Source organism: Streptomyces sp. NPDC127117 (assembly GCF_042677325.1).
Lineage (GTDB): Bacteria > Actinomycetota > Actinomycetes > Streptomycetales > Streptomycetaceae > Streptomyces.
The window spans coordinates 313,365-371,035 of the sequence record NZ_JBHXTM010000001.1 but is presented as its reverse complement, the minus strand read 5'-3'; the positions used below and the strand labels follow the sequence as shown (position 1 = coordinate 371,035).

At 70.4% G+C, this 57,671-nt stretch carries 42 protein-coding genes and 6 pseudogenes; 27 read left to right on the top strand and 21 right to left on the bottom strand.

Going from position 1 to position 57,671, the window contains the following annotated elements; translation table 11 throughout:
• Window positions 1-96: 96 nt before the first annotated feature.
• From ACFVH0_RS01725 to ACFVH0_RS01700, 6 genes and pseudogenes are all read right to left on the bottom strand, one after another.
• Window positions 97-1,716 (bottom strand): amidohydrolase family protein, encoded by a 1,620-nt coding sequence (locus tag ACFVH0_RS01725; RefSeq protein WP_385817431.1) that lies wholly within the window; start codon window positions 1,714-1,716, stop codon window positions 97-99.
• A complete protein-coding gene (locus ACFVH0_RS01720; RefSeq protein ID WP_385817430.1) occupies window positions 1,716-2,489 on the bottom strand; it encodes an amino acid ABC transporter ATP-binding protein in 774 nt (257 codons plus the stop codon). Before ACFVH0_RS01720 ends, ACFVH0_RS01725 begins: the two co-directional genes overlap by 1 nt.
• On the bottom strand, window positions 2,486-3,460 hold the full coding sequence (locus tag ACFVH0_RS01715) for an amino acid ABC transporter permease (RefSeq protein ID WP_385817429.1): 975 nt from the start codon (window positions 3,458-3,460) through the stop codon (window positions 2,486-2,488). The genes ACFVH0_RS01720 and ACFVH0_RS01715 overlap by 4 nt, the downstream gene beginning before the upstream one ends.
• Window positions 3,461-3,468: 8 nt before the next feature.
• On the bottom strand, window positions 3,469-4,353 hold the full coding sequence (locus ACFVH0_RS01710; RefSeq protein ID WP_385817428.1) for an ABC transporter substrate-binding protein: 885 nt from the start codon (window positions 4,351-4,353) through the stop codon (window positions 3,469-3,471).
• 184 nt (window positions 4,354-4,537) lie between these two features.
• On the bottom strand, window positions 4,538-5,329 hold the full coding sequence (locus tag ACFVH0_RS01705; protein ID WP_385817427.1) for an amidohydrolase family protein: 792 nt from the start codon (window positions 5,327-5,329) through the stop codon (window positions 4,538-4,540).
• Window positions 5,289-5,728 (bottom strand): annotated as a pseudogene (locus ACFVH0_RS01700) (SDR family oxidoreductase); the annotation flags it as partial. The pseudogene ACFVH0_RS01700 and the gene ACFVH0_RS01705, both read right to left, overlap by 41 nt.
• A 382-nt stretch (window positions 5,729-6,110) precedes the next feature.
• On the opposite strand from ACFVH0_RS01700, the pseudogene ACFVH0_RS01695 reads away from it, so the two are divergent.
• The 3 genes and pseudogenes from ACFVH0_RS01695 to ACFVH0_RS01685 all read left to right on the top strand — a co-directional run.
• Window positions 6,111-6,401 (top strand): annotated as a pseudogene (locus ACFVH0_RS01695) (FAD-dependent oxidoreductase); the annotation flags it as partial.
• A complete protein-coding gene (locus ACFVH0_RS01690) occupies window positions 6,334-6,675 on the top strand; it encodes a 5'/3'-nucleotidase SurE (protein ID WP_385817511.1) in 342 nt (113 codons plus the stop codon). The pseudogene ACFVH0_RS01695 and the gene ACFVH0_RS01690, both read left to right, overlap by 68 nt.
• A gap of 117 nt (window positions 6,676-6,792) precedes the next feature.
• On the top strand, window positions 6,793-8,139 hold the full coding sequence (locus tag ACFVH0_RS01685) for a carboxylesterase/lipase family protein (RefSeq protein ID WP_385817426.1): 1,347 nt from the start codon (window positions 6,793-6,795) through the stop codon (window positions 8,137-8,139).
• A gap of 28 nt (window positions 8,140-8,167) precedes the next feature.
• Here the strand turns inward: ACFVH0_RS01685 and ACFVH0_RS01680 are convergent, their stop codons facing one another.
• Together ACFVH0_RS01680 and ACFVH0_RS01675 are read right to left on the bottom strand one after the other, a co-directional pair.
• Window positions 8,168-9,673 carry a long-chain fatty acid--CoA ligase gene (locus ACFVH0_RS01680; RefSeq protein WP_385817425.1) on the bottom strand — a complete coding sequence of 502 codons (1,506 nt, stop codon included), beginning with the start codon at window positions 9,671-9,673 and terminating at the stop codon, window positions 8,168-8,170.
• Window positions 9,624-10,655 (bottom strand): TauD/TfdA family dioxygenase, encoded by a 1,032-nt coding sequence (locus ACFVH0_RS01675; RefSeq protein WP_385817510.1) that lies wholly within the window; start codon window positions 10,653-10,655, stop codon window positions 9,624-9,626. Before ACFVH0_RS01675 ends, ACFVH0_RS01680 begins: the two co-directional genes overlap by 50 nt.
• A 319-nt stretch (window positions 10,656-10,974) precedes the next feature.
• On the opposite strand from ACFVH0_RS01675, the gene ACFVH0_RS01670 reads away from it, so the two are divergent.
• From ACFVH0_RS01670 to ACFVH0_RS01635, 8 genes are all read left to right on the top strand, one after another.
• A complete protein-coding gene (locus ACFVH0_RS01670; RefSeq protein WP_385817424.1) occupies window positions 10,975-11,994 on the top strand; it encodes an AraC family transcriptional regulator in 1,020 nt (339 codons plus the stop codon).
• A gap of 172 nt (window positions 11,995-12,166) precedes the next feature.
• Entirely contained in the window at window positions 12,167-13,225 is a 1,059-nt protein-coding gene (locus ACFVH0_RS01665) for a 3-keto-5-aminohexanoate cleavage protein (RefSeq protein WP_385817423.1), read from the top strand.
• 26 nt (window positions 13,226-13,251) lie between these two features.
• Window positions 13,252-14,223: a quinone oxidoreductase family protein gene (locus ACFVH0_RS01660; RefSeq protein ID WP_385817422.1), complete on the top strand. Its 972-nt coding sequence runs from the start codon at window positions 13,252-13,254 to the stop codon at window positions 14,221-14,223.
• 37 nt (window positions 14,224-14,260) lie between these two features.
• Entirely contained in the window at window positions 14,261-15,136 is an 876-nt protein-coding gene (locus ACFVH0_RS01655) for a TauD/TfdA dioxygenase family protein (protein ID WP_385817421.1), read from the top strand.
• Entirely contained in the window at window positions 15,120-16,406 is a 1,287-nt protein-coding gene (locus tag ACFVH0_RS01650) for an MFS transporter (protein ID WP_385817420.1), read from the top strand. Before ACFVH0_RS01655 ends, ACFVH0_RS01650 begins: the two co-directional genes overlap by 17 nt.
• The gene (locus tag ACFVH0_RS01645) at window positions 16,403-16,996 is read left to right on the top strand and encodes an RBBP9/YdeN family alpha/beta hydrolase (protein WP_385817419.1); all 594 of its coding nucleotides are present in this window, start codon (window positions 16,403-16,405) and stop codon (window positions 16,994-16,996) included. Before ACFVH0_RS01650 ends, ACFVH0_RS01645 begins: the two co-directional genes overlap by 4 nt.
• A complete protein-coding gene (locus ACFVH0_RS01640) occupies window positions 16,993-18,975 on the top strand; it encodes an acetoacetate--CoA ligase (protein ID WP_385817417.1) in 1,983 nt (660 codons plus the stop codon). The genes ACFVH0_RS01645 and ACFVH0_RS01640 overlap by 4 nt, the downstream gene beginning before the upstream one ends.
• An 83-nt stretch (window positions 18,976-19,058) precedes the next feature.
• Entirely contained in the window at window positions 19,059-20,474 is a 1,416-nt protein-coding gene (locus tag ACFVH0_RS01635; protein ID WP_385817416.1) for an amidase, read from the top strand.
• Window positions 20,475-20,627: 153 nt separating this feature from the next.
• On the opposite strand, the pseudogene ACFVH0_RS01630 reads toward ACFVH0_RS01635, so the two are convergent.
• The 4 genes and pseudogenes from ACFVH0_RS01630 to ACFVH0_RS01615 form a co-directional block, all read right to left on the bottom strand.
• Window positions 20,628-20,945 (bottom strand): annotated as a pseudogene (locus ACFVH0_RS01630) (transposase family protein); the annotation flags it as partial.
• 37 nt (window positions 20,946-20,982) lie between these two features.
• Entirely contained in the window at window positions 20,983-21,423 is a 441-nt protein-coding gene (locus tag ACFVH0_RS01625) for a hypothetical protein (protein ID WP_385817415.1), read from the bottom strand.
• Complete coding sequence (locus ACFVH0_RS01620; protein WP_385817414.1) at window positions 21,420-21,854, bottom strand: MarR family winged helix-turn-helix transcriptional regulator; 435 nt, start codon at window positions 21,852-21,854, stop codon at window positions 21,420-21,422. Before ACFVH0_RS01620 ends, ACFVH0_RS01625 begins: the two co-directional genes overlap by 4 nt.
• A gap of 342 nt (window positions 21,855-22,196) precedes the next feature.
• A complete protein-coding gene (locus ACFVH0_RS01615) occupies window positions 22,197-22,502 on the bottom strand; it encodes a hypothetical protein (RefSeq protein ID WP_385817413.1) in 306 nt (101 codons plus the stop codon).
• Between the two features lie 791 nt (window positions 22,503-23,293).
• Between ACFVH0_RS01615 and ACFVH0_RS01610 the strand changes: the two are divergent.
• Both ACFVH0_RS01610 and ACFVH0_RS01605 read left to right on the top strand, forming a co-directional pair.
• Window positions 23,294-23,539: pseudogene (locus ACFVH0_RS01610) on the top strand (VOC family protein); the annotation flags it as partial.
• 483 nt (window positions 23,540-24,022) lie between these two features.
• Window positions 24,023-24,586, top strand: a complete 564-nt coding sequence (locus ACFVH0_RS01605) for a YdeI family protein (protein WP_385817412.1) — start codon at window positions 24,023-24,025, stop codon at window positions 24,584-24,586.
• Between the two features lie 350 nt (window positions 24,587-24,936).
• Here ACFVH0_RS01605 and ACFVH0_RS01600 read toward each other — a convergent pair whose 3' ends face one another.
• Window positions 24,937-25,917, bottom strand: a complete 981-nt coding sequence (locus ACFVH0_RS01600) for a helix-turn-helix transcriptional regulator (RefSeq protein ID WP_385817411.1) — start codon at window positions 25,915-25,917, stop codon at window positions 24,937-24,939.
• 116 nt (window positions 25,918-26,033) lie between these two features.
• Between ACFVH0_RS01600 and ACFVH0_RS01595 the strand changes: the two genes are divergently transcribed.
• Both ACFVH0_RS01595 and ACFVH0_RS01590 read left to right on the top strand, forming a co-directional pair.
• Window positions 26,034-26,975 (top strand): alpha/beta fold hydrolase, encoded by a 942-nt coding sequence (locus ACFVH0_RS01595; RefSeq protein ID WP_385817410.1) that lies wholly within the window; start codon window positions 26,034-26,036, stop codon window positions 26,973-26,975.
• A 246-nt stretch (window positions 26,976-27,221) separates the two neighbouring features.
• A pseudogene (locus ACFVH0_RS01590) lies at window positions 27,222-27,431 on the top strand (VOC family protein); the annotation flags it as partial.
• Window positions 27,432-27,450: 19 nt separating this feature from the next.
• Here ACFVH0_RS01590 and ACFVH0_RS01585 read toward each other — a convergent pair.
• Window positions 27,451-27,908, bottom strand: a pseudogene (locus ACFVH0_RS01585) (transposase); the annotation flags it as partial.
• A gap of 198 nt (window positions 27,909-28,106) precedes the next feature.
• On the opposite strand from ACFVH0_RS01585, the gene ACFVH0_RS01580 reads away from it, so the two are divergent.
• Complete coding sequence (locus ACFVH0_RS01580) at window positions 28,107-28,940, top strand: PIG-L family deacetylase (RefSeq protein WP_385817409.1); 834 nt, start codon at window positions 28,107-28,109, stop codon at window positions 28,938-28,940.
• 462 nt (window positions 28,941-29,402) lie between these two features.
• Here ACFVH0_RS01580 and ACFVH0_RS01575 read toward each other — a convergent pair whose 3' ends face one another.
• Window positions 29,403-29,804 (bottom strand): hypothetical protein, encoded by a 402-nt coding sequence (locus ACFVH0_RS01575; RefSeq protein WP_385817408.1) that lies wholly within the window; start codon window positions 29,802-29,804, stop codon window positions 29,403-29,405.
• Between ACFVH0_RS01575 and ACFVH0_RS01570 the strand changes: the two genes are divergently transcribed.
• The 8 genes from ACFVH0_RS01570 (at window position 29,734) to ACFVH0_RS01535 (ending at window position 48,107) form a co-directional block, all read left to right on the top strand.
• A complete protein-coding gene (locus ACFVH0_RS01570) occupies window positions 29,734-30,183 on the top strand; it encodes a CDGSH iron-sulfur domain-containing protein (protein ID WP_385817407.1) in 450 nt (149 codons plus the stop codon). The two genes, ACFVH0_RS01575 and ACFVH0_RS01570, sit on opposite strands and share 71 nt — an antisense overlap.
• Before the next feature lie 1,101 nt (window positions 30,184-31,284).
• Entirely contained in the window at window positions 31,285-38,160 is a 6,876-nt protein-coding gene (locus tag ACFVH0_RS01565) for an SDR family oxidoreductase (RefSeq protein ID WP_385817406.1), read from the top strand.
• Between the two features lie 41 nt (window positions 38,161-38,201).
• Complete coding sequence (locus ACFVH0_RS01560) at window positions 38,202-42,680, top strand: beta-ketoacyl synthase N-terminal-like domain-containing protein (RefSeq protein WP_385817509.1); 4,479 nt, start codon at window positions 38,202-38,204, stop codon at window positions 42,678-42,680.
• Entirely contained in the window at window positions 42,677-43,003 is a 327-nt protein-coding gene (locus ACFVH0_RS01555; protein ID WP_385817405.1) for an acyl carrier protein, read from the top strand. The genes ACFVH0_RS01560 and ACFVH0_RS01555 overlap by 4 nt, the downstream gene beginning before the upstream one ends.
• A 3-nt stretch (window positions 43,004-43,006) precedes the next feature.
• A complete protein-coding gene (locus tag ACFVH0_RS01550; protein ID WP_385817404.1) occupies window positions 43,007-43,834 on the top strand; it encodes an alpha/beta fold hydrolase in 828 nt (275 codons plus the stop codon).
• Window positions 43,831-45,027, top strand: coding sequence for a glycosyltransferase (locus tag ACFVH0_RS01545; protein ID WP_385817403.1), 1,197 nt, complete (start codon window positions 43,831-43,833; stop codon window positions 45,025-45,027). Before ACFVH0_RS01550 ends, ACFVH0_RS01545 begins: the two co-directional genes overlap by 4 nt.
• 226 nt (window positions 45,028-45,253) lie before the next feature.
• Entirely contained in the window at window positions 45,254-46,321 is a 1,068-nt protein-coding gene (locus ACFVH0_RS01540) for a class I SAM-dependent methyltransferase (RefSeq protein ID WP_385817402.1), read from the top strand.
• 931 nt (window positions 46,322-47,252) lie between these two features.
• On the top strand, window positions 47,253-48,107 hold the full coding sequence (locus ACFVH0_RS01535) for an alpha/beta hydrolase family protein (RefSeq protein ID WP_385817401.1): 855 nt from the start codon (window positions 47,253-47,255) through the stop codon (window positions 48,105-48,107).
• Between the two features lie 289 nt (window positions 48,108-48,396).
• On the opposite strand, the gene ACFVH0_RS01530 is transcribed toward ACFVH0_RS01535, so the two are convergent.
• Window positions 48,397-48,519 (bottom strand): hypothetical protein, encoded by a 123-nt coding sequence (locus tag ACFVH0_RS01530; RefSeq protein ID WP_385817400.1) that lies wholly within the window; start codon window positions 48,517-48,519, stop codon window positions 48,397-48,399.
• A gap of 49 nt (window positions 48,520-48,568) precedes the next feature.
• On the opposite strand from ACFVH0_RS01530, the gene ACFVH0_RS01525 reads away from it, so the two are divergent.
• A complete protein-coding gene (locus tag ACFVH0_RS01525) occupies window positions 48,569-48,961 on the top strand; it encodes a carboxylesterase family protein (RefSeq protein WP_385817399.1) in 393 nt (130 codons plus the stop codon).
• Here ACFVH0_RS01525 and ACFVH0_RS01520 read toward each other — a convergent pair.
• Together ACFVH0_RS01520 and ACFVH0_RS01515 are read right to left on the bottom strand one after the other, a co-directional pair.
• Window positions 48,918-50,099 carry a PucR family transcriptional regulator gene (locus ACFVH0_RS01520; RefSeq protein WP_385817398.1) on the bottom strand — a complete coding sequence of 394 codons (1,182 nt, stop codon included), beginning with the start codon at window positions 50,097-50,099 and terminating at the stop codon, window positions 48,918-48,920. The two genes, ACFVH0_RS01525 and ACFVH0_RS01520, sit on opposite strands and share 44 nt — an antisense overlap.
• Window positions 50,100-50,586: 487 nt before the next feature.
• On the bottom strand, window positions 50,587-51,501 hold the full coding sequence (locus ACFVH0_RS01515; RefSeq protein ID WP_385817397.1) for a helix-turn-helix domain-containing protein: 915 nt from the start codon (window positions 51,499-51,501) through the stop codon (window positions 50,587-50,589).
• Between the two features lie 175 nt (window positions 51,502-51,676).
• Between ACFVH0_RS01515 and ACFVH0_RS01510 the strand changes: the two genes are divergently transcribed.
• Window positions 51,677-52,591, top strand: a complete 915-nt coding sequence (locus ACFVH0_RS01510; protein WP_385817396.1) for an alpha/beta hydrolase — start codon at window positions 51,677-51,679, stop codon at window positions 52,589-52,591.
• Here the strand turns inward: ACFVH0_RS01510 and ACFVH0_RS01505 are convergent.
• From ACFVH0_RS01505 to ACFVH0_RS01495, 3 genes are all read right to left on the bottom strand, one after another.
• Window positions 52,531-53,022, bottom strand: a complete 492-nt coding sequence (locus tag ACFVH0_RS01505; RefSeq protein ID WP_385817395.1) for a hypothetical protein — start codon at window positions 53,020-53,022, stop codon at window positions 52,531-52,533. The two genes, ACFVH0_RS01510 and ACFVH0_RS01505, sit on opposite strands and share 61 nt — an antisense overlap.
• A gap of 433 nt (window positions 53,023-53,455) precedes the next feature.
• Window positions 53,456-53,749, bottom strand: coding sequence for a hypothetical protein (locus tag ACFVH0_RS01500; protein ID WP_385817394.1), 294 nt, complete (start codon window positions 53,747-53,749; stop codon window positions 53,456-53,458).
• Between the two features lie 530 nt (window positions 53,750-54,279).
• Complete coding sequence (locus ACFVH0_RS01495; protein WP_385817393.1) at window positions 54,280-56,511, bottom strand: alkaline phosphatase family protein; 2,232 nt, start codon at window positions 56,509-56,511, stop codon at window positions 54,280-54,282.
• Between the two features lie 809 nt (window positions 56,512-57,320).
• Here ACFVH0_RS01495 and ACFVH0_RS01490 point away from each other — a divergent pair.
• Window positions 57,321-57,530, top strand: coding sequence for a hypothetical protein (locus tag ACFVH0_RS01490; protein ID WP_385817392.1), 210 nt, complete (start codon window positions 57,321-57,323; stop codon window positions 57,528-57,530).
• The last annotated feature ends 141 nt before the right edge of the window (window positions 57,531-57,671 follow it).

Below are 57,671 nucleotides of genomic sequence, written 5' to 3'. Positions count from 1 at the left end.
CCCGCGGCCCCCCGCTTCCTTGCCGCCGGGGCCCCACGGCCAGGGTGAGCGGCAGCGCAGCCGAGCGCCGTGCCGCCGCGGCCACTTGGGCCAGACTCATCGGATTCTCACCACTTCTCCCGCCCGCGCCGAGGTCGGGCGGCCGTCTCTCGCCGCGATCCGCCCCGACACCACAACGGTATCGATGCCTTCGGGTGCCAGCAGGGGGCGGTCGAAGTCGGCGGTGTCGCGCACCGACGACGGGTCCAGTACGACCAGATCGGCGACGGCCCCGTCGCGGACCACGCCGCGGCCGGTGAGCCCGAACCGCCCGGCGGGCAGGCCGGTCATCTTGTGCACCGCACTCTCCAGCGGGAGCAGTCGTTCGTCGCGGGTGTAACGGCCGAGTACCCGGGCGAAGCTTCCCGCCCAGCGCGGATGCGGCCGACCGGGTTTGGGGACACCGTCCGAGCCGATCATCGACAGCGGGCTGGCGATGACCCGGCGGACGTCGTCCTCTCGCATGGAATGGCTGATGATGGTCACTTCGCCCTGCTCGGCCAGCAGGAGATCGCAGGCCAGGTCGACCGGATGGATGCCGCGCTCGGCCGCGAGGTCGGCGATGCTGCGCCCCTCGGCCTCGGGCCGCGTCCGCGCGGCGGCCACCGAGATGAGGTCCCAGCCGCCGTTTCCCACGGTGTTCTCCCACCCCTCGACGCCCCGAGCGATGTCCGTCCTGATCCGGTCGCGGGTCTCGGGCCGGCGCAACCGTTCCAGCAGCGCACCGACGCCGCCCTCACTCGCCCACGGGGGCAGCATGGCGTGCAGGACGGTGCTGCCCGCCGTGTACGGATAGACGTCGCACAGCACGTCCACGCCTTCGGCGCGGGCTCGTTCCAGCCGGGGCAGGGTGCGCAGTGTGGCGCCCCAGGCGTGCCGGCCCGCGGTCTTGTGGTGGGAGATCTGCAGCGGGGCGCCGGAGCGTACGGCGATCTCCAGGGCCTCCTCCAGCGCGGACTCCACCTGTGACATCTCGTCGCGCAGATGGGTGACGTAGGGCTTGCCGTGACGGGCGGCGACCCTGGCCAGCGCGACGATCTCCTCGGTGTCGGCGTACGTGCCGGGAGGGTAGATCAGCCCGGTGGACAGACCGGCCGCCCCCTGGGCCAGCGACCGGTCGAGCAGCGCGCACATGGCGTCCAGCTCGTCGGGCCGCGGCGGCCGGGCCTCGAAGCCCATCACTCCGGCGCGCAGCGTGCCGTGGCCGATCAGCGAGGCGATGTGGGTGTGGCGCAGAGCCGGGTCCTGTCCGGTGGCGAACGCGTCGAAGTCCACCGAGGGCCGCACCGGTCCGAGCCCGAACGTCACCCTGAGATGCTCGGCGAGCTCCGGCAGCCGGCGGGGGAGCGAGGGGAACAGGCTGGTCCCGCAGTTGCCGCAGATCTCCGTGGTGACGCCCTGGAGCAGCGGAGCGAGACGGAGGTCGTCGATCGGCTCCGTGGTACCGCCGGCTCCGTGGGGCGCGGCGAGGGCGTCGGAGTGCGTGTGCACGTCGATGAAGCCGGGGGCGACGACCCGCCCGGCCACGTCCAGGGTCTCGACGGCCGAGCCAGGGGCGCCGGCGGGGAGCACGGCGATCCGCCCGTCCACCACCGCGACGTCCGCTTCCCGGGCCGGTGCGCCGGTTCCGTCCACGAGGGTGCCGCCGCGCAGCAGCAGATCCAGGGGGCGGCCCATCACAGCACCGTCGACAGGAAGGCCCGCGTGCGGTCGTGCCGCGGGGCGGTGAACAGCATGTCGGGGCTACCGGCCTCGACGACGGCACCCCGGTCCATGAAGAGGACCCGGTCGGCGACCTCGCGGGCGAAGCCCATCTCGTGGGTGACCACGACCATCGTCATACCGCTGCGGGCCAGGTCGCGCATGACGCCGAGCACCTCGCCGACGAGTTCGGGATCGAGGGCGGAGGTGGGTTCGTCGAAGAGCATGAGGGTGGGCTCCATGGCCAGTGCGCGGGCGATCGCCACGCGCTGCTGCTGCCCGCCGGACAGCTGCCCCGGGTAGTGGTCCGCCCGGTCCGCGAGACCGACGTCGGCCAGCAGCTCGCGGGCCTGCTTCTCGGCCTGTGCACGGGTCCGGCCCTTGACGGCGACCGGACCCTCCATCACGTTCTGCAGCGCTGTGCGGTGCGGGAACAGGTGGAACCGCTGGAACACCATGCCGATCCGCTCGCGCTGGCGCCGCACGTCCCGGGCCCGCCGCTCGCGCAGCACCCGGCCGGACGGGCCGTGCTGTTCGTAGCCGACCAGCTCACCGTCCATCCACACCCGCCCCGCGTCGATCCGTTCGAGGTGGTTGAAGCAGCGCAGCAGTGTGGATTTCCCGGACCCGGAGGGGCCGATGACACAGAGCACCTCACCGCTGCGGACGTCGAGGTCGATGCCCTTCAGTACCTCGGTGTCACCGAACCTCTTGCGGACCCCGCGGGCTTTGAGGATCACGTCGTTCATGCCGCTGCTCCCTTCCTGGCCCGTCCGGGCAGAAGATTGGCCAGGATTCTGCTCCGCAGCACGGGAGCGGTACCGGGGCTGTAGCGTCGCTCGACGGCGTGCTGTCCGATGCTCGCGATCGTGGTGAGCACGAGATACCAGATCGAGGCCACCAGGAGCAGTGCGACCACTTCGAAGTTGGCGAGATAGAGGTGCTGGGAGACGGTCATCAGGTCGGCGCCGGCGATGACCGAGACCAGCGAGGTCGTCTTGAGCATGGAGATGAACTGGTTGCCGAACGGCGGGATGATGACTCGCATCGCCTGCGGAAGGATGATCCGGGACAGGATCTGACGGTTCGACATCCCGATCGAGGCTCCCGCCTCGCGCTGGCCGGGATCCACGCTCTGAATGCCGGCCCGCACGATCTCGGCCATGTAGGCGCCCTCGTTGATGGAGAGACCGAGGAGCGCGGCCACGAAACCGGTGATCACCTGGTTGGACTGCCAGCTGATGAGTTTGGGGCCGTCGAACGGGATTCCGATGCTGATCACGGGGAACAGCAGGGCCAGGTTGAACCAGAAGATGAGCTGGACCAGCAGCGGGGTGCCCCGGAAGAACCAGGTGTAGGCACCGGCGGTGAGCCGCAGGACGGGGCTGTCGGACAGCTGCATCACCGCGACGACGACGCCGATGGCGATGCCGAGGGCCATCGAGACGAGAGTGAGCTGAATGGTCACCCCGAGGCCCTTGAGGATCACGCCGTCGAACTGGTACTCGGCGACGATGTCCCAGTGCAGATTGGGATTGACGATGACGGTGTAGGCGAGCCACACCGCGAACAGAGTGGCGGCGAGGACCGCGAGCCAGCGTCCGGGACGCGGGCGTCCGGTCACCTGGAGGGAGAGGTCGTCCTCCTGCGGCGTCCCGTCGGCGGGGGTGCAGTCCGGCGCCCGGCCGAGGGCGGAGCCGGGTATTTTCTGGTGGTTCATATCTGTTCTCACTGCCCGTCGTTGACGGTGGCCTCGGGCACGGCGCTGCCGCCGACTCCCCAGGTGTCGAGGATCTTCTTGTAGTCGCCGTTGTCGATGAGTTCCTGCAGGGCCTTGTGGACGGCGTCGCGCAGCCCGCCCTGGCTCTTCGCGGACGCGATGCCCCAGGGGGCGGTGCCGTACTGCTCGGGCAGGACCTCGTACGCGCTGCTCTTCTTGATGAACATCTTGGCGACGGGATAGTCGACGATGGTCGCGACCGCGCGCCCACTGTCCAGTTGCAGCAGCCCGGTCGGTGCGTCCTCGCTCTGCGAGATCCGCATCTTCTCCTGGCACTTGGCGTTCTGTTCCTCGCCGATATGGAGGTTGGAGCTGCCCTTGGCGAGGACGACGGTCTTTCCGCAGAGGTCCGCGAGGGACTTGATGCCCTGCGGGTTGCCCTGCTTCGTCATGATGACTCCACCGGTGCGGAAGTAGTCGACGAAGTCGACCGCCCGGCGTCGCTGCGCACTGTCCGTCATGGACGACATGACCAGGTCGAACCGCCCGGACTCCAGACCGGGGATCAGTCCGTCGAAGGCGGCGTTGGTGAGTTCCAGCTTCAGCTTGAGCCGCTCGGCGAGGGCCTTGGCCAGATCGGGGTCGACGCCGGTGAGCCGGGTGGTGCCGGGCTCGTACATCTCCATCGGCGGGTAGCCGACCGCGGTGGCCACCCGGAGCACACCCTTCTCCCGGTACGGAGCGGGCAGCAGCTCGGCCGCGGTCCGGCCGGAGGCGGCCTGTGCCGCGGCCCCGGACGGGGCGTCGCCCTGACCGGAGCGCCCACAGGCGGTGGCCGCGAGAGCCACCACGGCCAGGGCTGCCAGACAGCGCAGAGAACGGGGACGATTCATCGGATTCTCCCTCACGGGGTGGCGGTGCGCCGATGCTGGCAGTCGTGCCCCGGTGAATGGAAGATGATGAAGCTATTCATGCCTGACCATCGAAATCCGTACGGGTCCGGTTCCCCGGCACGCCGTCGGCGGAGCGCCCCTGCGAACTGCGCCACGCAGGGCTCCTGACTGGTAAATGCCCTGGTCAGGTGCCATTCTCTGGTGTCTGGAAGAAGCCCGAATGCTTCGGCGAGTACGACACCGGGAGGTTCTTCGTCTGCCGGCGGTGCGCAGCACCGATGCGATCCACCGGTAGCAGCCGGATCTCCCGGCAGGGGTGCGCACCCGCCCGGCGCAGGATCTCCCGCTCCGGACGGCATTCCTTCTCCGCCTTTACCGGACGTGCGTTCTCCGCACCCAGCCGCGCCGACTCGTCCTCCGGGCCCTGCGATGCGCCGGCGCCTGCCGGACGATCGTCGCGGCCTCGGCGAGCGCCTCGGGCGGCCTCGATGGCCTCGTACAGCGGGTACGCCAGCCTGTCGTCGGGGTGGAAGGCCTGGATGCTGGGGTGGGACTTGAACCCCCTGACCCCGAACTCCTCCACCATGCGGTGGATCTGACGGACCGCCGCCCCGCCCTTGTGCGGGTCGACGCCGGCGAACGGGATGATCACGTCCGGGTTCTGCGCGGCCGCCTCGGCGATCTCCTCGTCCGGCACCGGCGGCGTGCCGGTGGCCGACTCCGCGTCCACCGTGAAGACCACGCAGGCCATTTTCCGCTCCCGGTAGTGGGCGGCTATCTCCGGCAGGGTGGGGTGGCAGTGCTCCGGCTTGAAGTAGCTGCCGGCGGCGCTGTCCAGCTCCGCCGAGAGGGAAGTGCCGCCCTGGGCGGAGACTTCGGCGTGGGTGTGGACGTCGATCGCGACGAGTTCGTCGAGGTCAGCATGGCTTTTCCCCTCACAGCCGCGGGGCGGGGATGCCGAAGGTCTGCGGGGCACGGCCCACGGTCACCGGCCAGGCGTCGGCGATCGCGTCGGCGCTCCAGCCCCGTCGGCGTACGCCACCGAGACCTCCTGCGGGTGCGACCAGAGAGACAGTTTGTCGCCGATGCCGATGCACCGGCCGTTCACGTCGGCCGAGGCGTTCGAGGCGAGAAGGTCACCAGACCTGCGACGTCCTCGACGGTGCCGAACCCCTCGCCCTTGCGCAGGCTGTCGGGGAAGGCCGTGCCGTCCTGCTCCAGCGTCTCGATGTGCGGGGCGAGGGCGGGGACGGTCTTGGTCATGGCGGTCGCGACGACCGGGATGACGGCGTTCGCGGTGATGCCCGCGCGCCAGCTCCATCGTCCAGGTGCGCACCATCGCGGCGATGCCGGCCTTGGCGGCGGCGTAGTCGGTCGACTTCCTGGTCCGCTGGAGCGGCGGATCCGGGCCCGCCGGGGCCGGCGACGACCTCGGCGGGCAGCTCCTGCTCCACACCCACTGGCTCGACCTGGTGCGGCGCGACCCGCACCTGCCCGCCGAACACCTGCCCGAGGAATGGCCGGCCGCGCGCCGAGGAGCTCTTCCGGGAACTGGCGCACCGCTTCGAGCCCGGGGCGGGCCGGATCGCGCACGAGATCCTCGACCGCTGGGATCCTTCCGGATCTGTCTGACCGGCCTGACCTGCGGAAACGAGCGCGTGGGCTTACGTCAACACCATTGACCTTACCGGTTCCGGGCGGGTCTCATTACGGTATTCCGAAGGCACGCACCTCCGCGATCCCAAGGAGCCCGCCCCATGGACCACCTCACCTCGCTCCGGGACGCCGAACCGACCCCGTTCCGGCCGGACGACCCCGACCGGCCGCAGGCCACCTCCGCCCTGACCGGGGGCACCACCCGCGCCCTCCTCGTGGTCGGCGGAGAGTACCCGGGCCTCTGGACCGCCGTCGTCGCCAGGGAGTGCGACCCCTCGCTCGACGTGGTACTCATCGAGACCGACGGGACAGACGAGGCCGGCGGTGCGGCTTCCGGCCGCAACGGCGGATTCTGCCGGTCCAGCCCCACCCACAGCCTGCACAACGGCCTCGACCCGTCGGCCCGGCGCTCCCGCCCTTGTCCTCACCGGCATCGACTCCCGTCCCGATGTGAACGCCCAGGTCAAGGACTCCGGCACCGTCGGCGCCGCGATCGCCGCCGTCGACGAGGGCGTCACGGCCCTCGCCCTCTCCTCCACCGGGGACGAGACCGACGTCAGTTCTCCGCTTCTGCGAAGAACGGCCGGGCGCCCCGCACCGAGACCGTCAGGAATGCCGACGCGGAGGCCCTGTACGGGCAGCACCGCATCTCCGTCGCTCCGGTGACCGCCGACCGTGCCTACGGAGCGAAGCCCCCGAGCCCCGGGGCCTTGGGGAAGATGCGCCACTGCGTCGAGCACGAAGCCCCCGAGTCCGAACCGCCCACGGCAGGAGCCCCATCTCATGACCGACACCCGTGACCCCCTTGTCTCCACGAACCGCGGGCCCGTGCTCGGCGAGCGCCGCGCCGACGGCAGCCTCCGCTTCCTCGGTATTCCGTACGCCCAGCCACCGGTGGGTGACCTGCGGTTCGCCGCGCCCGTCCCGCCCGGGCCGTGGTCGGAGCCGCTGGACGCCACGGCGTACGGGCCGACGGCTCAGCGGCGCCCGTTCGCCGACGTGACGACGATTCCCGAGCCGTCGATTCCGGGCGAGGGCGTCCTGAACCTCAACGTCTTCACCCCCGACACCGATCCGGAATCCGGACTGCCCGTCCTCGTATGGATCCACGGCGGCGGATTCGTGGCAGGCTCGGCGGCGAGCCCCTGGTACGACGGGGCCGCGTTCAACCGGGACGGGGTCGTCCTCGTGTCCCTCGGCTACCGGCTGGGAATCGAGGGGTTCCTGCACGTGGAGGGCGCCCCGGACAACCGTGGTGTACGGGACTGGATCACCGCCCTGGAGTGGGTGCGGGACAACATCGCGGCCTTCGGCGGCGACCCGGCCGAGGTGACGATCGCCGGCCAGTCGGCGGGCGGCGGCGCGGTCCAGACCCTGCTTGCCGTGCCGTCCGCCCAGGGCCTTTTCCGGGCCGCCATCTCGGCTTCGGGCGCCGTCATGTCGCCGCAGGGCAGGGACCTCGCCGAGACCGTGTCCGCGCTCTTCACCTCCCGTACCGGCCTGCCGGCCACCGCCGCCGCCCTGCGCGACCTGAGCGACGACGAACTCCTCCGCCTCCAGGACCGTCTTCGGGCGCCGGGCCCGGACCGTGACGGCCTCCCGATGCTCGACCTCGCCCCCTTCGCCGACGGGGAGCTGATCCCGGAGCCGGTACCGCAGGCGCTCATGGAGGGCGACGCCGGAGCCGCGGTCCCGCTCATGCTCGGCTTCACCGCCCACGAGTTCCACATGGTCCAGCCCGCCGGACTCGGGCAGGCCCTCACGGACGAACTCTTCCGCATCCCCGCCCTCGCCCTTGCCGAGGCCCGTGCCGAACGCCGACGACCCACCTGGCTCTACCAGTTCGAATGGACGGCCACCGCCCCCGCCTTCGAGGGGCTCGCACACCACTGCGTGGACCTGCCCTTCGCCTTCGACCTCCTCGACGCACCCGGTGTCCCCGAGGCCCTCGGCGCCACCCCGCCCCAGGAACTGGCCGACGCGGTCCACACGTCCTGGGTCCGCTTCGTCAGCGACCTCGACCCGGGCGAGACCTGGCCCCCCTACACCCAGGCCTCCCGCGCCACCCGCCTCTGGAACCGCACACCGCACACTGCCCACGACCCCCTGGGCCGGCTCCGGAGACCGTAGCGGTTCCAGGACCCACCAGCCGTGACGGTCAGGCGTCCAGGGCCTTCGGCGGAGCGACCACGATGTCCCGCTTGAGGATCTTGCCGGTCGCTCCCTTGGGCAGCGCGTCGGCGAACCGTACTATCCGGGGGTACTTGTAGGCCGCGACCCGCTGTCTGACGTAGTCGCGCAGTTCGTCCGACGCCGTGCGGGCACCTGGCCGCAGGACCACCACGGCGGCGATCTCCTCCCCGTGCACGGCGTCGGGAACACCGACCACCGCGGCCTCCAGGACCTCCGGGTGCTGGTACAGGACCTCCTCGATCTCCCGCGGGTACACGTTGTAGCCGCCGCGGATGACCAGGTCCTTCTTGCGGTCGACGACGAAGTAGTAGCCGTCCTCGTCGACACGGGCGAGATCACCGCTGTGGAACCACCCGTCGCGGAAGGCGCGCGCGGTGGCGTCCGGCCGGTTCCAGTACCCCTTCATGACGTTCGTGCCCCGGATCACCAGTTCGCCGACCTCGCCGGGGCCGACCGGGGAGCCGTCGTCCGCGACGAGCCGCAACTCGACCCCGTGCACGGGAACCCCGATGGAGCCGGGCTTGCGGGCCCTGTCCGGCGGGTTGAAGCAGGCCACGGGAGACGTCTCCGAGAGGCCGTAGCCCTCCAGCACGGTGACGTCCAGTTCCCGTTCGGTGGCGTGCAACAGCTCGACGGGCAGCGAGGCGCCGCCCGAGACCGCCAGGCGCAGCCGAGGCAGGGGCTGCTGTCCGATGCCGTTCTGGAGGAGCGCGCTGTACATCGTGGGCACCCCCAGGAAGACGGTCACCTCGTCCCGACGCATCGTCTCCAGGGCTCCGCCCGCATCGAAGCGGGGCAGCAGGGTCAGGCAACAGCCCGCCGCGATGGCGGTGTTGAGGGCACATGTCTGCCCGAAAGCGTGGAACAACGGGAGACCTCCGAACAGGACATCGTCCGGCCCCACCCGCAGCAGCGTCCGCGCCGTCGTCAGCGCGTTGCTCACGAGGTTGCGATGCGTCAGCTCCGCACCTTTCGGCGTCCCCGTGGTGCCGGACGTGTAAAGAATCACCGCGGTGTCGTCGTCGCTACAGCGGGCTGCCCCGGTCATCGGCGGGACCGAGCGCAGCAGTGCGTCGAACACCACCGGATCCGCGACCAGGCACTCCGCACCCGCCTGCGCCGCCGCCGGTGCGGCCTCGTCCGCGCAGGAAGGAGAGGCCACCACCAGACGCGCACCGCAGTCTTGGAGCACGAAAGCCATCTCGCCGGACTTCAGCAGTGGATTCATCGGGACCACCACACCACCGGCGCGCAGGATGCCGTAGTACACGACGGGGAAGTGGATGACGTTGGGCAGGGCCACCGCCACGCGGTCGCCCGCCCGCAGCCCTTCGGCGCGCAGAAGTGCGGCGAACCTGGCTGTCATGTCGTCGAGCCGGGAGTACGTGAGCAGGGCCATGCCCTGTCGCACGGCCGTCCGGTCAGCGTGGGACCGGACGGATCGGGCCAGGAGTGCGAACAGGTCGGTCATGCGGCTTCCTTGTCGTCGGGGATTGCGGGGTGATCACATCGCGTGGCGCGATGCCGCCGCGGCTGCCGCCGGGGGAGTGCGCGTCGCCCCAGAACTCCTGGGGCAGGTCGCGTGGGCGATGCGGGGTGAGCCACAGCCGGAGTGCGTCAAAACGCGGTCCGGGCCCGGTGGTGTCCGCCGGTGCCGTGAGGGAGTGCAGGACCGCGTGGTTGTTGACCAGCAGCAGATCTCCTGGGGCGAGAGGGAAGTCGAGGCGGAGTTCCGGGGCGGACGCCCACCCGTCGATGTGGTCGAACAGTTCCCGTTCGCCGGGGGTCAGGCGCGGCACGTCGGGAAAACGCTGTGCCGACTCCAGCCGGTGACGGTCGTAACGCAGGCTGAACCGCTCCGGGTCGCGGTGGGCGAGGGGCACCGCGTTGCAGCGGCGCTGCCCCGGAGCCTGCTCTCCGAGGCGGTCGAGGAAATGCGTGCGATAGAGACCGTCGATGAGCGCGGGCCGACGCGCCAGCACGGTGTTGTGGACCGTCGCCGAACTGGCCAGCGCCGCATGCCCTGCGCCGCCGTCATTGCGCAGGCACAGCAGAGCGAGCGTGTCGGCCTCGTCGGTGTGGAACGGCCGTGCCGCCCGGATCTCGTCCGTGGCCCCGATGCGGCCGAGCATGTGTCCCGTCGCGTTCTGCGACACCGGGATGCCGAGATGCCGGCCCAGGCCCCAGAGAAGGACGCGGGCCGCCACGAGGCCGAAGCGCTCGACCGGGACGCGGCGGACCAGGACGAACCCCCGGCCTTTCTCCAACTCAGCGGCCATTCGCGCCAGTTGTGAAGCGAGTGCCGGTAGGGGGAAGTGGTCTGCGGTTATCCGCAGCAGCGGGGTTCCCCGTACACGTACCGTCTGCAGTGCCTTGTCGAGCTCGTCGAGCTGAGCCGGTGCGAGATGCCACTCCCAGGCACGGGAGCGCGCCAGCTCCGGACCCCGCCACACGGCAGAACCGGTGCAGGGACTACGGAGAAAATCTGCTGTTGGCCCGCCCACCACGATTCTTCTCCTCTCTTCGTCGGTGAATACCGTTGCACCAGTCGCTGGAATTCCGATGCCGTCCACGAATTCGATCCGAGAACGAGCCTTTTCAACCGGCCGAGAATTTGGCAGGGTATTTGTTCCGGAATTCTTTGAGGACCCCGCGGTGGTGCCACGCTAGGTCAAGGTCCGACGCATCGCTTGACCTGGCGGGACAGATCGCTTATCAGTTTGGGACAGAGCCTTGGAGCGCCCCGACTGGAACAGAGCCTTGGAGTGCCCGATGAAGCCGCTGGTCCGCAACGCCGCACTGAGCAACTACATAGAGCTCAGCCAGTCCCTCGGCATCGATCCGCGCGCCCTGATGAAGCGCGTCGGTCTCGATCCGGTCGGGCTCGCCGTCCAGGACCGGTGGATCTCCGGCACAGCCGCCACCGAGCTCCTCGAACTCTCCGCCGCGGCCGCCGACCGCGACGAGTTCGGCCTGCTTCTCGCCGAGCGCCGCCGCTTCTCGAATCTCGGACCCATCAGCCTCGTCCTGCGCGAGGAGCCCGATGTCCGCAGCGTCATCCGGCTCCTGGTCCGCCACGAGCGCATGTACAACGAGATGCTGCACAGCCGGCTCACCGAGGCGAACGGGCTCGCCACCGTCAAGGTGAGCCTGGAGCTCGGTGAGGTGCGCCGGGCACGGCAGGCCGTCGAGCTGGCCGTGGGCGCCTTCCACGGATTTCTGCGGGTCTTCCTCGGTGCCCGCTGGCGGCCGGTGTCCGTGTGTTTCACCCACGGACCCCCTCGCGACATCGCGGCACACCGTCGCCATTTCGGGCCAGTGGTGGAATTCGACCAGGAATTCAACGGCCTCGTCCTCTACGCCACTGATCTCGACACCCCCAATGCGATGTCGGATCCCCTCCTGCGTGGCTACGCCCGCCAGTATTTCGAGTCCATCGCGGTGGCCTCGGAGACCACCGAGCTGGACCGCGTGCGCGAGCTGATCGAGGTCCTGCTGCCGACCGGACGCTGCTCGATCGAACAGGTCGCCGGCAGCCTCGGCGTCGACCGCAGGACCGTCCACCGGCATCTGGCCGCGTCCGGCGAGACGTTCTCCTCGCTCGTCAACGCCACCCGCACTCAGCTGGCCGAGCAGCTGGTGGCGAACCCGCGCCGGTCCCTGACGGAGATCTCCGGACTGCTCGGATTCTCCGCCCCCAGCGCCTTCTCCCGCTGGTTCCGCGACCAGTTCGGCACCAGTGCACGCGAGTGGCGCACCCGACTGGCGGCCGGTGGCCCTGTCCCCAAGTGACAAGTCTTCTGTCACCTCGGGTGAAGCGCGGCGCGTAACCCGCTCCTAACGTGGCCGTACCGCAAGGGACACCTCAGCGCCTTCGAGCAATGCCCTTGTGAACAAGCCGAGTTGGTTCGGATGGTGCCCGACGGCCATCCGCCCGCCGTGTCCGCGTACCAGGAGATGACCCATGCACTTCCTCGATGACTCCCTGCTGCCCGAGAACCAGGAGAAGCTGGTGATCCAGGCCGCCCCCTACGGCCCGGAGTGGCTCCCCGGCGACGCCGACGACCTTCCCCTGACCATGGACGAGCACGTCCAGGCCGCCGTCGACTGCTACAACGCCGGTGCCACCGTGCTCCATATCCACGTACGCGAGCTGGACGGCCACGGCTCCAAGCGCATGTCCATGTTCAACGAACTGCTCGGACGGCTGCGCGAGGCCGTTCCGGACATGGTCCTGCAGATCGGGGGATCCATCTCGTTCGCTCCCGAGGACGAGGGCGCCGATGCGAAATGGCTGAGCTACGACACCCGCCACCTGCTGGCCGAACTCACCCCGCGCCCCGACCAGGTGACGATTGCCATCAACACCAGCCAGATGAACATCGTCGAGATCATGACGGACGACGACCTGGCCGGCACCTCCATCGCCAAGCCCGACTACTACAAGGCATACCGCGACATGGTCGTCGAGGCCGGTCCCGACTTCTACCTCGAACACCTGAAGCGCCTGCACGCCAACGACATCCAGCCGCACTTCCAACTCGCCACCATGGCACAGCTGGAGACCGTCGAGCGCCTCATCCGCAGCGGCGTGTACACAGGCCCGCTGGTCCTCAACTACGTCGCCATCGGCGGCGGGTTCGCCGGGCGCCACCCCGCCGACCTGATCGAGTTCGTCCGCCGTGTTCCCGACGGCGCCGTCCTCACCATCGAGTCCTCGATGCGCGCCGTCGCCCCCATGAACGCCATCGCCATCGCCCTCGGCGTGCACGTCCGCGTGGGCAACGAGGACAACCTGTGGGCGCGCAGGGGCGAGCGCATGAGCTCCGTCCGACAGGTCGAGCAGATGGTGCGGATCTCCGACGCCCTCGGTCGCGACATCGCGAGCGGCGCGGAGGCCAAGGAGATCTACCGCATCGGCGATTACTACACCGACACCGAGCAGACCCTGGCACGGCTCGGCATGGTGCCCAACCGGCGTCCCGGACAGCGCGGGTTCATGCTGCGCGACACGACCCGCTGACCACCGCCGATCGAAGAGAGCATCCCATGGCACACGCCATCCGTTTCCATGAGACCGGCGGCCCCGATGTCCTGCGGCTGGAGCAGGTCACCGTCGGCGACCCGGGCCCCGGACAGGTCCGCGTCCGGCACGAGGCCATCGGCCTCAACTTCGCCGACACCTACTTCCGCACCGGCCTCTACCCGGCTCCGCTGCCCGCCGGTCTCGGCGTCGAGGGCGCCGGCATCATCGAGGCCGTCGGCGCGGGCGTCACGCACGTCGCCCAGGGCGACCGCGTCACGTACACCGGCAGCCCGCTCGGCGCCTACAGCACCGAACGGATCATGCCCGCCGACCCGCTGATCCGGCTGCCCGACTCCATCGGCTGCGAGACCGCCGCCGCGATGACCATGCGTGGCCTCACCGCCGCCTATCTGCTGCGCCGGATCCATCCGCTGAAGCCCGGCGACACGATCCTGCTGCACGCCGCCGCCGGCGGGGTCGGCCTGATCGTCTGCCAGTGGGCCAAGCTGCTCGGCCTCACCGTGATCGGCACGGTCTCCACGGAGGCGAAGGCCGAACTCGCCCGTGCCCACGGCTGCGACCACACCATCCTGTACCGCCGGGAGGACGTCGCCGAGCGTGTACGGGAGCTGACCGACGGGGCGGGTGTGCCCCTCGTCCTCGACAGCATCGGCAAGGACACCGTCGCGGGGTCCATGGCCTCGCTCAGCCGCCGCGGCCTGCTGGTCTGCTTCGGCACGGCATCCGGCGTGCCGCCGCTCGACGCCATGCAACTCGCCGTCCACGGATCGCTGTTCGTGACCCGCCCCGCCCTCGCCGACTACATCGCCGAGCCGGCCGAGCGCCACGCTCTGGCCGGCGAGCTGTTCGGCCACGTCGCCGCCGGCCGGATCGCGATCCGTGTCGACCAGCGCTATGCGCTCGACGACGCGGTGGCGGCACACCGGGCCCTGGAAGCGGGCCGCACCACGGGTTCGTCCGTCCTCATGCCCTGAACCCCTCATTCCCTCCGACCGCCCCAGGGAGAGTGCAATGACGCAGAGCTCCACCCGTACCCGGATCCACGTCGAACCGCTGACCTGCACCATCGGCGCCGAACTGCACGGCGTCCAGCTCAGCGAAGCCGCCCACGACGCCACCCTCCACGCCGAGATCAAACAACTCCTGCTCCGTCACAAGGTGTTGTTCCTGCGCGACCAGGACATGACCCGCGCCGAGCACGTCGCCTTCGCCTCCGGCCTAGGCCCGCTGGAGGACCACCCGGTTCTCGGCAGCGACCCGGACCACCCGGGCCTCGTCCGCATCTACAAGGACCTGGACAGCAAGCCCGAGCACTACGAGAACGCCCTGCACTGCGACGCGACATGGCGCGAACGGCCACCCATGGGCGCCGTGCTGCGCTGTGTCGAGACCCCCGAGGTGGGCGGCGACACGATCTGGGTGAACATGGCAGAGGCGTACCGCAGGCTCCCCGACCACATCCGCGCGCAGATCGCCGGCCTGCGCGCCCGGCACAGCATCGAAGCGAGCTTCGGCGCGGTCCTTCCGACGGAACAGCGCCACCGGCTCAAGGCCCGCTACCCGGACCCGGAGCACCCCGTTGTCCGCACCCACCCGGAGACCGGGGAGAAGATCCTCTTCGTCAACGCCTTCACCACCCATTTCGTCAACCACCACACTCCCGGGAACGTACGGTTCGGCCAGGACCACGCACCCGGCGCCAACCTGCTGCTGAACTACCTGATCAGCCAGGCCGCGATCCCCGAGTACCAGGTCCGTTGGCGCTGGACCGCGAACAGCGTGGCCATCTGGGACAACCGCTCCACCCAGCACTACGCCGTGCAGGACTACTGGCCGGCCGTCCGCAAGATGGAGCGCGCCGGGATCACCGGTGACCGGCCCTGCTGAGCCGATGACCCGCCGCTACGCGTGGCTGGTGTTCGCCCTCAGCTTCGGACTGCTGCTCTCCGACTACATGTCCCGGCAGGTCCTGAACGCGGTTTTCCCGCTGCTGAAGGCCGAATGGCTGCTCTCCGACGCCGAGTTGGGCTCCCTGAGCGGCATCGTCGCCCTGATGGTCGGACTGCTGACCTTCCCGCTGTCGCTGCTCGCCGACCGATGGGGCCGGGTCAGGAGTCTGGTCCTGGCCGCGGTGGTGTGGAGCCTGGCGACCCTGGGCTGCGCCGTCTCCGCGAGCTACGGGCAGATGTTCCTGGGCCGCTTCCTGGTCGGCGTGGGCGAGGCCGCGTACGGGAGCGTCGGCATCGCGGTGGTGCTGAGCGTGTTCCCGGCGGGCCTGCGGGCCACCCTGTCCGGCGCGTTCATCGCGGGCGGCGCCTTCGGGTCCGTACTCGGAGTGTCGATCGGCGGAGTCGTGGCCCAACACCTCGGCTGGCGTTGGACGTTCGCCGTCATGGGTCTGTTCGGACTGGTCCTGGCTGCCGTCTACGGCGTCGTCGTGACGGAGCGGAGACTGGCGACGGCCGACTTCGGACCCGGAGGAGCTCCGGACATCGGGGGGCCGGTGCGGACGCTCCTGCCGAGGCTGTTCTCCTCCGTCTCCGTGCTGTGCGCCTATGTCGGCAGCGGACTGCAGATGTTCATCGCGATGGCGCTGCTGGCCTGGATGCCCAGCTTCCTCGACCGTTCCTACGGCCTGGCGCCCGCCAAGGCCGGGCTCGCCGCCGGCGTCTTCGCGCTGATCACCGGGATCGGCATGGTCGGCGGCGGAATGGTCTGCGACCGGCTCGGACGCGGAAAGCCCCGTCTCAAATGGACCGTCGCCATCGTCTGCAGCCTCGGATCGCTGACCCTGCTCACGGCGGGGTTCCAACTCCCTCCCGGCACACCGCAACTGGTCCTCGTCGGCGTCGGCACACTGCTGTCCAACGCCACCGCGGGACCTGCCGCCTCCATGGTGGTGAGCCTGACCCCGACCGCCGTCGCGGCGACGGCCATGGCCACGCTCACCCTCGCCAACAGTCTGCTGGGTCTGGCACCCGGACCCGCGGTGACCGGCATGCTCGCCGACCGCATGGGACTGCACGCCGCACTCCAGGTGATCCCGCTCGTCTCGCTGGTGGCGGGCGTGGCCTTCGTCCTCGGCAGACGCCACTACGACAAGGGGCTCGTCTCGCTCTCGGCCTGGGCCCTCAGAAGATCGGAGCTCCCGACATGAACCCCATCCCCACTCCTACGGTCGTACTGGTGCCCGGACTGCGCGATCACGTCCCCGACCACTGGCAGACGATACTCGCCGCCCGGATCGCCGGCGCCGTGACCGTGCCGCCTCCGCCGGACGACGGACTCGGCCGCGACGCGCGGGTGACGGCCCTGAACGACACACTGTCCCGGATCCGGGGGCCGGTGGTCCTCGTCGCGCACAGCGCCGGAGTGCTCACCACCGTGCACTGGGCGGCCCGGCACCGCCACCCGGTGCGCGGCGCGCTGCTCGCGACACCGCCGGACTTCGACACCCCACTGCCCGACGGCCACCCCGGCCCGGAGACCCTGCGGGAGAACGGATGGCTGCCGGTCCCCCGTACGCCCCTGCCGTTCCCCAGCATTGTCGCGGCGAGCACGAACGACCCCCTGGCCCGCCCCGACCGGGTCGCCGAACTGGCCCGCGCCTGGGGCAGCCGCCTGGTGGACCTCGGCCCGGTCGGACACCTCAACCCCGCGTCGGGCTACGGGGAATGGCCGCAGGCACCGGAGTTGCTCCACGCCTTCGGCTGCGGAACGAGCGCGGACACCGAGGTGTCCGCATGAGCGCGCACGACTCCGATATCGCCGGCTTCCTGCGATGGCTGGTCGATGAGCGTGGCCTTTCGTTCACGGACTACGCCGGGCTGTGGCGGTGGAGCACCGACGACCTGCCCGGCTTCTGGTCGGCGGTGTGGGAGTACTACGGCCTGGACGCCGTCAGCGACTACGACGAGGTGCTCGCCGACGCGACCATGCCCGGCGCGAGCTGGTTCACCGGAGCGCGCCTCAACTTCGCCCGGCAGTGCCTCGCCCGTGCCACCGACGTACGCCCGGCACTCGTCGCCGTGTCCGAGACGGGCGACCCGGCGGAGATCTCGTGGGACCGGCTCACCGGCGAAGTGGCCGGCGTGGCCGCAACCCTTCGAGAGATGGGCGTGGGCCCCGGCGACCGTGTCGCCGGGTACCTGCCGAACATCCCCCAGGCCGTGGTCGCCCTCCTGGCCACCGCCGCCGTCGGCGCGATCTGGACGGTGTGCTCGCCGGACTTCGGTACGCCGAGCGTGCTCGCCCGGCTGCGCCAGGCGCGTCCGACGGTTCTGATCGCCGCGGACGGCTACCGCTACGCGGGCAGGGATTACGACCGGCGTCCGCACACCGCCGAGATCCTGGACGGCCTGCCCACGGTCCGCCACCTCATCGCCGTCGACCGTCTGTACACCTCCAAGAGCGGTCCGGCATGGTCCCGGCGGCCGGATGTGACACAGCACAGGTGGACCGAACTGGCCGGCCGGCAGGCCCGGCCGGTATTCGCCGACGTCCCGTTCGATCACCCGCTGTGGATCCTGTGGTCCTCGGGCACCACCGGCGTACCGAAGGGCATTGTGCACGGCCACGGCGGTATCGTCGTGGAACTGCTCAAGGCCCTCGGGCTCGGTGTCGACCTGCGGGCGCGGGACCGCTATCTCTTCCACACCTCCACCAGCTGGATGGTGTGGAACCTCATGGTCGCCGGCCTGCTGCACGGGGCGACGCTCGTCCTGTACGACGGCAGCCCCACCCACCCCGACATCAACGGGGTCTGGCGGATCGCCGAACGTACCGGCGCCACGATCGTCGGCGTCGGCGCCGCCTATCTGATCGCCGGGGAGAAGGCGGGTGCCCACCCGGCGGCCGATACGGAGCTGCGCGCGGTGCGGTCCGTCCTGCAGACCGGCTCGGCGATGCCCGCCAGCACCTGGCGCTGGGTCCACGACCGGCTCGCCCCCCATGCCCGCCTCCAGTCGATCTGCGGCGGCACCGACATCTGCTCGGTCCTCGCCGGCGGCTCCCCGCTGCTGCCGGTGCGCACGGGCCGGATCTCCGGGCCCGCCCTGGGCGTGGCCCTCGCGTCCTGGGACGCCACGGGGCAGCCGCGTACCGGGCGGCAGGGTGAACTTGTGGTGACGGCGCCGATGCCGTCGATGCCGCTGTTCTTCGTCGACGATCCCGGCGGCGAGCGTTACAGGGGCAGCTACTTCGACGTCTATCCGGGCGTGTGGCGGCACGGCGACTGGGTCACCGTCGACACCGACCTCTCCGTCGTGGTGGCAGGACGCTCCGACGCCACGCTCAACCGGATGGGGGTGCGGATGGGCTCGGCCGATCTCTACGCCGTCGTCGAACAGCTCCCGCGGATCGCGGACAGCCTCGTCGTCGGCGCCGAACTGCCGGACGGACGCTACTGCATGCCCCTGTTCGTCGTGCCCGCGGAAGGGGAGCGATTCGACGACGACCTGCGCGACGAGATCGTCGGCGCGATCCGGCAGAGCCTGTCGCCCCGGCATGTGCCGGACATCGTCGTGCCCATCGACGCGGTGCCCCGCACCCTCACGGGAAAGAAGCTGGAGGTCCCCGTCAAACACATCCTCCAGGGCGCACGCGTCACCGACGTCAGCACGGAAGGCGCCGTGGACCGGCCCGACATGCTGGCCTGGTTCGCGGACTTCGCCGCGGAACTGCGCACCGGCAGGGGAGAGGGGTCACCGCGGAGCACGCTGCACTGACCGTCCAGTGATCCGGCCTCGCGTGTTACCTGTCGGTAAGGAATGATGGGGCGACCATCCACACGGCGGGGGCTGAGGCAGCGATGACGATTTTCGAGGATCGGACCAGGGTGCACGCCTTCCGGGACGACGCCCTGGGAGAACACGACGCCGTCGGTCTGGCCGCGGCGATCCGACGGGGTGAGGTCGGCGCCGCCGAGGCCGCGAGGGACGCGGCGGAACGGGTACGGACGGTCGAAGCACGGCTCAACGCGGTCCGCACGCCCGTCGACGTCCCGGCGGTCACCACCCGCGCGGGCGGTGCCTTCGCCGGGGTACCGACCTTCGTCAAGGACAACACCGACTACCTGGGGCTCCCCACCGGCCACGGCAGCGCGGCCTTCACCCCGAGGCCCGCGCGACGGCACGCTCCGGTCGTCCGGCAGTTCCTGAGCAGCGGCGTCACGGTGCTGGGCAAGACCCGGCTGCCCGAGTTCGGGTTCAGCCCGACCACGGAATTCGAGGGTGCCGAGCCCGTTCGCAACCCGTGGAACACGGGGTACTCGGCGGGTGGTTCGTCGGGCGGCAGCGCGGCGCTCGTCGCCGCCGGGGCGGTGCCGATCGCACACGCCAACGACGGCGGTGGCTCGATCCGTATCCCCGCCGCCTGTTGCGGTCTCGTCGGACTCAAGCCGACCCGCGGACGGGTCGTGGCGAACGCGGAGAGCCGTCGACTGCCGCTCGACATCGTCACCGACGGGGTCGTGAGCCGCTCCGTCCGGGACACCGCCGCGTTCCTCGCCGCCGCCGAGAAGCACTGGCGCAACCCGAAGCTGCCGCCCCTGGGCCTGGTCGAAGGGCCCTCGGAGCGGCGGCTGCGCATCGGGTTCCTGCTGGACTCGCCGAACGGTGTCCACGCCGACACCGCCACCCGGGCGGCCGTCACAGCGACCGCGGCCATGTTCGAACGGCTCGGCCACACCGTGGAGCCGGTGGAGGTGGCCCTCGACGCCCGTTTCACCGACGACTTCCTCACCTACTGGGGCCTGCTGTCGTTCCTCATCGGTTCCACAGGCCGGACCTTCGGCGCCGACTTCGACCGCCATCGCATGGACGGCCTCAGCCGAGGGCTGCGGGACACCTACCTCAAGAACTGGCGGCGCACTCCGGGCGTGCTGCGGAGGCTCAGGCGTACGAAGGAGGCGTACGCGGCGGCGTTCCGCGGGCTCGACCTCATCCTTTCCCCCGTACTCGCCCACACCGCGCCCCCCATCGGCCACCTCAGCCCCACCGTTCCCTACCCGACGCTGATCGAACGGATCCTCGCGTACGTCGCGTTCACGCCCATCGACAACGTGGTCGGCACCCCGTCGGTCTCGGTGCCCACCGCGAGCGCGACCGAGGACGGACTGCCCGTCGGCGTCATGCTCTCCGGCCGCCCCGGCAGTGAACGGACGCTGCTGGAAGCCGCGTTCGCGTTGGAGGCGGAGCAGCCCTTCCGGCGCATCCAGGGCCAGTGACATCGCGGCGCCTCCCGGGGCCTCCTGCGGTTGCGGCGACCGCCCCCGGCGATGCTCGTATTGATCGTCGAGCGTGGGGAGGCAGGCGAACAGGTCTTCCAGGGTACGCAGCCGCAGGCCCGGGCGGTCGGGGATGGCGAATCCGCGTGCCGCAAGGAGTGGACGGATCTCGCGGACCGCACCGGAGACTGTGGAACGGTCAACCCCGCACATCTGGGCCGGCACGGCGTGGGGCAAGCCGAGGCGTAGTGCGACGAGAGTGACCAGGAGCCGGTCGATGAAGACCAGGCGCCGGTTGGGGCCGGCCCCGGCGGCACGTCGGCGCTCCCCGCCTCGACGCTCGCGCAGTGCCGATTCGTGGCTGGACTCCCATCTGGGTGCCAGTTCTTCGATCAACTCGCCGAGATGTGCCCGGGAGAGGCCCGTCAGGGCAGGATTGGAACAGACCGCACGGGCCCAGCCAGTCTTCACAACCTGCTGAACCCGTGCGGCCGTTGCCCAGTTACGGTCACCGCGCCTGTTCCTCCCGGGGTTGCCGCCGATCGGTTTCCTCCCATGGGAACGGGGCGAGGTCGGGCTCGACCCAGCTGGTTCTCGCCTGTGAGCCGGCCAGCGTGGCCGGACGGTAGAAGCGGGTCAGAAGGCGCTTGTCGAGCAGGACGGGGTGGCGGTCGGCGAACGCGGTGAAGTCGTCGTCGCCGCGTTCGGCCGCATGGTGGCCCACCAGTTCCACCCACGCCCGGCTGACCGTCGCGTGGTACTTCTGGGGTGAGCCCGCGTAGCGGGCGGTGCGCTGGATGCCGTCGCTGACCAAACCGACCGCCGCGTGCGTGCCGAACCGTCGCACGGCCAGCCACGTCAAATGTACGTGCTCCCGGTGGCCGAACTTCCCTGTGGTGGCGGTCACTTCGGTCATCAGTGCGTCGAAGCCGGTGGGCTGGGTGGTCACGAGGGCACCTCGGTCAGGGCCTGCAGCGCGGCGCGCAGGCAGGCGATCGCATCGGCCGACAGGCCGTGGAGTGCACGGTGCTCCAGGTCGGTGATGGCCTGGCGGATCGTGGCGGCGGCCACGCGGCCGGAGGCGGTGAGTTCGATGAGTACCGCGCGGCGGTCTCCCGGGCGGGTGCCGCGGGTGATGTGGCCGCGGCGTTCCAGGCGGTCCAGCACGCTCGTCAGCGTGGTGGGGCGGGTGCCGACGGCCACGCCGAGCTCGGACACGGTCCGACCCCGGCCGTCGGCAAGGTTGGCCAGCGCGTTGATCTCGGAGGGGGTCAGGTCCAGGTCGACGAGCTCCGCGGCGAGCACTTGCAGGGTGGCATGGGTGGCCCGCTGCAACGCGAGCAAGGCCGACCACTCAGATGGAACGGATTCGGAGTTCATGATTTCGGACTATACGATTTCGTATAACAAGCTGCAAGTCAGACTCCGGCCGCAGCCGACCTCAATCGCTCCCCACGTCGTTACCCCCGACAGCGAGGTCCGCAGCCGCGACGAACTGGTCGCCTTCGTCCGAGAACTGCACCAGGAATACCTTCGCCGGGGGCACGAATGGGAGAACCAGAGCCTCGATCACTTCCTTGAGGCCCTCGCGGCGTGGATGGATGGCTCGCCGGGCTGGTATCGAAACTTCGGGAAGCAGCTCCCCGAGGAAGGGGACTGGACCTTCCTGGCCAGGGCCCTTCAAGCGGCCACCACTCATGAGCGAATCCGTTTCTGGAGCGGTCAGGTCGCAGTGAGCCGGTCTCGGCAGGCGCCGACGAGGCCGTCGTCGCGGCGGGTGCCGCGTTCGATGCAGGAGATCACGGCCGGCCGGACGCCGAAGTGCTCGGCGACGGTCGTGAGGGTGATGTTCTTGGCCAGGCGTGCGGGCCGGAGGCCGGAGACGTCCGGGACGGTGATCGGTGTGGTGAGGTGGCGGAGGATCTCCCGGGCGATCGCCCGCTTGAGCGGACGGATGATCTCTTTCTTCGTGCGTCCGGCCGCGGTTTGCCGGGCGACGCACTCGCCGGTGCGGGCCTCGCCGGACATCCGGACGAGAGCGGTCTGGTAGAGGGCGGCGTCGGCCCGCGATCACCGCCTCGGGAAGGCGGTGGCGGTTGGCCCTGCCGCTGGAGGCGGGGACGGGAGCGACGCCGCGGAGAGCCGCGAAGGATGCCGCCGTGCACAGGCGGTCGGGGGTGCCGCCGTGCGGCGACCAGGAGTCGGCCGAGGGTGTCGGGGCCCACGCCGCACGCGGCGCGCAGGCCGGGGTTGTTCTCGATGGCGGCGGTGTCCGGGGCGGCGCTGAGGGTGTCGTGTTCTGCGGCGACCACGGTCAGGCTCGCCCGGCGGGCGGCACGGGTGAACCCGAGGCCGTAGGAGGATGTCCACGCGACGCCGACGGCGGTCACCGTGCCATGGGCGTTCAGGAACGCGATCGCCGCGGCGTATCCGACTGCCGTGGTCGGGAACTCGGCGTCGGCGACGTGGCTGCCCCGGTCGGTGACGACAGCAACGTGGATCGTGTCCGCGTGGGAGTCCACTCCGCCAACCACCGAATCCGGTTCCGTGGCGGGCGTGATCGTCACTGTCATCCTGTCAGCCGCCTTCCTGGCCGGCGGTGACACCGGCCCGGTGGGTCGGACAGGACATTGAGCGGGGCCTCTGGCCAAGCTTCTATCAGGTCATGTTCCACCTGGCCGGAGCCTTGGAGAACGGGTTTCGGCAGCCGGACAGAACAGCCGCAGGACAGCCCAGCAGGACGTCAACCAGACCCTGAGCCACGACCACCAGAACCCGCTACGCGTACCCATGTCAGACCCGCCTGGGATGCTCCGAGCATGGAGATGACAGTGCAGCTGACGATCGACTGTTCCGATCCGCAGAGAATGGTGGCTTTCTGGGCCGAGGCCCTGAGCTACGTGCCTGAGCCTCCGCCGGGCGGCCACGCCACGTGGCGTGCTTACTGGGCGGCGGTGGGGGTGCCCGAGGCGGAGTTGCCGGCCGGAGCCGGGGATATTCCGGAGTCGATCATCGATCCCGCGGGACGTGGGCCGAGGGTGTGGTTCCAGCAGGTTCCGGAGCCTTCTCTAGGCTCCTTGGAGTTGTCGGCTGCATGGCCTGTGGCTCGCCCCTGGAGAAGTGATGCTGGATCGTCGGACTGTCGAGCAGTAGCGGTCGTGGGTGCGTGAGCGGTACCAGGCCCGCTTCAGCGGCCAGGGCTCTGGCCCAGGAGACGAGGCGTGTCGAGGCGGCGTCGAAGAACAATTCGGCTAAGTTGATCAACAGCCCGTCTCGCGATCCGAACGCGCCGATCCCGGAGGACGAGGAAGGTATCGTCAGCGCACTCTGGGCTGAGCTGTCCACTCGCGTTGGCGAGGCCCGCGCCTCTTCCGCTCCCTCGAACGAGGGGCCTGCGGCCGGTCCGTCCCCGCTCGGCTCCAGTGGTTGCCTGCCCGTCATGGTGATGACACCCCGGCGCAGATCCCGGGAGGCGCGGTGAAACGCTCGGATTGTCGTACCCGACAGGTTCAATGGAACCGACGAGACGACCGACGGGAGCACCGCGCATGGAGTCAACCTTCTTCTCAAGTCCTGAGGAGTTCCGGGACTGGCTGGAGGAGCACCACGCGACTGCCTCCGAATGCCGGGTGGGCATGTGGAAGAAGGGAACGGGCAAGCCCACCCTGAGCTGGTCGGAGGCGGTCGACCAGGCCCTGTGCTACGGCTGGATCGACGGCCGGCAGAGCCCGATCGACGACTTCTCCTGGACGATCCGGTTCACCCCGCGCAGGCCGCGCAGCAACTGGAGCCAGGTCAACCTCCGCAAGATCGAGGAGCTGACCGCGCAGGGGCTCATGCGGCCGGCCGGCATCGCGGTGTTCGAAGGCCGTGACCGGGACCGCGAGGAGAAGCCGGTCTGGGAGTTCGAGGCGGCGCAGCTGGCTCGCTTCCAAGCGGAACCGCGGGCGTGGGAGTGGTTCAGCGGGCAGGCGCCGTCCTACCGCAAGTCGGCCATCCACCATGTGATCAGTGCCAAGCGGGACGAGACTCGGGAGCGGCGGTTGGACCAGCTGATCGCCGACAGCCTGGAGGGGGTGCGGATCAAGCCGTTCCGGCGACCTGGAACCTGAGGGCCCGCTGCAACAGGCCGAGCGTGATCGCGTAGCCCTCCAGCCCGGCCGTCCAGCGCGGGACCTGCCGCTCCGGGAACCCCTCGGGCCGGCCTCAGCCGCCCATGGCCCACGGCCCGAGATCGACAGCGCCGCCCACGAGGCGCCAGCCGCCGCCACAACCTGCACCGCCCGTCGCGACCTCGACCCCGGAAGCGCGCCGAGTGCGTGGCGATGCTGGCCCGGCACGAGACGGTCCACCCGCAGCGAGCCAGGCCGGCAGAGCCGCCGACTCGTGATCAGGCGACTGCCGGAACGGATAAACCCACCCTATTGAGCGGAACTTTTCTCGAAGCCCTGCCTCGTCCGCTTCAAGACGGGTGAAGGTCTCCGCTGGTGCGCGGCCGGCCGTATCGTTCGACGAGGGCGTTGCCGATCGAGGCCAGGTGGTCTCGGACCCCCGGAGGGCCGGTCACCTCGACCCATTCGACCAGCCCGGAGAGCTCGCCGGCGAGGATGTACTCATTGGGGCCGCGGATCACGACCTCGATGCGGCCATCGGTCGTGGATCCTCCCACGTCGAGCCGGTCGCCGAGCGCCATCCGGAGTATGCCTATCCCGTCGGGTGTGCATACCGCCCGGACCTCCAGCGGCGTTCGTTTGCGATCGACCTCTTTGGCGATCTCATTCCAGCTCTCGGCAAGGTCGAAGTCCCCGGGTCGGTGCACAGGGTCGCCGGTCGGGTCGGCGGACGACACGCGGTCGATCCGGAAGACCCGTCGGCCGGTCCCGGTGTTGGAGACGAGGTACCACACAGGACCTTTGGCGACGATGCCCAGCGGGTGGACGGTTCTCCGGGTTTCGACGCCTTTGCTGTCGACGTAGCCGAGCGACACCTGGACGCCGCTGATCACCGCGTCCTGGAGTTCGTCGAGGAAGCGAGGCGGCCGGTGCTCGATCCGGCTCGCCCCCCATCGCTGCGGGTCTACGACCAGCGACGCCGCCGCTGCCTCGGCCTGCACCTGGAAGGGCTTCGGTAGAGCATGGACGAGCTTGCGCAGAGCTGCCTTCATCGCCGGCGTCGCATCCGAGGCCGGACCGACAGCCAGGAACAGGGCGCGTGCCTCACTGGCGGTCAACCCGGACAGGTCGGTACGAGCACCGCCCACCAGGCGCCAGCCGCCACCTCGGCCCTGTACGGAGTACACGGGCACCCCGGCCATGGCCAGGGCGTCGAGGTCACGGCGGGCGGTGCGCTCGGAGACGTCCAGCTCTCGGGAGACCTCCGCGGCTGTCACCTGCTCGCGCCGTTGGAGCAAGAGGAGTATGGCCACCAGCCGATCGGATCGCATACTGACAAAACTCTCATAAAAACCGGTCATGAGGTGACCGGTTTGGGGAGCAAGATGGCGACATGACCTCATCGAGGAGGTCGACCGCCAGCGAACGCCCCCAGAGAGGAAATGCAGTGTTGAATCAAGCAGAATTTCCCGAGCCCACCCTCATCCAGGTCAACGGTGTGGAGCTCGAAGTCTTCGAGGCAGGCCGAGAAAACAAGGGCAAGCCCATCGTGCTATGCCACGGCTGGCCGGAGCACGCCTTCTCCTGGCGTCACCTGATACCCGTCCTCGCAGCGGCTGGCTACCACGTCATCGCACCGAACCAGCGGGGCTATGGCAACTCATCCCGCCCGACCGAGGTGACGGACTACGACATCGAACACCTGACGGGTGACCTCGTCGCGCTCCTGGACCACTATGGCTACGAGGACGCCACCTTCGTCGGCCATGACTGGGGTGCGTTCGTCGTCTGGGGACTGACCCTGTTGCACCCCGACCGGGTGAACAAGCTGATCAACCTGAGCCTGCCTTACCAGGAGCGCGGAGAAACGCCGTGGATCGAGGTCATGGAAACCTTCCTCGGCGGCGACTTCTACTTCGTCCACTTCAACCGGCAGCCGGGCGTCGCGGACGCCGCATTTGATGCCAACACCTCCCAGTTCCTCCGCAACCTCTACCGGAAGAACGTGCCCCCCGCACCCCCTGAGCCGGGCATGGCATTTATCAACCTCGCCAAGGCGGAAACACCTCTCGGTGAGCCCATCATGAGCGACAGTGATCTGGCCGTCTACGTCTCCGCGTTCGAGACGTCTGGATTCACGGGCGGCATCAACTGGTACAGGAACCTCGACCGCAACTGGCACCAGCTGGCGGACGCGGACCCGATCATCAAGCAGCCCGCCCTCATGATCTACGGCGACCAGGACTTCGCGATCCCGAGGTTCGAAAGACTGGCAGAGTTCGTGCCCAACGTGGAAGTGGTCGGCCTGGACTGCGGTCACTGGATCCAGGAGGAAATGCCAGAAGAAACCAACCAGGTGATCTCGGAATGGCTGGAACGGCAGGGCTAGTGTCCTGTGATCCGGTTCGTATCACCTGAAGGCCGAGTTCTCGCATCACACCGATGACAGCCTGACGTGGGGGCGGGCCAGGTCGCGCGGCCTCCCCGTCAGGGCTTCAAGGTCATCTGGTAGCGGGTTTCGGGCTCACCCTGGGGCGGAACCCAACCTCCCCACCGTGGCTCGTCGAGCCCGAGCGACTGACCCAAGCCCCGACAAGTGTCATCCCGACACCTCACTTGCCTGGTGAAGTGGGGCAAGGTCGCCAAGAACCGGTGGCACTTCGACCTGAAGGTCGGTGGGGGCCGTGACGTCCCGCTGGACGTCCGTACACAGCGGGTCAAGGCCGCGGTGGAACGGCTGGTCAAAGCTGGTGCCACCATGCTGCGGATCAAGGACGAGCCGGACACGGGGCTCTACGCCGCCGCCATGCAGGACCCCGAGGGCAACGAATTCGACGTCGTCTGAGGGCCGTTGCGAGGGTGCTGGTCAACAGCCACTCGCTCATGGCCGCGACCAGCACCCTCGCTTCGTGGCGGACGGCGAGCCTGTCGTACCTCCTGGCCACTGCCCTGTGCCTTGTAAGCCGGTTGATCCCGCACTCGACCGCATGGCGCGCGCGGTATTCCACCACGTCGAAACGCGGCGGCCGGCCGCCACGGGAGCCGAGCTCGCTGCGGTTGCGGGCCTGGTCGGCCTTGTACGGGATGGTGCAGCGGATTCCACGTCGGCGCAGGTGGGCGCGGTTCTTGCGGGAGGAGTACGCCCGGTCGGCGCGTATTCGACGGGCACATCCCGCCAGGGAACTCCTGTCCGAACCCGGAACCATATGCCGTCGATCAGCCGCCGCCGGGGCCGGATGAGCAGCCGTCCCACCCTTACCCCCTTGGGCAACAACGGCTCCAACACCGCCCACTGTGCACCCGTGAGCTCTTCCCGGGCCATGAGCCACGATCATTCATGTGGGCTGCGCCGGGAACAGTCGGTCGGGCAAGTACGGTTGCATCGACTGAGGAACCGGCGCAGCACGGGGACAACATGGAGACCACAGGGCCGGCCGCCCCACTGGGGGCCGGGCTCCAGGATTGCGACGCGCCCGCCGAGCACTCGGACCAAGACGTATTTCTGCAGGAGGACTGTTTCATGACTGACCGGCCGTTGACGCTCATGGCAGTGCACGCCCACCCCGACGACGAGGCCACCGGAACCGGCGGGGTCCTCGCGCGGTACGCGGCGGAAGGCATTCGCACCGTTCTCGTCACATGTACCGACGGCGGTTGCGGTGACGGAACGGGGGGCGTCAAGCCGGGCGATCCCGGGCATGATCCGGCGGCCGTCGCCCTGATACGCCGACAAGAACTCAAGGCGAGCTGTGACGTCCTGAAGATCAGTGATCTGGAGATGCTGGACTATGCCGACTCCGGGATGATGGGCTGGCCGAGCAACGATGCCCCCGGATCCTTCTGGCGGACCCCCGTGGAGGAGGGCGCTGCCCGACTTGCGGAACTCATGCGGCGCTACCGACCCGATGTGGTCGTCACCTATGACGAGAACGGCTTCTACGGCCACCCCGACCACATCCAGGCCAACCGCATCACGATGGCGGCGCTGGAGATGACCGGGCTGACACCGAAGGTGTACTGGACGACGATGCCCCGCTCGATGATGCAGCGGTTCGGGGAGACCATGCGCGAGTTCCATGAGGACATGCCGGAGCCGGATCCTGCCGAGGCCGCCGCGATGGCCGAGATCGGCCTCCCCGACGATGAGATCACCACGTGGGTGGACACCATCGCATTCAGCGGTCAGAAGTTCGATGCGCTGGCTGCACACGCCAGTCAGGGTGAGAACATCTTCTTCCTCAAGATGGGCAGGGAGAGGTTCGGTGAGTTGATGGGCATGGAGACCTTCGTGCGTGTCAAGGACGCCACCGGCGCGGCCGTACCCGAGAGCGATCTCTTCGCCGGTCTGCGCTGAACCCTGCGTCCGGCCGGGGCGCGGGAAAATCCATCGGTTGCACGGCGCGATCGCGCGGGTCACGCACTCGGAGGCCAAAGCGTGTTGCAGAAGGGCGGGGCAGGGCTCAGTGGACCGGCTTCTGCGCCCTTGTGGATCACGCGGCCAGGGCGTGGTCCACGCGGGCCCGCACGGGTCGATGTTCGCGGCGTGCGCCCCGAGGCGCCTCGTCCATCCCATGAGGTGAGTTCTTGGGTCGCTGGCCCTACTTGAACGCGAAAGCGAGAGGGCACAACTGCATACTCGGCAAGCGGTGCCCGTTCAGGCGGGAGGATCGCGACGAGTGTGGTTCCGGGCCGAGGCGGCTGGCAGCACGGAGACATCCGGAGACGTCCGGAGCCCTCCGTGTGCCCGCGCGTGCGGTTCAGCCGGTGGTGAGGCCCGCGGTGGTCTCCAGCACGGCCATCGTGCTGGACAGTTTCGTCACGGCCTGGGTCCGGGCCAGGGAGCACGGGCCGTCGAGCACTTCGCCCGTGACCTCGTCACTCGGTGGGCCGGAAGGTCGTGCAGGAACGAGGCTTCCGGCCACCGGCGCATGAGTGTCGCGTCGACGTGGAATGGCCGGAAGGTTTCTGGCCATGCCGGATCGGCCTTGCTCATTCCTGTCGTCTGCCAGCGGGTGGTGTACACGACATCCATTTGTTCCGGCGCGTCCGCCACATCGTGCGTCTCGACCACCACGGCGCCGGCCGTGCCGGCGATCCGTCGGGCCGTGCTGAGCACATCCGCCGGCAGCCCGTACCCCGGAGGACCGATGAAGGTGGCTCGGGTTCCGGGCGCGGTGGCAATGCGTACGCCAGCGCGACGGCCGTGTTGTTGCCTCACCGATGTACATCACCCGGATTCCGCTCAGGTCGCCGTGTGCGAGGGCGGGGGTGGCCAGCTCGCACACGTCCTGAGTCGGGTGCTCCTCCGCAGCCATGGCGTTGATCACGGTCAGCCCGCGCTGGTCTCCGGCCGACCGTGGTGTTTGCTCCCCCGGCCGGTGGTCGCGTTGTGCCGTTGCGGGCCGGCCGGTCAAAAACCGTGGTGCGACAGCACCCACAAACTGATGCGCGACCCGACCCGGCCTCGCCCCGCTGTCCCTGCTCCTGTCCCCATCGGCAGTGGAGCGAGGTCCACCCCATTCATTACCCCCTGTCACGAATTCCGTTCGCTCCGTATCCGGCGTGCCGAGCCGCCGTCCGCTCTGGTCCGGATGTGAACCGCTTCGCTGTAGCGGTGGCGGGGAGGGGTGAATCAGGGTGGTGGCGCATATCTGGCAGGCGTCCTGGTACTACTGCTTGAGCTTGCGGACGGCTTCAGTGCCGCTTTGTGAACGATTTCCTCAGGCGTATTCGCCGTGAGTCTGCCATTTGGGAGAGTTCGAGTGGACGGGAGAGGCTTGGCATTCTGATGTCGATTCGCGGCGCATGGCGTCATCGGCGACCTTGACGATCTGATGCGCTATGTCGCAGTCCGTGGAGAAAAGGCGGCACGTGTCTCGGACCGTGCGGCGGACTGGTGATCATGCGGCCTCAATGCGAGTGCTGTGGATAGCGGTGCATTCGACCGCAGCGAGTATGCCGGCCATGCGCGAGGGCGGTATCTCCTGCATCAGCCCACGCCGGGCGGGCAGGGGCTTCACCCGTCGCGATCCGGATGCCGGCCTCGTGCGCCGGGTCCTGGCCCGGAAGACCTCCCCCCACGCGGACTCCGCCCCGGTCCCACCTCGCCGGAGTGTGCGTCGACCGGGTGCGAGGCTGCCTCGGGGACCTGCGGCGAGGGTCGATGCGTATGGCAAGGCGCGTGCGGGGGACGGTGCGTATGGCAAGGCGCGCGCGGGGGACGGTGATCCGGCCGAGTTCGGCCGCGACGCAGGTCTTGGCCGGCGTCGTACGTCTTCGTGCCGAACGGTCGCGCGGGCGCCCATGGCCCGGTCCGGGGCGTCACCGTCAACAGCCCTCCAGCACATGCGCGAAGCCCGTGCCCGATCTGCTGTGCACCCCAACCAGCCAATCCCCAACCGGCCGCACAGTAAAGGAAGTTGCAACAGTCCAGGTGAACGATGCCTCGTCTGAAAAGAATTCAGCCGTTCTCCTCCTGCCTCGCCCTCCACTCGCGACCGACGGGCTCGATAAAGCAGTTACCGATCGCTCACTTGAACCTTGACCGGTGAGTAACCAGGCCACTACCTTTCAATCCGCTTCGAACACACGCTTCATATCGGCGTTCCGCGGTGGGCTTTTCCCTGCAGGAAGCCGGTGAGCCGCCTCGTCTGTACAGAACCCCCCACCGTGCAGTCTCACCCTTGATTCGGAGAACGATGAACTCCGCTGTGCGTTCCGAAGAAATGATCATCGGCATCACCCCGTTAGGTGAGCCCGATGCCGGGCTCACCCTGGCGGTCTGCCGGGCCGGCGGTCTCGGCGTGCTCGACCTCGGGCCCGGCGACCGGAGGGCCCGCGAGGCCCTCGCTCAATTGCGGCGCACGGCTTCGGGCAGATTCGGCGTCCGGGTCGACGCGCGTTGCCGACTCACCCCGGCCGACCTGGATCCGGACGGTCCGCACACCGTGGTGCTCACGGTCGCAGCGGCGGCCGGGGAAGCAGGCGCGGACTGGACGATCGCCGGGCTCGCGGCGCGCTTCCGCGTACTCGTCGAGGTCACCGGCCTGGAGGACGCGCGGCACGCGTTACGCGCCGGGGCGCACGGTCTGATCGCCCGCGGCACCGAGTGCGGCGGCCGGATCGGCGAGTTGAGCACCTTCGTCCTGCTCCAGCAGCTCCTTGCCGCGCCCGAGGTGACCCGGCCCGTGTGGGCGTGCGGCGGCATCGGCCCGCGAACGGCCGCCGCCGCGGTGGCCGGCGGAGCTGCCGGCGTCGTCCTCGACAGCCAACTCGCGCTGCTCGCCGAGTCGGCGCTGCCCGAACCTGTCGCCGCCGCGCTGCGCACCATGGACGGCTCGGAAACCGTCGTCCGGGCCGGTCACCGCCTCCTGCTGCGGCGAGGCCCGGACGCCCCGCGCCTCGCGGAGGGTGCCGGGCCGCAGGAGGTGGCGGCGCTTCTGGGCGGGCGGGATCCGCGTACCCAACTGCTTCCGGTGGGCCAGGACGGCTTCCTCGCAGCCCGGTTCGCCGAGCGGTGGGGCGATGTGCGCCGAACTGTGCGCGCGTTGCGGGAAGCGGTGCTGGGCGCCGTCCGGGACGACACGGCCGCACGGGCGCTGCGGCCCGGGTCGCCGATGAGCCGGGCGCTCGGAACCCGGCTCCCCGTCGCGCAGGGGCCGATGACAAGGGTGAGCGACGGACCCGCCTTCGCCGCCGCGGTGGCCGCGGACGGAGCACTGCCCTTCCTCGCCCTGGCCCTGGCGGACGGCGCGCGGACGCGGACGATGCTGACCGAGGCGCGGGACGCGGTGGACGGCCGGCCCTGGGGCGTGGGGGTCCTCGGCTTCGCGCCGGAGGATGTGCGTACGGCCCAGCTCGACGCCGTACGGGACGTGCGGCCGACTCACGCGATCATCGCCGGTGGGCGGCCGTCCCAGGCGCAGGCCCTGGAGCAGGACGGCATCCGGACGTTTCTCCATGTGCCCTCACCGGGGTTGTTGCGGCAGTTCCTCCAGGCCGGGACACGCCGGTTCGTGTTCGAGGGCTCGGAGTGCGGCGGGCATGTGGGGCCGCGCGGCAGCTTTGCGCTCTGGGAGGCCCAACTGGCCGTCCTGGAGGATTTCCTGGAGAGCCACGAGGCCGAAAACATCGAGGTGTTCTTCGCGGGCGGAGTGCACGACGAGCGGTCGGCGGCGATGGTCGCCGCTCTGGCCGCGCCGCTGACCGCGCGCGGCGCGGCCGTCGGTGTGTTGATGGGTACCGCGTATCTGTTCACCGAGGAGGCCGTATCCCGCGGGGCGGTCCGGCCGCTCTTCCAGCAGCAGGTTGTGGAGGCCGAGCGCACCACGCTGCTGGAGTCGGCGCCGGGGCACGCGACGAGGTGCGTGCCGAGCCCCTTCACCGTCGGCTACCGCGACCAGGAGTCCCGGCTGCGCGCCGAGGGCGTGCCGGACCGGCGGATCTGGGAGGAACTGGAGAGGCTCAACGTCGGCCGGCTGCGCATCGCCAGCAAGGGCGTCGACCGATCCGCCGACGGCCGCCTCACGCCGGTCGACGAGCGGCGCCAGCTCGCCGAGGGGATGTTCATGGCCGGCGAGGTGGCCGTGCTGCGCTCGGTGACCACGACCGTCGCCCTGCTGCACGAGTCGGTGACCACCGGCGCCGCCGAGCATCTCGCCCGGCGGACGGCGCAGTGGGCTCCGGCGAGCGAGGTGCGCGAGCCGGTCGCGCCCGCTCCGCTCGACGTCGCCGTCGTCGGCATGGCGTGCATGTTCCCGCAGGCGCCCGACCTGTCCGCCTTCTGGGCGAACGTGGTCGCCGGAGTGGACGCGGTGAGCGAAGTCCCGCCCGAGCGCTGGGATCCGGCCGTCCATCATGGTCGGTCCACCCCCTCCAAGTGGGGCGGCTTCCTGCCCCGCATCCCCTTCGATCCGCTGCGCTACGGCATCCCGCCGGCCTCGCTCGGCAGCACCGAACCGGTGCAGCTGCTGTCCCTGGAGGCCGCCCGGCGCGCTCTGGAGGACGCCGGATACGGGGACGGGGGACGGGAGTTCGACCGCTCCCGCACTTCCGTGGTGTTCGGCGCCGAGGCGGGCAGCGATCTCTCGAACGCGGCCACGCTGCGGGCGGTGCTGCCCTCGTACTACGGCCGCGTCCCCGCAGGTCTGGACGACCAGCTCCCGGGACTCACCGAGGACTCCTTCCCCGGCATGCTCGCCAACGTCATCTCGGGCAGGATCGCCAACCGGCTCGATCTCGGCGGCGCCAACTACACCGTCGACGCCGCCTGCGCCTCGTCACTGGCCGCGGTGGACGTCGCCTGCAAGGAGCTGGCCGGCGGCACCTCCGACGTGGTGTTGTGCGGTGGCGCCGACCTGCACAACGGGATCAACGACTACGTCCTGTTCTCCTCCGTGCACGCCCTGTCTCCCACCGGCCGCTCACGCGCCTTCGACGACTCGGCGGACGGCATCGCGCTCGGCGAGGGCATCGCCTGCGTCGTCCTCAAGCGGCTCGCGGACGCGGAGCGGGACGGCGACCGGATCTACGGCGTCATCAAGGGCCTGGGCTCCTCCAGCGACGGCCGCTCACTCGGTCTGACCGCCCCCCGGCCCGAGGGCCAGCGCTCGGCGCTGGAGCGCGCCTACCGCAACGCCCGAGTCTCACCGGCCGACGTCGGCATCGTCGAGGCGCACGGCACCGGTACGGTCGTCGGCGACCGTACCGAACTGCGCATCCTCAGCGAGGTGTTCACCGAGGCCGGGGCAGAACCGGGCAGCTGCGCGCTCGGCTCGGTGAAGTCACAGATCGGCCACACCAAGTGCGCTGCCGGTCTCGCCGGAATGATCAAAACGCTGCTGGCTCTGTACACCGGTGTCCGGCCGCCCACCCTGCACGTCGAGAATCCCAACCCTGCCTGGGAGGCGGACACCAGCCCCTTCGCCTTCCACACCGAGGCCCGTCCATGGGCGGCGCCCGCGGAGGAACGGATCGCCGGAGTGAGTGCGTTCGGCTTCGGCGGGACCAACTTCCACGTGGTGCTGGCCGCACACGCCGGTGGCGTACCGCCCGTGCGGGGACTGGACGCCTGGCCGGCCGAACTGTTCGTGTTCCGCGGACGGGACGAGGCCGCGACCCGCCGGGCGATGGAGGAGCTCCTCACAACCGCTCAGCCCCGGAACCGGTCGTGGCGGCTCCAGGACCTCGCGCTGAGCGCGGCCCGGCGGTCGGACGCCAGCGGCGATCCGGCCCGGGTCGCCATCGTGGCGACGGACGTGGACGACCTGGTCGAGAAGTTGCGGCGGGCCCTGGCCGACCCCGGCGAGCATGCTCCGGCACGCGGCATCCACCGGGCCGGAACCGGCGACTCGGGCGGCGCCAAGGTGGCATTTCTCTTCCCCGGCCAGGGCAGCCAGCGCACCGGGATGCTCGCCGACCTGTTCGTCGCCCTTCCCGAGCTGCGCCCCCATCTGGAACTCGCCCGCGCCCACGCCGACACCCTGTATCCGCCCGCCGCCTTCGACGACACCCAACGCGAGCGGCAACGGGCCGCGCTGACCGACACCCGCGTGGCCCAGCCCGCCCTCGGTGTCACGGGACTCGCCGCGCACGCCGTGCTCACCTCGGCGGGCGTGCAGCCGGACATGGCCGCCGGGCACAGCTATGGCGAATTGGTGGCACTGTGCGCGGCCGGCGCACTGACCCCCGGGACGCTGCTGGAACTGAGCGAGGAGCGAGCAGCGGCGATCCTTCAAGCCGCGCAGTCCGCCCAGGGCGAAGGGAGCGATCCCGGGACCATGGCCGCAGTCTCGGCCGGCGCCGAGGACGTGGCGCGGGCTCTCAAGGAGGCGTCCGCGCCGGACAGTGTTGTGGTCGCCAATCGCAACTCGCCCGGGCAGACGGTGATCTCGGGACCGACGGACGCCGTCGACGAGGCCGTCCGGCTGCTGCGCGAGGCCGGTCACGGTGCCAAGCGCATCCCCGTCGCCTGCGCGTTCCACAGCCCGCTGGTCGCCGCCGCCTCCGACCGGTTCGCCGCGGCGCTCGCGGCCCGGCCGGTGCACGCGCCCGAATTCCCGGTATGGTCCAACCGCACGGCCACCCCGTACGCCGCCGACGGGGACGCGGTGCGGGCCGAACTCGCCGCCCAGATCGGTGCCCCGGTCGCCTTCGTCGAGCAGATCGAGGCGATGTACGAAGCCGGGGCACGCGTCTTCGTGGAAGCCGGCCCCGGCTCGGTTCTGACCCGGCTGGTCGGGCAGATCCTCGGCGATCGGCCGCACCGCACGGTGGCCTGCGAACCCCGGCCGGGCAGCGGCCTGCGCGGCTGGCTCGACGCCCTGGCCGAGCTCGCCGTGGCGGGGCTGCCGGTGCGCGTCGGCTGGCTGCTGCGCGGCCGGGACGCGGTGGACGCGGCACGTACCCCGGCACCGAAGATCCCCGGATGGACGGTCGACGGACAACTGGTCCGCACCGCCGATGGCGCCCTACTCACCGGTGCGCTCGCACCGGCCCGACGAGTCACGGAGACCCTGGAGACGACTGTGACGACGAATTCCCCGCACAGTGCCCCCTCCGACAAGGACACGCTCATCTCCGAATTCCTGCGCACCAGCCGGGAGATGATCGCCGCCCAACGGGACGTCCTGCTCACCTACCTCGGATCCGCCCCGGGCGCGCAGCCCGTCCCGTCCCAGACGGCCCCGCAGGTGATCCGGGCCGTGCCGCAACTGCCCCCGGCGCAGCCGCCGATGAAGGAGCCGGAACAGGGCACGCCGACCACCGCCGTGGAGCCCGCCGGAGCGGCCGACGTCCAGCGGGTCGTTCTGGACATCATCAGCGAGCGCACCGGCTACCCCGTCGACATGATCGAGCCCGACCTCGACCTGGAGGCGGACCTCAGCATCGACTCCATCAAGCGGGCGGAGATCGCGGGCGAACTGGCCCGGCGCCTGGGTGCCGGATCCGACCTCGCCGCGCTGGACGACGACGCGCTGGAGGAGCTGGCGAAGGCGCGGACCGCCGCCGCGGTGACCGACTGGCTGACCGCGCGGATGGGCGGGCCGGCCGAGCGGCCCGCCGTCCCGGCGGCGGTGGAGCCCGGTCCGGACGCGGTCACCGCCGAACCCCCCGGACGGTACCTCCTGCGCCCGGTCCTCCTCGACGACCCGGCCGACGCCCGGACCGACCCGTCGTCCGCTCTCGCGGGCACCCGCTGGATCCTGCTCGGCGACGCCCCCGAGGTCGCAGCCCGCCTCGCGTCCCACGGCGCCGAGGTCGACGCACGGGCCCGGGACCACATCCTGACGGACAACGACGGCCCGGTGGACGGCGTGCTGTGGCTGGGGGCCCTCGCGGGCACCGACGACATGCCCTTGCTGCCCGCCTCGTTCCCCGTGCTGAAGGCCGCCCTGGCACTCGCCCCGCGCTGGCTGCTGGCCGTGCGGCCCGCCGACGGTGAGGCGCCCGACCCCCGGACCGCGGGGCTGCGAGGTCTGTTCCGGACCGTGGTGCACGAGTATCCACAGACGGTGGCCCGGGTCGTCGAGGTGGCCGACGCCTCGCCGTCCGCGCTCGCGCACGTCGTGGTCGCCGAGGCCCTCGCCCCGGACCGGACGCCGGTCGTGCTGCGGACGGCGGCGGGCCGGCACGGGTTCGAACTGGTGGCGGCGCCGCTCGGTGTGCTCGGCAGCACGGGCGCCGGACCGGCCGGGGCGGGCACCTCGGAGGCCACGGCGCTCGGCCTGGACCAGGACTCGGTGGTGCTGCTGGCCGGAGGGGCGCGGGGCATCACCGCACAGTTCGCCGCCCTGCTCGCCGGCGCCGCACGCTGCCGTCTGGAACTGCTCGGCCGCACTCCCGCCCCGGACGGGCCGGAGGCCGAGGACACCGCGTCCGCGCGCACCCCGGCCGAGCTGCGCGCTGCGCTCGCCGCCCGCGGCGGACTGAAGCCGGCCGAGATCAACCGCACCGCCGAACTGTTGCTCGCCCAGCGGGAGATCACGGCCACCCTGACCGAGATCAGCGCACTGGGCGGCCGGGCCCGCTACCGGTCGGTCGACTTCCGCGAACCCGACGCCGTACTGCAGGCGGTGAAGGAGATCCATGCCGAGCACGGCCGGCTCGACGGCGTGGTGCACGCCGCCGGTGTGATCGAGGACCGGCTCATCGCCGAGAAGAGCACGGAGTCCTTCCGACGTGTCTACGCCACGAAGGCGACCGGCGCCGACGCCCTGCTCACCGCATTGGAGGAACTGCCCGCACCGCCCGCGTTCACCGTGCTGTTCGGCTCGATATCGGCCGTCCTGGGCAATCGCGGCCAGGTCGACTACGCGGCCGCCAACGACGCGCTGGAGACCCTCGGCGCGGCGTTCGCCGCCCGCACCGGACGCCGCGCGGTGACTGTGCACTGGGGCCCCTGGGCGCCCTCGGCCGGTCACACCGGCATGATCGGGGCCGAACTGGCACGGGAATACGCCCGGCGCGGCATCCGGCTGATCGATCCGGAGGAGGGGACCGCGGCACTGCTGCGGGAGCTCGCCTGGGGCGAGGAGTCCGCCACCGCCGTCGTCCACACCGCCTCGGGCTGGTGACGGTCGTGGTGGAGCCGCCCCGCGGTCTCGGCGCCCAGGTGATGGCCGCGCGACAAGTGCCGGTGGCCATCGTCGGGATGGCGGTGCTGCTGCCGGGCGCCGCGGACCTGGACGCCTACTGGCGCAACCTGCGCGACGGTGTGGACGCGATCGGCGAGGTACCGGACGGGCGTTGGGACGCCGAGAACTACCACCCGGGCACCGCCTCAGACCCGGCCGTAGCGAACCAGGTCTACGCCCGCCGCGGCGGGTTCGTGGACGGGCTCGCGCAGGTGGAGGTCACCCGGTTCGGGATCATGCCGAACTCGGTGGCCGGTACCGAGCCCGACCAGCTCATCGCCCTGCACGTGGCCTCGGCCGCCCTGGACGACGCGGGCGGCCCCGATCGCCTTCCCGACCGGGGCCGGGTCGGCGTCGTTCTGGGCAGAGGCGGCTATCTCACGCCCGGTCTGGTCCGGCTCGATCAGCGAGTCCGAACGGCCGGCCAACTGGTCCGCACACTCGGGGAGTTGCTGCCGGACCTGACGGGGGACCAACTCGGAAGAGTCCGACAGGCGTTCACCGAGCGCCTCGGTCCGGACAGCCCCGAGTCCGCGATCGGCCTGGTGCCCAATCTCGCCGCCTCCCGGGTCGCCAACCGGCTCGATCTGCGCGGGCCCGCGTACACGGTGGACGCCGCCTGCGCCTCCTCGCTGATCGCCGTGGACCAGGCCGTGGGCGAACTCGCCTCCGGGCGGTGCGACGTGATGCTCGCCGGCGGCGTCCACCACTGCCACGACATCACGCTGTGGAGCGTCTTCTCCCAGCTGCGCGCACTCTCCCCCAGCCAGCGCATCCGGCCCTTCCACCGGGACGCCGACGGCATCCTGATAGGTGAGGGGACGGGCGTTGTCGTCCTCAAGCGGCTGGCCGACGCCGAGCGTGCCGGAGACCGGATCTACGCCGTGATCCGGGGTACCGGCGTGGCGAGCGACGGACGGGTGGCCGGTCTCATGAACCCCGAGCCCGGTGGTCAGGCGCAGGCGGTACGGCATGCGTGGCGGGCGGCCGGGCTGGACCCCGCCGAGCCGGGCTCGGTCGGCCTGCTGGAGGCGCACGGCACCGCGACCCCGGCCGGTGACAGCGCCGAACTCGCCACACTCGCCGAGGTGTTCGGCCCTGGAGACGGTGACGCGGTTCTGGGATCGGTCAAGTCGATGATCGGGCATGCCATGCCGGCCGCCGGGGTCGCCGGTCTGGTCAAGGCCGCGCTCGCCGTCCACCACCGCACACTCCTTCCGACATTGCACTGCGACGACCCGCACCCCGCCCTGGCCCGCACCCGGTTCCGCACCCTGGAGAAGGCAGCCGACTGGGAGACCACAGCGCACGGACCCGTTCGCCGGGCCGCGGTCAACGCGTTCGGCTTCGGCGGGATCAACGCGCACGTGGTGCTGGAGGAAGCCCCCGGCGTGCGCATGCCCCGCGCGAGCGTGCCGGCCCGCCCGGTCCTCAAGGTCGCCGAGCCCGAGCACATCCTGCTGCTCGCGGCCGACTCCCCGGCACGCCTCGCCGCCCTGCTGGACGCAGACGACGACACCGTACGGGCCGCCGGCCTCGCCCCCGGCCACCCGCACCCGGAGGCGGGCCCCGCCCGTCTCGGCATCGTCGCCCCGACCGCCAAACGGCTCGCTCTGGCCCGCCGCGCGGTCGCCCGGCAGCGAGGCTGGCACGGACGCGGTGACGTCTGGTTCCGGCCGAGTCCCCTCCTGGGCGCCGGCCACGGCCGACTCGCATTCCTGTTCCCGGGGCTGGAGGGCGAGTTCACTCCGAAGGTCGACGACGTGGCCGCCCATTTCGGTCTGCGTGCCCCAGCAGTCGACGGAGACCGGACCGACGACGTGGGCCGGCACGGTCTCGGCGTGGTCGCCGTGGGCCGCCTCCTGGACGCGGCGCTGCGCCGCAGCGGGATCGTGCCGGACGCGGTCGCCGGACACAGTGTCGGCGAGTGGACGGCCATGGCGGCGGCCGGGCTGTATTCCGGCGACGAGGTCGACGCGTTCATGGCCGCCTTCGACCCCGCCTCGGTGACGGTCCCCGGTCTCGCCTTCGGCGCGATCGGCGCCTCCGCCGAGCACGTCCTGGCCGCCCTGCACGACGAGGGCGGGAGCGGTGCGGGGCTGGTCCTCTCCCACGACAACGCACCCGGTCAGTCGATGGTGTGCGGTCCGCAGGCGGCGGTGGAGGACTTCGTACGGGCGCGTCGCGCCCAGGGGGTCCTCAGCCAGGTCCTGCCGTTCCGCTCGGGCTTCCACACGCCGATGCTGCGCCCCCATCTCGGACCGATCGAGGAGGCCGCCGGCCGGTTCCGCCTGCATCCGCCGCACACCCCGCTCTGGTCGGGTACGACCGCCGCGCCGTTCCCCGAGGACGAGAGGGGGATCCGGGCTCTCTTCGTCCGGCATCTGCTGGAACCCGTGCGGTTCCGGCAGCTGACCGAGGCCCTGAACGCGGCCGGTCACCGGGTGTTCGTCCAGGCCGGACCCGGTCAGCTCGGCTCCCTCGTGAGCGACACCCTGGGCGGCCGCGACCACCTGGTGGTCGCCGCCAACTCGCCCCATCGCACCGGCCTCGCCCAGTTGCGCCGGGTGGCCACCGCGCTGTGGACGGCGGGTTCCATGGTGGCGCCCTCCTTGCAACCCGCCGAGGCGACGACCACGAATCGACGGCCACCGGTGCGACTGGACCTCAGCGGTGCCCTGGTGTCCCTCTCGCCCCAGCGGCTCCCCGCACTGCGGGCCGAGCTGCGGGCGCCCGCGCGTGCCCCGGTCCCGGCCGGCTCGTCGCCCCTGGACTCCCTCGCCGAGAGTTCCCCGGTGGCCGCCGAACTGAGCGCCCTGCTGAGCGAGACCGCGGACACGGCAGCCGCCCTCATGAACGCGAGGGCGAAAACGTCTGCGCCGGCCCCGTCCGCCGGGTCACGGCACACGACCGTCCGCGTCTCGACCGACACCATGCCCTACCTCCTGGACCACTGTTTCTTCCCCCAGCGGCCGGGCTGGCCCGAAGTCGCCGACCGGTGGCCGGTCGTCCCGGCCACGACGATCGTGCAGCACATCGTGGACGCCGCGCAGAAGACGGTCCCCGGCGGGCTGCCGGTCGCCGTGCACGGCGCGCGGTTCGACGAGTGGCTCACCGCCACCCCGGCCGTCGACGTGCCCGTGACCGTGACGCCTGAGGGCGCGGGCCTTCTCGCCGTCTCCTTCGGCCCGCGGGCCCGGGCCACCGTGGAGCTCGCCGCCGCGTACCCCGCCCCGCCCCCCACCCCGTGGGCCATCGATCCCGGAACCGAGCGCGCCCCCGACCACACCGCTGCCCAGCTCTACGCCGAGCGCTGGATGTTCCACGGCCCGGCGTTCCAGGGCGTCGGCGAACTCACCGCGATCGGCGACCGCCATGTGCGCGGACGTCTCACCACCCCTTCCGCGCCCGGCGCGCTGCTGGACAACGTCGGCCAGATCCTCGGCTACTGGATCATGGCGACCCGTTCCGAACGCACCGTCGTGTTCCCGGTCGGAATGCGGGAAATGCGGTTCTACGGGCCGCATCCGGCGCCGGGAACAGAGGTGGAATGTCTGGTACGCATCACCTCGCTCACCGACGCTCTTCTGGAGGCCGACGTACAGCTGAGGGCCGGGGGCACCGTGTGGGCGGAGCTGTACGGCTGGCAGGACCGCCGCTTCGACAACGACCCGCAGACCCGGCCCGTCGAGCGCTTCCCGGATCGCAACACCCTGTCCGAGCCGCGCCCCGGCGGTTGGCGGCTGCTGCACGAGAGGTGGCCGGACCTGGCGTCCCGGGAGCTGATCATGCGCAACTCCCTGGGCAGCGCGGAGCGCGCGGAGTACGCGCGCCACGCGCCACGCGGACGCCGGCAGTGGCTGCTGGGACGCATCGCGGTCAAGGACGCGGTGCGGCAGTGGCTGTGGGACCACGGCGAGGGCCCCGTCTTCCCGGCGGAACTGCGGGTGCACAACGACGAGAAGGGCCGCCCGTACGTCACCGGCGTGCACGGGCGGGTCCTGCCCCCACTGGACGTCTCGCTGGCCCACTGCGCGGAGGCGGCCGTCGCGATCGTCCGACCGCACCGGACCGGCCCCGACCCCGGCATCGACATCGAGGAGGTCACCGATCGCACCCCACAGGCCCTCGCCGCCGCCCTCGACGGCGACGAGCTGCGGCTGCTGCACCGCCTGTCGGCCGACACCGGCGAGAGCGAGGCCCTGTGGTTCACCCGTTTCTGGGCGGCCAAGGAGTCCGTCGCGAAGGCGGAGGGCACCGGATTCGGCGGCCGGCCGCGGGACTTCACCGTGCTCGACGCGACACCGGCCGGCGACCGGCTGACCGTCGCGGGCCGCCTGGAACGCCCCTACACCGTGCACTGCGTGCCGGCCACCAACCCGCCCCGGCTGCCGGAGCGCGCGTACGCAGTGGCATGGACGACGGGAAACCCGACCGCTAAGGAGTACGACGCCCGATGACAGCTCCCACCCCCCGTATCCCCGTCACCGCCGACGAGGACTCCGTCCTCGCCGACCTCACCGGCATGCTGGCACGGCTCCTGGAGGACGAGTACGGCCTCGACGACGTCGGGATCGGCATGACGACGACCTTCAACCGTGACCTGGAGCTGGAGAGCATCGACCTCGTCACCCTCGCCGGGCTGCTCCAGGAGCGGTACGGGGACCGGGTCAACTTCGCGGAGTTCCTGGCCGGTATGGAGTTCGACGAGATCATCGAGCTGACCGTCGGACGGCTGGTCGAGTACGTCGTGACCAGTCTGAAGGCCGGGGAGGCGAGCTGAGCCATGGTGATGGTCGACACCGGCGCCGCCCGGTTGCACGTACAGCGGATCGGTCCCCGCGAGGGCCGGCCGGCCCTCGCCACCGTGGTGCTGGTGCACGGTCTGCTCACCGACAGCCTGGCCAGCTACTACTTCACCGTCGCACCCGCGTTCGCGGCCGCCGGTCTCGATGTCGTCATGTACGACCTGCGCGGCCACGGGCGCAGCGAACGCCCTGCCGAGGGCTACACGGTCGAGCACAACATCGACGACCTGGAGGCGCTGCTCGACCGGCTGGCGGTGACCGGTCCGGTACATCTGGTCGGCAACTCCTTCGGTGGCACGATCGCGTTCGGCTTCGCGGCCCGGTGCCCAGAGCGGGCGGCGAGCGTGAGTCTCATCGAGTCCGAACCGGCCACCGCCGCCTGGGCGAAGAAGCTGGAGGGCATCCTGGACCGCGTCGTGACCCAGCTCGCCCACAACGAGCCCGACGCGATCGCCTGGATCAGCACCCACCGCGGGCACAACACCGCGCGCCTGGCCAAGGGAGCGGCCCGACTGGCCCGCGAGACCACCCTCGGCCGGGACATCCCGGCCAGCAGTGTCCTGACGGCCGGCCAGATCGCGGCAGTGCGCTGTCCGGTGCTCGGCCTGTACGGAGGCGACTCCGATCTCGCCGAACTCGCGCCCTGGCTGGCGTCAGCGCTTCCGGACTGCCGGACGGTGGTGATCCCGGGGCACGAGCACTCGGTCCTGGTGGAGGCCTCCGGGACGGTCGGCGGGCATATCCTGGCGCTCGTCGAGGAGACCGGCCGCGCCACCGGGCGGGTGGCGGCGGAGGTGGCCGGGTGAGCCGCTTCCTCTTCGTCGTGCCGCCCCTGGTCGGGCACATCAACCCGACCGTCGGTGTCGCCGCCGAACTCGTCGCGTCAGGACACGCGGTGGCGTGGGTGTGTCCCGAACCTGCGCTCGTCAGCCGACTCGCGGGCCCCGGGGCCGGGCCCGTCATGGCGTGCGCCGGGGCGCCCCGGGGTGAGCGGCCGGCGGAGCTGCGCGGTCCGGAGGCGCTGAAGTTCCTGTGGGAGTGGTACCTGCTGCCGCTGGCCGAGGCGATGGCCCCGGGTGTCCGGGCCGCTGTCGAGACGTTCCGGCCGGACGTCGTCGTCGCCGACCAGCAGGCATTCGCGGGCGCGCTGATCGCGGAACGGCTGGGCCTGCCGTGGGCGACCTCGGCGACCACGTCGGCCGAGTTCACCGACCCCCTCGCCGGGCTTCCCAAGGTCGGCCAGTGGTTGCAGCAGCGGCTGGCCGCGCTCCGGGAGGCCGTAGGGGATCCGTCGGGCACGGCCGACCCCCGCTTCTCACCGCATCTCGTCCTCGCGTTCAGCACACCCGAGTTGGCGGGTTCGGCGCACGACGGGGTCTGCTGGGTCGGTCCGTCGATCACGGCGCGTCCGTCCACCGCCACTTTCCCGTGGGAATGGCTCGACGCCGGCCGCACCACCGTCCTGGTCACATTGGGCACGGCGAACGCCGATGCCGGCGGCCGGTTCCTCGACGTGTGCCGGAGCGCGCTGAGGGAGCGGGCCGACCGGGTGCAGGCGGTGATCGTCGATCCCGGTGGCGTGCTCCCGGCGCGGGACGGCGACAAGGACGTGCTGATCGTGCCGTCCGTGCCGCAACTCTCCCTTCTGGAAAGAGGCGTTGGCGCAGTCGTCTGCCACGCCGGCCACAACAGTGTGTGCGAGGCGCTGTGGCACGGGGTTCCGCTTGTGGTGGCTCCCATCCGCGATGACCAGCCGGTGGTGGCCGGACAGGTCGTGGACGCCGGGGCCGGGGTGCGGGTCCGGTTCGGGCGGGCCACGGTCCGGAAGCTGGTCTCGGCGGTCGACTCCGTCCTGGACGACTCCGGATACCGCGTCGGGGCCGACCGGATCCGTACGGCGTTCCGCTCCGCGGGTGGGGCCCGTGCCGCCGCGCTCCGGCTCGGCGAACTGGACGAGACCTTCCGGCAGCCTGCGGGCATGAAGGGAGGGTGCCCGTGATCATCTGTGACGGCGAAGCCGGACACCCCGGCGACCGCACTCCACAGCCCAGCCGGTCGGCCGTCAGTGTCCCGATGACCTCGCTGTGCGTCAGGCGGGCAAAATCGCGGCCCGGGAAGGCTCCGCCACATCCCACGCGAGCGGCCACGACTTCGACAGACACTCTCGCGCACCGCGAATCAGCCGATCCAACGCCACGACGTACGGGAACAGCCAGGGAGTTCAGATGAGCGAAGAGACCGAGTCCGCTGTCCGGATCGCCCGGCTGCGGCCCGCCTACCAGGCGGACATCGCCGTCGGCTGGGAGAGCTTCTTCGAGCCGCGCCGCCCCGACTGCCCATGGTGCGGTTCGCAGGAGCTGACCACCCGGCTGCGCACCACCGACCTGCTCCAGCACAAGCCGGGCCGTTTCGTCCTCGACCGCTGCGAGGGCTGCGGTCACACCTTTCAGAACCCTCGGCTGAACGCGCAGGGACTGGATTTCTACTACCGGGACTTCTACGACGGGCTCGGCGAGAAGAAACTCGGTGACACCTTCGGGGGCCGCACCAAGATGTACCGGGGGCGGGCTGAGTCGATGCTGCCGTACGACTCCGCGCCGAAGAGATGGCTGGACGTCGGGACCGGGCACGGCCACTTCTGCGCGGCTGCGCGGTCGGTGCTGCCCCACACCGTATTCGACGGCCTCGACTTCACCGACGGCGTCGAACTGGCTGAGCGGGAGGGCCGGGTGGAGCGTGGCCACCGGGGCAGCTTTCCCGACCTCGCACCCGAACTGGGCGGCCACTACGACGTGGTGAGCATGTTCCACTACCTGGAGCACAGCACTGAGCCCGATCGTGAACTGCGCGCCGCACGGGAGACGGTACGGCCCGGCGGGCATCTCCTCATCGAGGTGCCGGACCCCGAGAGCCGGTACGCCAGGCTGCTGGGCCGTTGGTGGCTGCCCTGGCTCCAGCCGCAGCACCTGCACTTCGTCCCGGTGGCCAATCTGCGGCAGCGGCTCACGGAGATGGGCTTCACAGTGGTCGCCGAACAGCATGCCGAGCCGCACGACCCGGTCGACCTGCTGGCCGCCGTATGGCTGGCGCTGGACCATGCGGCGCCGCGTGACGATGCGCCGTGGCTGCCCGAGCCACCGAGTCGGCTGCGCCGCACGCTGCGCGGGGCGCTGCTGGTCGCAGGCATTCCGGCGCTGGTCGTGGGCACCCTGTTGGACCGGTTCGCGGTGCGGCCGCTGTCGTACCGGCTTCGGGTGTCGAACGCGTACCGGATCGTGGCGCGGCGCGACTGACGGCTGGGCACGGTGTCTTCTCGACCCATGGGGTGTACGGCCTTTCCGGCCTCGCGGTGTTGACAGCAGTCCGGTCGCGCCCGCCCCCGGAACTGCTCGTCAGAGCTGGGGCACCAGCCGGAGGTACCGGGAGTGAGGGCGCATCTCGACCTACCGTTCGGCCGCGCGCTGTGAAGGGGGCGTCTGACGGGCATCCTGCCTGGTCGGGTGCCCCTTTGCTGTGTCTGGAAGAAGCCCGGCCTCTTCGGCGAGTACGACACCAGGAGGTTCTTCGTCTGCCGGTGGTACAGGCGTCACGCGTCGCTGACCTGTGCAAAACGCGGCCATATACGGCTTGTCGGAGCCGTTGGCCCGGGTGTGGTCCCGATCTTGTCCTCAGCGGGACGCGCCTGGCTATCCTCCGACGCTGCCCCTCGGCTCGTGGACTGCTCCACGCGGATGTGCTGGCCTGCCCGGCGCTACGGCGAGGTGGGCAGGTGCGGGGGAGCGGAGCACGAGCAAGCAGCGGGCCCCGGAAGCCGGTGCCGCGGCTGGTGTAGAGGAAGGTGCGGGCGCCGTGGTGGCCAAGGCCGACGACCATGTGCGCTATGGGTGTTACGGGCGATGTCTGCACGCTGAGATGACGCTCGTTCTGATGGGGCGTCACCTGATTGACCGTGCAGGTCGTGCGGGGCGGACGGTGCGCGGGGCTTTCTCCGTTCCCGGCGTCCTCCTCTCGGGACCGGGCGACGGGCTCTCTGCCGTAGCGGCGGAACCGAGCATGGCACCCTCACCGTGCTCAGGCATCTCGGCATATTGCACAAACTCCGACGTCGCTGCTTGCCGTGATTGCGCAGAGACAGGTCTCGAACCGTGCTTCAGGATGTGCGACCAGACAAGGCGTGAGCCGGATGAAACATCCAGTTCACCGTGACGACATCGGGAGTCCGCTGTGCTCTGGAGAAAACTGCTCGTCCCCCTGACCTCGCTCCTGCTCCTGCTGACGGCTTCTGCCGGCGCTGGATCGGCAGCGGCGTCCACCGGTTCCCCCGCCGGTGCCAGTGCCGAGGCGGCCGCGGCCGACTACGGCGCTCCCGGCCCCTACGCCACCGCGGTGGAGGTCGGGGCGGTGACCACCCTGTACTACCCGCGTGACATCGCGACCAGCGACCGCCGCCACCCCGTGATCGTGTGGGGAAACGGCACCTTCGCCTTCCCGGTCGTCTACCGCGACCTGTTGCTCCACTGGGCCAGTCAGGGCTTCATCGTCGCCGCCGCCAACACCCCGCAGTCCAACCTCGGCATCTCCATGCGCGCCGGGATCGACCTGCTCACCCGTCGCAACGCCGACCACAGCAGCCCCTTCTACGACCGTGTCGACCTTGAGCACATCGGCGCGTCCGGTCACTCGCAGGGCGGCGCCGCCGCCATCGTCGTCGGCGCGGACCCGCGCATCGACACCATCCTCCCCATCCAGCCCGGGCCGCTCGCCGACATCGACGACGTACACGTACCCGCGCTCCTCCTGGCCGGACAGAACGACAGCATCGTCTTCCCCTTCCTGGTCAAGGCCTTCTACAACGACGCCGACCACATACCGGCCATCTACGGGGAATTGCGCGGAGCCGATCACTTCACGGTCGTGGGTGATCCCGGCCCGTTCGCCGCGCCCACCACCGCCTGGTTCAAGGCACAGCTGATGGGGGACCAGACGGCGCGTGCACAGTTCTTCGGGGCCGGCTGCGGGATCTGCACCGACAGCGGCACCTGGTCCGACGTCCGCCGCAACGGCCTCGCGAGCCGGTGAACCGCTCCCGGAGGTCCCTTCCGCTGTGACCGGCGGCCGTCCCGATCCACGCCGCCCGCCCCTGACGCTCCCGCGACCAGGGGCGGCCGGCCCCGTTGCCACATGGAAGGACCGCCAAGGACCTCATTGCGACCGGACCGGACAGGGTCCGAGGCTGTTTCCACAATGGGATCTCCACCTGTCCCGGCATCCGCAACGCCGCCCCGCCCCTCGGCGCTCCCGCCCCGGTCGAGTCCTGGGAAGGGGTACGAGATGCTCCTGAGTACGGGCCGACTGCGCCCGAACGCCCCTACCGCCCGCCCTCGACCGGCTGATACCCGATCCGGGCATCGCCGGGGACGACGGTCTCGACCTCAGCGTCCGGACCCCATCCGTCGGAGAGGGCCGGCTGCCCGTCATGGTCTGGATCCACGGGGCTCCCCGCGCAACGGCTCGGCGAACCTGCCGCTCTACGAAGGGGGATGACTTCGCGCGCGACGGGTGGTCCTCGTCTCCGTCAACTGTCGGCTTGGCGTCGAGGGGTTCGGGGTCTTCCCGACACCCCCGTCAACCGGGGCCTCCTCGACCGGATCGCAGCCCTGATCCGGGTCCGCGACAACATCTCCGCCTTCGACGGAGACCCGGCGAACGTCACCTTGCGCGGGGAGTCCGCCGGCGCGATCGGCGTCGCGGCCCTCATGACCGGCCCCGGCGCGTCATGGTCTTCGACCACACCCTGGCGCCGGCCCTGTCCTCGAACCCCGGCATGCGGAACTCGGCGCCAGGCTCCGACAGATGTCAGGCCGGGCGCTCGCCGACGTCGGCCGTGGTTCATCCGCTTTCCGCTGCTCCTGCGGATCCCTGCCATCCGGTGACCCCGTGCTGATCCGCGGGCCTCGCCAGGTCCCTGGCGACGAGCGCCGCCTGGATCAGCCGCGCCTGCGCGGGAACCGCGAGGTCGAGGCCCGTCAGCGCGCTCACTCGCTGCAACCGGTAGTCCAGGGTGTTGCGGTGGACGCACAGCTCCAACGCCGTCTGGCGGCGGTTGAGCCCCCGCTCCACGAACACGCGCAGCGTCTCGAGCAGGTACGGATGCTCCTCCAAGGGGTCGAGTTTGGCCGCCAGCCGCACCAGGCCGTCCCCGGGGCGCGCGAGCTGGTGCTCCAGCAGCACGTCGTCGAGGCGGTAGCACCCGGGCGGGCGTCCCAGGCGGCGGACGAGATCCAGCACGCGGCCGGCCTCCTGCGCCGCCGAGGGGATGGTCGCCGGCACGGAGGAGCGGGCGGCGGCGGCGCGCACGGGCTGCCCCACGTCCTTCTCCAGCCGGGCCACCAGGCCCGGCACGTCGGACCTGCCCGGCAACAAGGCGATCCGAGCGACGTGGTCCATCAGCACAGGGATCCCGGTGAAGGCGTCGAGCGAGGACTGCACCAATCTGCTCGGCGGGTCGGACTCGAACGCGAAGGCAACCACCTCGCACTCACCCACCACGGTCACCCGCGCCACGCCCGCCAGCTCCTCGTACGGCCGTCCTGCTATCAGGGCGCCGAGCAGGGCCCGCCGTACGCGCTTGTTCTCGCTGTGGAGGTCCTCCTGGGCATTCTGGTGGGCGAGGACCACCGCGGGCAGCGCGGCGTGCAGCCAAGCGAGCAGCTTGCCGCCCGCCCCGGCCAGCTCACCGGGCTCCGCGACCTCGGTCAGCGTCTGCCACCACACCTCGGCGCCGATCAGGTACGCGGCGATCACCGCCTCCAGGGGGACGCGCTCCTCGGCCCGGCGCGCCGACCACTCGATGAGCCGGGTCAGATCGCCCGGCCTCAACGGCTCCCCGCCGCCGTCGCGCAGGGCCCTGAGCAACAGCGCGTGCACCGCCGCGATGGACCGCGCCACCTCGCCCTGGAGGGTGGCGCGGGGCAGCGCCCCGTAGAACGGCGACTCCGCCGCGCAGCGCGCAACCACGACGGCCGTGAGGTCACCGACCCGGGCGGCCATCCGGGCGTGCAGGTCCGACATCGGCGCATCGTTACACCGCCCCGGCCGTGCCGTCAATCGGAGCCCCGGGTCCGGCGGCGCGGGCAGTGCGTCGGGCGTGTCCCCGAACCGCTCCCGGCCGCCAACTCGTCGACGAAAGCGGCGACGTCACGTGGCACACCCGTAGCACTCTGGGGGCATCACTGTCTGGACAGCGACAAGCCCGACATACACACCGTTGCGCTTCCCCGGTCAGTGAACTTCGACCAGGAAACAGGACTCCACAAGCACTACTTCCGCCACTACGAGCCCGGGTCCGGTCGACAGTGGCCGGCGCCCGGGGGTGAGCATCGACCGGTGGCTCCGCATCTCCGACGTCCTTGTTGCCGGCAGTGTGCGGGAATGCCGTCGACACCCGTCGAGCAGGGCCGACCCGTCTCGGCCGTGGCGTTCGTCTGACGCTCCGGGCACGTGCGGGCCGCTTCTCGGGAGAGGCCATACTGCGTCTGACCTCCAGGCTCCCTGAATGTCACTTCCCGTGGCGTGCTTCCGATGACCGCGCACGTGGAGTGCGTGGCCGTCCTCGAACCGGCCACGAAGAGCTCTGAAGCAGGCGTCTCAACGCCTCGTACGACGGAGAACGGGGCGGGGCTGTGTATGCCACGAGCAACTGGCCGGGGTGGGTGTCGACGGTGAACTGCTGGACGTCCAATGTGAGCCGGCCGACGACCGGGTGAATGTATGTCTTCGTGAGCTGCCGCGGACCTCGCACCCGGTGACCCGCCCACCAGATACGGAAGTCCGGATCCCGTGCCGTGAGTTCCCCGATCAGCTCCGCCAAGGCCGCGTCATGAGGCGCGCGGCCGGCTTCCATCCGCAGCGTGGCGACACACTCGCGGGCGACCGGGGGCCAGTCCGCGTACAGGGAGCGGAAGGCGCCGTCGAGGAAAGTGAGCCGGATCAGGTTCCGCTGCGCCGCAGGCAGCACGGCGAAGTCGGTCAGGAGGGCTGCCGCTCCCCGGTTCCACGCGAGGACGTCCATGCCGCGACGCAGCACCAGGGCGGGTACATCGTGCATGGTGTCTAGCAACTGCTCCAGGCGAGGCGCGACTTGATGTCGCCCGGGTGAACTCGGCGAAGGGGCGGGCGCGACGTCGGCCAGAGTGAAGAGATAGGCCCTCGCGTCCGCGGCTAGCTGCAACGCGTCGGCCAGCGCATCCAGTACGGCGCGAGAGACCCGACAGTTGCGCCCCTGTTCGAGCCGGACGATGTAGTCGACGCTGACATGGGCGAGCTGGGCCAGTTCCTCCCGGCGCAGGCCCGGTACTCTCCGCAGCCTCCCGTCATCGGGAAATCCCGCCTGCCGTGGGTCGCACTCCGCGCGTCGGGCCCGCAGGAAGTTCCCCAGCCCGCTGCCGAGATCCGCGGCGTCATGGTCTGCCATGCCTCCAGTGTGGTCGCTGCCGCGACGACATGCCTGGTACTGGGCTGCATAGGCACAGTCGTCCCTGGCGGGGCCGTACCGACGCGGGAGACGGTGGGACCGAGGTCGCCGGATCCGGGGACCGGACGCCCGGCTCGGGCATACATCCCTACGTCTTCGACGGGAGTGCATCACCATGCGCAGCGACGTCACATTCCCCAGCAACGGGCTCAAGCTGGCCGGCCATCTCTACACGCCCGACGCCCCCGCCTCCGGTTGCCGCCCGGCGATCGTCGTCGGCCACCCCGGCAGCGGGGTCAAGGAACAGGCTGCAGGGCTCTACGCCCGGCGCCTGGCCGAGCGCGGATTCGTCGCGCTCGCCTTCGACGCCGCGTATCAGGGCGCCAGCGAGGGAGAACCGCGCGGTCTGGAGGACCCGGGCCAGCGAGTGGAGGACCTCAAGGCCGCGGTCTCCTTCCTCTCCACCCGCGAGGAGGTCGACGCCGGCCGGATCGGGGCACTCGGGATCTGCGCCTCCGGCGGCTACGCCCTGGCCGCCACGGCCACGGACCACCGCATCCGGGCCGTCGGCACGGTGAGCGCGGTCGACATCTCCCGGCAGTTCCGCCTCGGTGCGGACGGCACCCAGGACCCCGACGTGTTGCAGAACATGCTCGCCGAAGCGGCAGCGGCCCGTACCGCTGAGGCCCGCGGGGAGGACGTCCAGCGTTTCCCGCTCTTCCCCACGACCGAGGCCGAGGCGCGCCGCGCCGGCCCTCACGTCCATGAGGGCTGGGACTACTACTGCACGCCACGCGCCGAACACCCCCGGTCCGCCAGGACTCTTACCTGGACCAGCGTCGACCGCATCGCCTCCTTCGACGCCTTCCACGCCGTCGGACTCATCGCGCCACGTCCGCTGCTGATGATCACCGGACGCGAAGCGGTGACATCGTGGATGAGCGTGGAAGCACTCCAGAAGGCCGATGCCCCGAAGGAACTGCACTGGATCGAAGGCGCCGTACACAACGACCTCTACGACAAGGACACCTACGTCACACCCGCCATCGACCGGCTGGCCGAATTCTTCGGAGCGCACCTGGAGCCGTGAGAAGCCCAGGTCCCCGGGCTCCAGCGGCGGTACAGCTCGACCGCCGCGAGGAGCGCCTGTCCGGCTTCGCGGCGGTCGTGGCCGCACAGCGTTGTCTGGAGGCCACGCGCCTGTTCCGGCGCGATGTTTTCGAGGTGGCGTACTCCGTGCGGATCCGCGCCGGCCTTCAGGGCGACCAGGGGGCCGAGCACGGTTCCACGCAGAAGGACCAGGAATCCGATGGTCTCGAACAGTTCACCGCGGCCGAGCTTCGTCGCGCCGTAGTGCACCCAGACCCGGAAACGGTCCTCGATCCACTGACGGTTGAAGGGTGCAGTGCTCGGTGGCAGCCGGGTGAGCGCGGTCGCCAGGGTTCCGCCGCGGCCCCGGCGGATCTCCGGGTCCTCGGTCCGTAAGGCGAAGTCCGCGGCCCGGACGAACTTGAAGTCCACATGCAACAGGGGTGGCCCGACCAGCGTGACAGCCGAGCGCGGCTCCCGGACGTGCTCTCCGTGAATCCGGCCACCAAAGAGCTCCAGGAGCCGACGAGTGCGAGCCGCTTCTGCATCACGGTGTCGTACGCGTCGTCGGCGATGATCAGCATCAGGTCCACGCCCGAGTAGGAATCGGGGTAACCCTTGGTCAGTGACCCGGTGATAGCCACGCCGGTCATGCGCGCATCCTGCCGGATCCGCGGGAGCGTGTCGTCGGGGAACTGGCTGTACGAGGAGGGCACACTCATCTGCTTTCCTTCCGGTCGGAGCGAAGCAGATCAACGCAAGACGCTGGACGACCCTGATTCGCGACCGAAATGGCTCACTCGCAATCGGGCGGGGCGCCGTTCCCCGGGCTGCCGCCTGCCGTTCTGCTGATCCCGAGGCCGGGTCAGCGGTCGGTGCTGCCGGGCGCGATCTGCTGCATGAGACTGATCACGTCCGGGGCCACCCACGCTTCGGCGATCTTGCCGTACGTAGCCGCCCCGCCGACATATTCGCCGCCAAGCGGGGCCACGCTGAGCCACGACGAGGCGGCGGCCGTCGCGCTTGCCGTGCTGACTGTGTGGCAGGCGCGCGTCAGCCATGCCGCGTTGCAACGGGGCAGCACATCCTGATGCACGGGGGCGCCGGGGGCGTCGGCACCTTCGCCGTACAAAAGGACTTCGTCACCGGCCTCGCGCACAGCAGGTCATCGTCTTCCGCCACTGCTCGTCCGTGATACGGAGGAACCCGCCCGGCCGCGCCGACGCCGAGCCCACGTAGTTCACAAGTACGTCGATCCGGTCCCCGACCGCGGCGACGGGCCGCCCGGCGTCCTCGGCCCCCGGCGACCCCTGTGCACCGCGCGCCTGGAGCGCGAGGTGAAGAGGCGGTGGCAGCCGCGGGTCCAGACCAAGGCCGGGAGGAAGGCGACGACGACTGGCGGCATGCTGCGCCTGTCACCAGAATCGGTAACACACCGTTTCCGGGGTGCGGCCATAGGGGGCAGTTTGTGGCGCAGTTTGTGGCGCGCGCGACCAGGACGCAACCGGAGCCCGCCGAACGGCCGATCGCTCGCCGCGTTGCCGCGTCACCCCTCGCCCGGACACCTGATTCATGACACCCCCGTGGGGCAGGACCCGTGTACGGGTGGTGCGGTCCGGCAGCACGTGACTGCCGACGGATGTCAGCAGCCGCGTGCGGCCAACTTGGCGAGTTGTCAGCTGGTTCGGGTCATGGAAGCTGCCGGATGCCGAAGGCGTCGTAGACCAGCCATGATCCGCCGGTTGTGGTGAGTGTGATGGTGTTGTCGCCGGCCTTGAGGCCGGCGGCGGGAAGGGTCACGTTCAGCGTGGACGGCTTGGTGTTACTGGCGGATGTGGCGCCACCGCCGCCGCCGGCCGGGGTCTGGACATTGCTCAGCTCGGCGCCATTGAGACCGATCGTGAGCGCGGGCGGGGCAGTGGGGTTGGTGTCCTGCAGCCAGGTGGTGAACGTCAGATCGCTGCTCGGCGCAGTGGCAAGACTGAAGTTCAGCGTGAATGTGTGCGACTTGCTCCCGGCCCAGGAGTCGCGAGGCCCGGGCTGGATGTAACTCCAAGCGGTGGCCGGGTTGCTCACAGCCGCAGTGAAGGTGACGTCATTGGGGAACGTCGACGGATAGGCACTGTATCGATTCGGCGCCAGCGCGAACTCATGGCTGCTGGCATCGGTCTCCCCGGCCATCATGATCGCCTTGCCGACGGTCGCCGGCACGGTACGGCTCGTGGGGAACTCCCCGTTGGCGGACAGCGTGACCGTTGCGTGGCCGAACGCGTCCTGGGCCGGGGTGATGGAGAACGTGACGGTCTTGGAGTCCCACGCATTCAGGGTGACCGGCTGCGGCTGGCTCACATTCCACCCGGACGGCACGTCCATCTGCACCGTGACATCCGTGCTGCCGGCCGTATTGTTGGTGACCTTCACCGGGACCGATGTGGAGTGCCCGGTTACCAGACCGTCCAGGCCTGATGCGGTGACATCGACCGGGTTGTACCCGACGCGGATCGTGCTGGTGCCCTCGTCGTTGCTCTTCGCGTTCTTGTAGGTGGCCTGCGCCGACAGTGCCTGGTCGCCAGGTTCAGCATCCGCGGGCGCGGTGACCGCCCAGGTGGTCCTGATCGACTGGCCGGGCTTGAGCTTGGTGACCTTGGCGGGCGAGGTGGCTTCAGCCGTCCAGCCGCTGGGCACGGTGAGGACGACGGAGGCATTCGACAGCGCCATCGGACTGACGTCGTTGGTGTAGGTGCTGGTCACCGTGACGGTGTCGCCGGGCTTGACGAACGAAGGCCTGCCGACCGTGAGCGAGTGCTCCGCGTTGTAGCCGGGCACCACCCACTTCTGGCCGGTCCTGCCGTCGCAGTCCCGCAGCTCCGCCGGGTCTCCGTTGGCGGTGTGCGGGCCGGGGACGGTCAGGCAGAGGCCGGATGCCGGGGTGAGCAGGGAGCCGTCGGTTCCGGGCTGCCAGGTCTGCGCCGGGGTGCCATCACAGTCGGCGAGTCCGGTCTTCCCGGCCGCGGTCGCCGTCAGGCATTTGTCAGCGTTGCGGATCGTGCCGTCCGCGTGCCTGGCCCACTGCTGGGTGGCAGCGGATTTGCAGTGCCGGAGGCCGAGTTCGCCCGGCTTCGCCGGGTTGGTGACGTGGTTCTCCAGACATCGTCCGTCCATGCCCTGCAAGCGGTCGGTCTGCGACAGATCGAACGCGTCAGTGATCGTCGGGATGTTCGCGTCGGCCGTGTGGTTGATGTGGTCCAGGCCGTACATGTCCAGCAGCGTCTTGAGTACGTTGTAGTGGTTGATGCGCTCGCTGTACTCGCCGGCCTTGGCCATCGGCCCGACCATGATCGTCGGGATTCGGTTGACCGGGGTGAAGTTGTCCTCGTCCCAGGTCAGCACGAACAGGCTGTTGTGCGTCCTGGCCCACTGTATGTACGAGTCGAAGGTCTTCTTGAGGAAGGCGTCGCCCTGCGCGAGGGTTCCGTCATGCATGCTCTGCTGGCCGTTGCCCACGTAGAAGGAGACGGTGGGAAGGTCCTCGAAACCCTCTGGCGTGCTCGGGAACTGCTCCTGCCGCTTGTCCATCGGGTTCAGGCTGCCCGCGGTACCCGGTGTGGTCTTGTAGCGGAGCCACTGCGTGGGCTTGGCCTGGTTGGCGTAGTTCGCGAAGGTGTACCCGTGGGTCGCCAACTGGTTGGGGAGGTTGTCGGTGTCGACGGACGACGGCGCGGGATATTCGTTGGTCTTGACGATGTCCGAGGCGGACAGCAGCGAGTAGTAGTTGGGCAGGCTCGGGTGCTGGAGGCCGTACGAGTCGGTGAACGACGCACCCTGAGCTTCCAGGGACTTGATGTACGGCACCTGGTCCTGGGGCCTGGTGGACGGGTTGTTGAGGATGTCGTCGTAGCCCTTGTTCTCCATCATCACCATGACGACGTGGTCAGGCTCGGGAACCTCGGGGGAACCCACGGCCGCCGCAGGCGCGGCGACCGAAGGTGTGGCGTCCGAAGACCCGGCGTCCGGAGTCTCCGCGGCCGCGGAAACGGCCCCCGGAAGGGCGATACATGCCAGCAGGGCCGAGGCAATGACGCCTCGGATGCTTGGGCGCGCTTTGCGCATGCTGATTCTTCCTTGTTAGGGCGACAGCACACGCGCCGGTATCGCGGCGAAGGCCACCGCAAAGGCAAACAGTGATGTTTCCGTTGTGCTGTCGCAGCCATTCATGGCAGCCAGCAGCGTAGGAACGTCCACTCCCACCGTTTCAAACCAAAGATGAACTTCTCAAACACAGCCGGACAGGTATGGGTCACCGATACCGCTCCGAACGCTTCGTAACGGACTCAAAGTCCGGAGTCACCCCCGGACGTTCGCATGCTGGGGGACTGAGCCGGTGGGCGGAAGCGGCCAGACCCGTTCCTGGACGCGGCGCCCCCGTGATCAGTGTGGACACCAGAAGGTACGGATCGCTCATCAGAAGTCGGACGGCGCTCCGGGCCGCCGTGACGCCACGCCCAGGTCATGTCTTCGACAGGGGGCAACAGTCATACCGGGCCCGGGGGGTCAGGAGCCTCGTTTCAGGGCCGGGGAAGGTAGCTGGGCGCGCAACCTCAGGGACGCCAACCGGACCAGATCGTTCCGAGTCAGTTCACGCTACGTCTTCTCGACCAGGGCGTATGCCCCTCTAAGTTTGGTGAGCTGCCGTCACAAACCGCATACCAGAAGATTTCCGGAGGTAATACATGCCCGGATGGAGTCCGCCACGGCGCGGCTTCGCCGTCTTCTCGACCGCCATCGGCCGGGCCACCATCGCCGCCGACCTGCGGGTCGGACTCGGGGGCCCCGACCAGCCGGTCATTGCGGTGCCGGTGGGCACGTCGACGCTTGCTGTCCAGGCCGCGCCCGCGTCCTGCATACCCGCATATGGGTCGGGTGACCATGTACGTCAGTGAGAGCCGCGGCAGCACTCCCGCAGCGACCGCGCCGACCGCCCCGGGGTTTTTTACCCGGGGGGCGGCGGTGTAGGCCGCCCGGGCCCGGCGCGGGCCCGGGCCGATACTAAACCACAAAAACTGGGAGTTTGTGACCCCCCA

Bases quoted from the DNA above. Each gene is read 5' to 3' on its own strand.
- ACFVH0_RS01600 (WP_385817411.1), bottom strand. From the start codon at position 25,917: ATGCGATCCGATCGGCTGGTGGCCATACTCCTCTTGCTCCAACGGCGC.
- ACFVH0_RS01515 (WP_385817397.1), bottom strand. From the start codon at position 51,501: ATGGCAGACCATGACGCCGCGGATCTCGGCAGCGGGCTGGGGAACTTC.
- ACFVH0_RS01635 (WP_385817416.1), top strand. From the start codon at position 19,059: ATGACGATTTTCGAGGATCGGACCAGGGTGCACGCCTTCCGGGACGAC.
- ACFVH0_RS01525 (WP_385817399.1), top strand. From the start codon at position 48,569: ATGACTTCGCGCGCGACGGGTGGTCCTCGTCTCCGTCAACTGTCGGCT.
- ACFVH0_RS01725 (WP_385817431.1), bottom strand. From the start codon at position 1,716: ATGGGCCGCCCCCTGGATCTGCTGCTGCGCGGCGGCACCCTCGTGGAC.
- ACFVH0_RS01720 (WP_385817430.1), bottom strand. From the start codon at position 2,489: ATGAACGACGTGATCCTCAAAGCCCGCGGGGTCCGCAAGAGGTTCGGT.
- ACFVH0_RS01605 (WP_385817412.1), top strand. From the start codon at position 24,023: ATGGAGTCAACCTTCTTCTCAAGTCCTGAGGAGTTCCGGGACTGGCTG.
- ACFVH0_RS01620 (WP_385817414.1), bottom strand. From the start codon at position 21,854: ATGAACTCCGAATCCGTTCCATCTGAGTGGTCGGCCTTGCTCGCGTTG.
- ACFVH0_RS01670 (WP_385817424.1), top strand. From the start codon at position 10,975: ATGAAGCCGCTGGTCCGCAACGCCGCACTGAGCAACTACATAGAGCTC.
- ACFVH0_RS01640 (WP_385817417.1), top strand. From the start codon at position 16,993: ATGAGCGCGCACGACTCCGATATCGCCGGCTTCCTGCGATGGCTGGTC.
- ACFVH0_RS01615 (WP_385817413.1), bottom strand. From the start codon at position 22,502: ATGTCCGGCGAGGCCCGCACCGGCGAGTGCGTCGCCCGGCAAACCGCG.
- ACFVH0_RS01495 (WP_385817393.1), bottom strand. From the start codon at position 56,511: ATGGTGATGATGGAGAACAAGGGCTACGACGACATCCTCAACAACCCG.
- ACFVH0_RS01710 (WP_385817428.1), bottom strand. From the start codon at position 4,353: ATGAATCGTCCCCGTTCTCTGCGCTGTCTGGCAGCCCTGGCCGTGGTG.
- ACFVH0_RS01680 (WP_385817425.1), bottom strand. From the start codon at position 9,673: ATGACCGACCTGTTCGCACTCCTGGCCCGATCCGTCCGGTCCCACGCT.
- ACFVH0_RS01490 (WP_385817392.1), top strand. From the start codon at position 57,321: ATGCCCGGATGGAGTCCGCCACGGCGCGGCTTCGCCGTCTTCTCGACC.
- ACFVH0_RS01560 (WP_385817509.1), top strand. From the start codon at position 38,202: ATGGCCGCGCGACAAGTGCCGGTGGCCATCGTCGGGATGGCGGTGCTG.
- ACFVH0_RS01660 (WP_385817422.1), top strand. From the start codon at position 13,252: ATGGCACACGCCATCCGTTTCCATGAGACCGGCGGCCCCGATGTCCTG.
- ACFVH0_RS01665 (WP_385817423.1), top strand. From the start codon at position 12,167: ATGCACTTCCTCGATGACTCCCTGCTGCCCGAGAACCAGGAGAAGCTG.
- ACFVH0_RS01685 (WP_385817426.1), top strand. From the start codon at position 6,793: ATGACCGACACCCGTGACCCCCTTGTCTCCACGAACCGCGGGCCCGTG.
- ACFVH0_RS01520 (WP_385817398.1), bottom strand. From the start codon at position 50,099: ATGTCGGACCTGCACGCCCGGATGGCCGCCCGGGTCGGTGACCTCACG.
- ACFVH0_RS01540 (WP_385817402.1), top strand. From the start codon at position 45,254: ATGAGCGAAGAGACCGAGTCCGCTGTCCGGATCGCCCGGCTGCGGCCC.
- ACFVH0_RS01565 (WP_385817406.1), top strand. From the start codon at position 31,285: ATGAACTCCGCTGTGCGTTCCGAAGAAATGATCATCGGCATCACCCCG.
- ACFVH0_RS01555 (WP_385817405.1), top strand. From the start codon at position 42,677: ATGACAGCTCCCACCCCCCGTATCCCCGTCACCGCCGACGAGGACTCC.
- ACFVH0_RS01580 (WP_385817409.1), top strand. From the start codon at position 28,107: ATGACTGACCGGCCGTTGACGCTCATGGCAGTGCACGCCCACCCCGAC.
- ACFVH0_RS01655 (WP_385817421.1), top strand. From the start codon at position 14,261: ATGACGCAGAGCTCCACCCGTACCCGGATCCACGTCGAACCGCTGACC.
- ACFVH0_RS01570 (WP_385817407.1), top strand. From the start codon at position 29,734: ATGAAGGTGGCTCGGGTTCCGGGCGCGGTGGCAATGCGTACGCCAGCG.
- ACFVH0_RS01715 (WP_385817429.1), bottom strand. From the start codon at position 3,460: ATGAACCACCAGAAAATACCCGGCTCCGCCCTCGGCCGGGCGCCGGAC.
- ACFVH0_RS01550 (WP_385817404.1), top strand. From the start codon at position 43,007: ATGGTGATGGTCGACACCGGCGCCGCCCGGTTGCACGTACAGCGGATC.
- ACFVH0_RS01645 (WP_385817419.1), top strand. From the start codon at position 16,403: ATGAACCCCATCCCCACTCCTACGGTCGTACTGGTGCCCGGACTGCGC.
- ACFVH0_RS01510 (WP_385817396.1), top strand. From the start codon at position 51,677: ATGCGCAGCGACGTCACATTCCCCAGCAACGGGCTCAAGCTGGCCGGC.